This window comes from Mycobacterium sp. 852014-50255_SCH5639931 (genome assembly GCF_001665605.1).
Taxonomy (GTDB): Bacteria; Actinomycetota; Actinomycetes; order Mycobacteriales; family Mycobacteriaceae; genus Mycobacterium; species Mycobacterium paraffinicum.
Genome location: NZ_LZSV01000026.1, coordinates 115344 through 172737, shown reverse-complemented (window position 1 = coordinate 172737; position 57394 = coordinate 115344). Strand labels below are relative to the sequence as shown.

Here is a 57394-nt window from a genome sequence, read left to right as displayed (position 1 = left end):
GGCTTCGCCTTCACGTTGGGCCTCACCACGATCCTCGACGTCGTGGTGGTGTTCCTGGTGACCTGGCCGCTGATCTACCTGGCGTCCAAGTCGCCGACGTTGGCGAAACCCGCATACAACGGCCTGGGCGCAATCCAGCAGGTCGCCCGCGAGCGCCGGGCTTCGTCGAACGTCAAGACGGGACGGGGATAGCGTGATGGCCTCCAAAGGCAAGACTGACGCCGAAGCGACCGAGCTCACCGAAGCCTCCGAAGGCGCCACCGAGTTGACCGACAGCGGCGGCCTGCCGCGCCATGGCTTCCTGTCGCGCCTCTACACCGGCACCGGCGCCTTCGAGGTGATCGGGCGTCGCCGGTTGTGGTTCGGCATCAGCGGGGCAATCGTCGCTGTCGCCGTATTGAGCATCGCGCTGCGGGGTTTCACCTTCGGGATCGACTTCAACGGCGGCACGACGGTGTCGATGCCCGCCGCGGGCGCAACCGGCCAAGTGCAGACGTCGCAGGTGTCCGACGTGTTCCGCAAGGCCATCGGCCGCGACCCGGAGTCGGTGGTGGTCGTCGGCAACGGCGCCTCGGCCACGGTGCAGATCCGCTCCGAAACGCTGTCCAACGCCCAGACATCCACGTTGCGCAACGCCCTGTACGACGCGTTCCAGCCCAAGGGCGCCGACGGAAAACCGAGTAAGCAGGCCATCAGCGACGCGGCGGTCTCCGAGACGTGGGGCGACCAGATCACCGATAAGGCGCTGATCGCGTTGGTGGTGTTCCTGGCGTTGGTCAGCCTGTACATCACGGTGCGCTACGAGCGTTACATGGCCATCTCCGCGCTGACGACCATGGTCTTCGACCTCACCGTCACCGCAGGGGTGTACTCCCTGGTCGGTTTCGAGGTCACCCCGGCCACCGTCATCGGATTGCTGACGATTCTCGGTTTCTCCCTTTACGACACCGTCATCGTGTTCGACAAGGTCGAGGAGAACACCCACGGCTTCCAGCACACCACCCGGCGCACCTTCGCCGAACAGGCCAACCTCGCCATCAACCAGACGTTCATGCGCTCCATCAACACCAGCCTCATCGGGGTGTTGCCGGTCCTGGCGCTGATGGTGGTGGCGGTGTGGCTGCTGGGCGTCGGGACACTGAAGGACCTGGCGCTGGTGCAGCTGGTCGGCATCCTGGTCGGCACCTACTCGTCGATCTTCTTCGCGACGCCGCTGCTGGTCACGCTGCGTGAGCGCACCGAGCTGGTGCGCACGCACACCCGCCGCGTCGCGCGGCGCCGCAAGGCCGGCGCCGAGCCCGAGGAGGCGAAGTCCACCGAGGACGAATCGGCGTCGCCGGAGACCACGGCGGCCGACTCGGCACCGTCTGACAAGCCCGCACCGAGCAAGCCGGCGCCGGGTGCGCGCCCGGTGCGGCCGACCGGGACCCGGCGTCCGAGCGGCAAGCGAAACGCCGGCCGGCGGTAGTCGCCGTGGCCGCCAGGTATCGCCTCACCGGGGGCGCTATCGGTCTGGCCGCAATGCTCGCGGCGGCGTTCACGCTGACGGCGTGCTCCGGCAGCGCCGCCTCCCAGATCGACTACGTGGTCGACGGCCCGCTGGTCACCTACAACACCAACACCGTCGTCGGCGCCGCGTCGGCCGGGGCGCAGGCGTTCGCGCGCACGCTGGCCGGCTTCAGCTACCACGGCCCCGACGGGCAGACCGTCGCCGACCGTGACTTCGGCACCGTGTCGGTGGTGGGCGGTTCACCACTGGTGTTGGACTACCAGATCGCCGACAATGCCGTCTATTCCGACGGCAAACCGGTGACCTGCGACGATCTGGTGCTGGCCTGGGCGGCCCAGTCCGGCCGGTATCCCGACTTCAACGCCGCCACTCAGGCCGGTTACCTCGACATCGCCAACGTCGAGTGCCTGCCTGGGCAGAAGAAGGCCCGGGTGTCGTTCGCCCCGGACCGCGGCATCGTCGACTACAACCAGCTGTTCACCGCCACGTCGATGATGCCGTCGCACGTCATCTCCGACGAGCTGCACGTCGACGTGACCGCGGCCCTGCTGAGCGACAACGCCCAACTCGTGCAGCAGATCGCCAAGCTGTGGAACACCATCTGGGACCTCAAGCCCGGTCTCAAACAGAACGAGCTCGAAAAGCACTTCCCGTCGTCCGGCCCGTACAAGATCGAGCGCATCCTGGACGGCGGCGCGGTGGTGCTCGTGGCCAACGACCGGTGGTGGGGCCCCAAGGCGCTCACCAAGCGGATCACCGTCTGGCCCCAGGGGCCCGACATCCAGGATCGGGTCAACAACCGCAGCGTCGACGTGGTCGACGTGGCGGCGGGCTCCTCGGGAACGCTGACCACCCCGGACAATTACGACCGCGCTGATTCGCCGTCGGCCGGCGTCGAGCAGCTGATCTTCGCGCCGCAGGGCCCGCTCTCGCAGCCCAAGGCCCGCCGCGCGCTCGCCCTGTGCACGCCGCGCGACACGCTCGCGCGCGACGCCGGGGTGCCGATCGCCAACTCGCGGCTCAACCCGGCCGCCGACGACCCCGTCACCGCCGCTGACGGCGCCGCCGAGGCCGGCCAGTTCGGCAAGGCGGACCCCGCAGCCGCCCGCGACGCGCTCGGTGGGGCCCCGATGACGGTGCGGATCGGCTACCAGGGGCCCAACGCGCGCCTCGCGGTCAACGTCGGGGTGATCGGCAAATCCTGTGCCGCGGCCGGCATCACGGTCGCCAACGTCGCCCTGGATACCTCCGGGCCGCAAGCGCTCAAGGACGGGAAGATCGATGCCCTCCTGGCCAGCACCGGCGGAGCCGCCGGCAGCGGGTCCACGGGGTCGTCGGCGATGGACGCCTACGACCTGCACACCGGCAACGGCAACAACCTGTCGGGCTACTCGAATCCGCAGATCGACAGCGCGATCGGGGCGCTGGCGGTGTCGGCCGACCCCGGCGAGCGCGTGCGGCTGCTAGGGGAGGCGGCGCCGGTATTGTGGGGCGACATGCCCACTTTGCCCCTCTACCGGCAGCAACGGACGCTGCTGATGTCGAAGAAGATGTATGCCGTGAGCAAGAACCCGACTCGCTGGGGCGCGGGCTGGAACATGGACCGATGGGCCATGGTCCAGTGACGAGTGCCGACGGAAGCGCCTCGGTTGCCGACGTCATCGCCTCGCTGCTGCGCGAGGTGTCCGACTTTCCCAAGCCGGGGGTGCAGTTCCGGGACCTCACCGCGTTGTTCGCCGATCCGGCGGGGCTGGCGGCGATCACCGACGCGCTGGCCGAGATCGCGTCGGGCGCCGACCTGGTCGCCGGGATCGACGCCCGCGGGTTCCTGGCCGCGGCGGCGGTCGCCGACCGGCTGCGCACGGGAGTGCTGGCCATTCGCAAGGGCGGCAAGCTGCCGCCGCCGGTGTACGCCGAGCATTACGACCTGGAGTACGGCAGCGCGACGCTGGAGATCCCCGCGGACGGCATCGACCTGCGCGGTCGCCACGTCGTGATCATCGACGACGTGCTGGCCACCGGGGGCAGCCTCGCCGCGGCGGCCCGGTTGCTGGAACGCACCGGGGCCACCGTCGTGGCGGCGGCGGTGATCCTCGAACTGACCGCGCTGGGCGGTCGTCAGGCGGTGGCGGGGTTGCCGCTGCACAGCCTGAGTCGGCTCTAGCCCGGCCCACCGCGCGATATCCTCGAGGTCGGAGGTGACCAACGTGGCGGACGACAAGAGCGCGGCGCAGGCGCTTGACGCGCCCACTGACGTCGGTGACGCCCTGCTGGTCGGCGAGCCGGTGACGGCGCAGGCCGAGCCGCCGGATCCCCCAACCGAGACGCTGAAAACCCCCAGCAGCGCGTCGCGCCGGGTGCGGGCCCGGCTGGCCCGGCGGATGACCGCCCAGCGCACGACGCTCAACCCGGTGCTCGAACCGCTCGTGGCGGTGCACCGGGAGATCTATCCGAAGGCCAACGTGTCGCTGCTGCAGCGCGCCTTCGAGGTCGCCGACCAGCGCCACGCCACGCAGTTGCGCCATTCCGGTGATCCGTACATCACCCACCCCCTGGCCGTCGCGAACATCCTCGCCGAATTGGGCATGGACACCACCACTTTGGTGGCCGCGCTGTTGCACGACACCATCGAAGACACCGGCTACACGCTGGAGGCTTTGAGCGAGGAGTTCGGCGAGGAGGTGGGCCACCTCGTCGACGGCGTGACCAAGCTGGATCGGGTGGTGCTGGGCACCGCCGCCGAGGGCGAGACCATCCGCAAGATGATCACCGCGATGGCCCGCGACCCCCGGGTGCTGGTGATCAAGGTCGCCGACCGGCTACACAACATGCGAACCATGCGCTTCCTGCCGCCGGAGAAGCAGGCGCGCAAAGCCCGCGAGACGCTGGAAGTCATTGCGCCCCTTGCGCATCGGCTGGGTATGGCCAGCGTCAAGTGGGAACTCGAAGACCTGTCCTTCGCGATCTTGCATCCGAAGAAGTACGACGAGATCGTCCGCCTGGTCGCCGGCCGCGCGCCGTCCCGGGACACCTACCTGGCCAAGGTCCGCGCCGAGATCACCAACACGCTGAACGCGTCGAAGATCAAGGCGACGGTGGAGGGCCGCCCCAAGCACTACTGGTCGATCTATCAGAAGATGATCGTCAAGGGCCGCGACTTCGACGACATCCACGACCTGGTCGGCATCCGCATCCTGTGCGACGAGATCCGCGACTGCTACGCCGCCGTCGGCGTCGTGCATTCCCTGTGGCAGCCGATGGCGGGACGGTTCAAGGACTACATCGCCCAGCCCCGATACGGCGTCTACCAGTCGCTGCACACCACGGTGGTGGGCCCTGAGGGCAAGCCGCTGGAAATCCAGATCCGCACCCGCGACATGCACCGCACCGCCGAATACGGCATCGCCGCGCACTGGCGCTACAAGGAAGCCAAGGGCCGCAACGGCGTTCCGCATCCCCACGCCACCGCCGAGATCGACGACATGGCCTGGATGCGCCAGCTGCTCGACTGGCAACGCGAGGCCGCCGACCCCGGCGAGTTCCTGGAGTCGCTGCGCTACGACCTTGCGGTGCAAGAGATCTTCGTGTTCACCCCCAAGGGCGATGTGATCACCCTGCCGAACGGGTCGACGCCGATCGACTTCGCCTACGCCGTGCACACCGAGGTCGGCCACCGCTGCATCGGCGCCAGGGTCAACGGGCGGCTGGTGGCGCTGGAACGAAAGCTGGAAAACGGGGAAGTCGTCGAGGTTTTCACGTCGAAGGCGCCCAATGCCGGGCCGTCGCGGGACTGGCAACAGTTCGTGGTGTCGCCGCGCGCCAAGGCGAAGATCCGGCAATGGTTCGCCAAGGAGCGGCGTGAGGAGGCGCTGGAGGCGGGCAAGGAGGCCATGGCCCGCGAGGTGCGCCGCGGCGGACTTCCGTTGCAGCGCTTGGTCAACGCCGAATCCATGGCCGCGGTGGCCCGCGAACTGCACTACGCGGACGTGTCCGCGCTCTACACCGCGATCGGCGAGGGCCACGTGTCGGCGCGCCATGTCGTGCAGCGGCTGCTGGCCGAGCTCGGCGGGATCGACCAGGCCGAGGAGGATCTCGCCGAGCGGTCCACGCCGACGACCATGCTGCGGCGCCCGCGCAGCAGCGACGACGTCGGCGTCTCGGTCCCCGGCGCCCCGGGCGTGCTGTCCAAGCTGGCCAAGTGCTGTACGCCGGTGCCCGGCGACCAGATCATGGGCTTCGTCACCCGCGGTGGGGGAGTGAGCGTGCACCGCACCGACTGCACCAACGCGGCGTCGCTGCAGCAGCAGGCCGAGCGCATCATCGAGGTGCGCTGGGCGCCGTCGCCGTCGTCGGTGTTCCTGGTGGCCATCCAGGTCGAGGCGCTCGACCGCCACCGGCTGCTCTCCGACGTCACTCGGGTGCTGGCCGACGAGAAGGTCAACATCCTGTCTGCCTCGGTCACCACGTCCAATGACCGGGTGGCGATCAGCCGGTTCACCTTCGAGATGGGTGACCCGAAGCACCTCGGGCATCTGCTCAACGTGGTGCGCAACGTCGAAGGCGTTTTCGACGTGTACCGCGTCACGTCGGCGGCCTGAGGCGACTTAACGATCCCCGCTAGCCGACCCGCACCGAGTTGATGGTGACCGGGTTGGTGGGAGCCCCGCTCTGCCGGTTGCCGGCGATACCCGCCTGGGCGACCTTGTCGAGGACCGCCAGGCCCGCCTCGCTGATGGTGCCGAACACCGTGCTCTGCGGCTCCAATTCCGAATCCCGGAACACCAGGACGAATTGGCTGCCGTTGGTGTTTGGCCCCTCGGTGGCCATGATCACGGTGCCGCGCGGGTACATCACCGTCGCCCGGAGCGCGGGGTCGTTGGCCGGGTACTGGTTGGTGGGGTATTCGTCGGCAAATTGATAGCCGGGGCCACCGGCGCCGTCCGCGTCGGGACCGCCGCACAGCAGCGACCCACCGTCAGTCGAGTTGATCAGCCGGGCGCACTGGGTGTTGTCGAAGAATTGCTGCTTCGCAAGGCTGACGAAGCTGTTGACCGTGCACGGAGATTCGCCGTTGGCGAGCTCGATGCCGATGTCGCCTAGGTTGGTCGAGATGGTGGCCGGGATCTGCGCGGGTTCGCTGGAAACCCTGCCGGACGGAGGCGGGTTGACCGGCTTGACGATGGCGTCCGGCGCGCTCGGGTATTGGCAATTGGCGCCCAGATCGGCCGGCGGTGCGAACGCCGGCAGCGGCGGCACGGTCCCCGTTGCCTGCGCGGTCGGTCCGGAATTCGACCCCGGCCTGTTGGGAACGCGGGCGCGGGTCGGGGTGCTCGATGCCGCGCTGTTGGCCGAGTCGTCGTTCTGGGTCACCAGTGCGATGACCAACGCCACCACCGCGGCCAGCGCCAGGGCCGACGCGCCAACGATGCCCAGCAGCAGACGACGGGATTGCGTCGGTGGGCTGTATGGCGGCCGCGACTCGGGACCGGCGCCCGTCGGGGGGAAGTCCTGCGTGGGTTCCGGCGGGCCCGGCGGCGATGTCGGTGGCGTCGGCGGGGGGCTCCATGCGGCCGTCCCATCCGGGGCGGCCAATGCCGCCCGGGCTGCTTCGGCGAGTTCCATCGCCGACTGGTAGCGGTATTCGGGGTCTTTGGCCATCCCGCGGGCGACCACCGCGTCGAGGGCCGGGGGCACGCCGGCGGCGGTGGTCGAGGGTTGCGGCGGCGGCGTGTTCAAATGCGCGTTGAGCTGTTCCTCGAGGCTGTCGCCGGCATAGGGCCGCTTGCCGGTCAAGCACTCGTGCAGCACGCAGGCCAACGAATACACGTCGGCGCGGTGATCCGTTGTGCCCCTGAACCGTTCGGGCGCCATGTAGGCGACCGTGCCCATCGTGTGCCCGGTCTGCGTGAGCGACGTGTCGGCCAGGGTACGGGCGATGCCGAAGTCGATCAGGTAGACGAAGTCGCGCGCCTGGGTGACCAGAATGTTCTTCGGCTTGATGTCGCGATGGATCAGCCCGACCTGGTGGGCACTATCCAGCGCAGCGGCAACCTGTTCGATCACCGCCACCGCGCGCTCGGGGGACAGCCGCCCCCCGTTCTCGTCGATGTACTGCAACAAGTCGCGGCCCTCGATCAGCCGCATGTCGACATAGAGCCGACCGTCGATCTCGCCGTAACCGTGGATCGGCACCACGTGCGGGTCGTTGAGGCTCGCCGCGATGCGTGCCTCTCGGCGGAATCGCTGCTGAAACTCCTGATCCTCGGCCAAGTTCGGGGGCAGCACCTTCAACGCGACGACCCGGTCGGTGGCGGCGTCGTAGGCACGGTAGACCTGGCCCATGCCGCCGCGCCCCAACACTTCCAGCAACTGGTATTGCCCGAAAGACTCTGTCCCCACGCAACGACCTTAAGCGGTGGACCGCCCGTTGGTCGCCCGATTCCGGCCGAATCAGCGGCGTTGCGCTGCTTGGCTTTAGTCGAGCAACAGCGAGGTGATGGTGACCTCGGAGGCCGGTGCGCCGTCCTCACCGCCGCCGGCGACGCCGGCTTTGGCGATCTTGTCCAGCGTGGCCAGCCCGTCGGGCTGAATGGTGCCGAAGACGGTGTATTGGGGCGGCAGCTGGGAGTCCTTGTACACCATGAAGAACTGGCTGCCATTGGTCCCGGGACCGGCGTTGGCCATCGCCAGGGTGCCGCGCGGATAGAGGACTGGCTGTTGCGCCTTCGGGTCGTTCGGCGGGTATTGGTCCGTCGGGTACTCGTTGGCGAATTGGTAGCCCGGGCCGCCGGTGCCCTCCCCCTTGGGGTCGCCGCATTGCAGGACGCCCAGGTCCGGCGAAGTGGTCAGCCGGTGGCATTTGGTGTTATCGAAGTATTTCTGGCCGATCAGGCTTGCGAAACTGTTTACCGTGCAAGGTGATTCGTTGTTGGCGAGCATCAATCCGATGCGGCCCTGGTTGGTCACCATGCTGGCGCTCACCTGAGCCGGGTCGGTCGGCACCTTGCCGGTGCGCGGCGGCTTGACCTCCTTGGCGGCTGGCTCGGGGGACGCCGGGTACTGGCAGTTGGCGCCCAGATCGGCCGACGGCTTGAACGCCGGCAGCGGCGGAGCGGGCGGCGTCGGTCCGGCGGGCGTCGTGGACTCGGGGGAGCTGCTGGGGGCCGCGGAGGTGGCGCTCGTCGCGGTGTTGCTCTTGTGCTCGTGTTTGGTGTTGATGACCGTGAGCACCACCGCGACGACCGCGGCCACGGCCACGGCTGAGCCGGCGGCGATCAACACGATCCGGCGCAGCTTGGCTTGCTTCGCGCGGCGCTCCAGCTGCCGTTCGAGCTTGCGCTTTGCGTTGGCACGTCGCTGTTCATTGGTCGGCACGGCCGTATGCCTCCATGGTCGGTAAGTCGGGTGCCCGGCAAAAGGCGTCGGTGGCCAGCTCAGGCTAATGTGGGCGCCGCGACCGGTGTCAAGTGGGGCCCGTGGGAAACTGGGAACCGTGTTGATCACCGGATTTCCCGCCGGCATGTTGCAGTGCAACTGCTATGTGCTGGCTGAGCGGCCGGGCACGGATGCCGTCATCGTGGATCCGGGCCAGCGGGCGCTGGGCCCGCTGCGGCGCATCCTCGACGAGAACCGGCTGACGCCGGCCGCGGTGTTGCTCACCCACGGACACATCGACCATATGTGGTCGGCGCAGAAGGTGTCCGACACCTTCGGCTGCCCGACCTACATCCACCCCGAGGACCGGTTCATGCTGAAAGACCCGATCTACGGCCTGGGCCCGCGGGTGGCGCAGCTGGTGGCGGGTGCCTTCTTCCGCGAACCCAAGCAGGTCGTCGAGCTCGACCGCGACGGCGACAAGCTGGACCTGGGCGGCGTGACCGTCAACGTCGACCACACGCCCGGGCACACGCGCGGGTCGGTGGTCTTCCGGGTGGCGGGAGACAACGATGTGGTGTTCACCGGCGACACCCTGTTCGAACGCTCGGTGGGCCGCACCGACCTGCACGGCGGCAGCGGCCGCGACCTGCTGACCTCGATCGTGGAAAAACTTCTGGTGCTCGACGACGAGACCGTGGTGCTGCCGGGTCACGGCAACGCCACCACCATCGGCGCCGAGCGGCGTTTCAATCCGTTCATCGAAGGCCTGAGCCCGTGACGGAGTTTCACGCGCCCAAGGGGGTGCCGGACTACGTCCCGCCGGACTCCGCGCAGTTCGTGGCCGTCCGTGACGGGTTGTTGGGCGCCGCCCGCCGGGCCGGCTATGGCCACATCGAGTTGCCCATCTTCGAAGACACCGGCCTGTTCGCCCGGGGTGTCGGCGAATCCACCGACGTGGTGTCCAAGGAGATGTACACGTTCGCCGACCGCGGTGACCGCTCGGTCACCTTGCGACCCGAGGGCACCGCGGGGGTGGTGCGCGCGGTGATCGAGCACGGCCTGGACCGCGGGGCGTTGCCGGTCAAATTGTGTTATGCGGGGCCGTTTTTCCGCTACGAGCGGCCGCAGGCCGGCCGCTATCGGCAGCTGCAGCAGGTGGGTGTGGAGGCGATCGGCGTCGACGATCCGGCGTTGGACGCCGAGGTGATCGCCATCGCCGACGCCGGCTTCCGGTCGCTGGGGCTCGACGGGTTCCGCCTGGAGATCACCTCGCTGGGCGACGAGACCTGCCGCCCGCAGTATCGGGAACTGTTGCAGGACTTCCTGTTTGGGCTCGATCTCGATGACGAGACGCGCAGGCGTGCCGAGATCAACCCGCTGCGGGTGCTCGACGACAAGCGACCGGCCGTGCGGGCCATGACGGCCGACGCGCCGGTTTTGATCGACCACCTGTCCGATGTCGCCAAGCAGCACTTCGACACTGTGCTGGCGCACCTCGACGCGCTCGGCGTGCCCTACGTCATCAACCCGCGCATGGTGCGCGGGCTGGACTACTACACCAAGACCACCTTCGAGTTCGTCCACGACGGTCTCGGCGCGCAATCCGGGATCGGCGGCGGCGGCCGCTATGACGGCCTGATGCACGAGCTCGGTGGGCAAGACCTGTCCGGCATCGGGTTCGGGCTCGGCGTCGACCGCACCCTGTTGGCGCTGCGCGCCGAGGGCAAGAGCGTGGGGGAGACGACCCGCTGCGACGTGTTCGGCGTGCCGCTGAGCGAGCAGGCCAAGCTTCAGCTGGCGGTGCTGGCCGCGCAGCTGCGCGCCTCTGGTGTGCGCGTCGACATGGCCTACGGCGACCGCGGCCTCAAGGGCGCGATGCGCGCGGCCGACCGTTCTGGGGCGGTCATCGCGCTGGTCCTCGGCGACCGCGACATCGAGGCGGGGACGGTCGGCTTGAAAGATCTCACGACCGGGGATCAGGTGTCCGTCACCGCGAATTCTGTTGTCGCCGAGGTTCTTTCAAAACTAGACCGGTAGGGCGGGCACCCTCGCCGGGTTATTTCTTGCTCGGAATGATGATCACGACGATCAACGTGAGGATCGAGAAGAATAGGCCGAGAATTCCCCAGCCCAGCGGATTGCGACCCTTCGTCATTGCGATGATTGCGCAGATGATTGCGGCAATAACGCTGCCGATGGCGACAAAGATTCCCTTGATGCCGCGAAGGATAAAGCCGGCCGCGACGGGGTCCGAGCTCGCCAGAATGACCGAGTGCAACATGTCAGGTCCTTTCGTGAGGGGCCCAGAGGTCATACCCACCCGAATCCGCAATAAAACCGCACTCGGGTTTAGGCACTAACCGAAAACGACGTTATCCGCGCGGATAACCGCGCCGGACCGTCCGATCCAGAATTCCCAACGTCGCCCGCAATGCGCCTTCGGAGAGAATCGGGAAAATTCCGGCTTCTCGCCACTTGGGGTCGATGTTCGACCAGTCGTAAAACGAGGTGACCACGGTCGCCGAGCCGTCTTCGCTCGGCTGGAGTTGATAGCCGTAGACATGGCCGATCGGAGGCTGAATTTTGCCCAGAACGGTCCACGCGATCAGCCGATCCTGTTCGAATTCCGTGATGTCGACGGTGACGTCGTACTTGCCGAATTGCGGAAAGTCGTTCAATGACTCGCGATCCATGTGCACGACGAAACGGTCACCGACACCGCGTACCCGATCGCCTTCGGCGCTTTGAAGCATTCCGGACGAGTCGATCGCGACGTGGCCCTGCGGGTCGCACAGCACTGCGAAGATGTCCGGTGCCGGTGCCGCGATGGTGCGCTGAGTTTCAATGCGTTCGGTCATAATTGCCTCGCAGCCGGTTCGATACGACAGGGTCATCGCTTACTCTACGACCGCGAATTCGCCTTCGGCGATGCCCGGATTCACACCCGCCTTCGATGCGGCGTGCGATCATAAGCGGTGACGCGTCGATATTCGCATCCGCAAAAGGGGGAGCGATGGTTTCACGAGTCCGCACCGCCCTGACGGGAACGGCTGTGGCCGCAGCGCTTATCGGAGTGGCCTCGGCGGGTGCGACCGCTCCGGCCGCCGCGGCTCCCGCCTTCGCCGCCGTGCCCGGTAGGCCCGCTCCGCTGGACGACCCCGATCCCGGGCTGCCCACCAACCCCTTTGATCCCCGATGTGCGGGGATGCCTGGGTGGGCTCAATGCCAGGGCGGCCCATACGCCGCGCCGCAGGGTCCGGCGGACCCCTCCTGCATCAGCATGCCCGCCGACCCGGTATGCGCGGGAGGGCCGTACGCCATCCCGTCGCCGCCTCCGGCTCCGCCACCGCTCGAGATGCCCCCGCCGCCGATCGAGATGCCGCCGCCGCCACCGCCTCCGCCGCCACCCGTCGAGGTGCCCGGTCATATCTGAACCCAGCCCGCCGCGGTGCTTGACTCAGGATCGAACTAATGTTCGAATAGCTCATGCGCTGGGCGGACCAGGCCGTCGCGGTCAACGGGCAGCCCGTCGAGGACGGGGCGCTGCCGGGGTTGCAGCGGATCGGGTTTGTCCGGAGCGTGCGTGCCCCACAGTTCGAGGGGATCACCTTTCACGAGGTGCTGTGCAAGTCCGCGCTCAACAAGGTGCCGGACGCTTCCGCGTTGCCCTTCCGATACACCGTCAACGGCTACCGCGGCTGCTCGCACGCCTGCCGCTATTGCTTTGCCCGGCCGACGCACGAGTATCTGGACTTTAACTGCGGCAACGACTTTGACAGCCAGGTGGTCGTCAAGACCAACGTCGTGGGGGTGCTCCGCCGCGAGTTGCGGCGGCCGTCGTGGCGCCGCGAGACCGTCGCGCTGGGCACCAACACCGACCCCTACCAGCGGGCGGAGGGGCGCTACGCGTTGATGCCGGGCATCATCGCCGCCCTCGCCGAATCCGGGACACCGCTGTCGATCCTGACCAAGGGCACGCTGCTGCGCCGCGACCTGCCGTTGATCGCCGCTGCGGCGCAGCAGGTTCCGCTGTCGGTTGCGGTGTCGCTGGCGGTCGGTGACGCGGACCTGCATCGAGATGTCGAGCCCGGCACGCCCACACCGCAGGCGCGGCTGGGCCTGATCGCCGCGGTCCGCGAGGCCGGTCTGAACTGTCATGTGATGGTGGCGCCCGTGCTGCCGTACCTGACCGACTCGAAAGAGCAGCTCGATCGACTGCTCGGCCAGATCGCGGGCGCGGGAGCCACCAGCGTGACGGTCTTCGGGCTGCACCTGCGCGGGTCGACCCGCGGCTGGTTCATGTCGTGGCTGGCCCGCTCGCATCCCGAGCTGGTGGGCCGCTATCGCGAGCTGTACCGGCGCGGGGCGTATCTGCCGGCCGGTTACCGCGAGATGCTGCGGGGGCGGGCGGCGCCGCTGGTCGCGAAATACCGGCTGGGCGGCGACGAGCGTTCGTTCCGCCAGCCCGTTGCGGTAACCCGGGTGGAGCCGGAACCCCTTCAGGCGACGCTCTTTTGAACTACGCCGGCCGGTCGGCACGCGGCTTGGTCAGGGTGAATCGGTCCACGACGGTCACCGCGCCGAACGGCCCGCTCAGCGCGTAATGCGTGGCCTTGATCGACGTGTTGCCGCCGGGGTTGCCGGGGTCCACCTCGAACGCCGCGAAGCCGTAGGGATTGTCCCGGTCGCGGAAGGCGGACCACGGCGCGTCCTCCATGACGTAGATCGGCGCCTTGCGTCCGAGCCCCGGGTCGAAGGCGCCGACTCCGGTCAACACGCGGCAGCGCGGCTCGGGGAAGAAGAACCCGTTCGTGGGCGCCGACGTGCCGCCACCGCCGATGACGACGTGCACCGTTCCCTTGGTGGAGTCGATGACGTCGTTGCGGGTGGTCACGGGTATCGGCGTTCGGGTGTCGGTCTGCAGCGTGCCGCGCAATGGGTGCGACCGCTCGTAGTGGTGTTCGTGGCCGCACACCACCAGGTCGACCTGGTGCTCGTCGAACAACGGGAGCCATTCCTCGCGGATCCCCAGGTCGGCACCGTTGGCCTTGTCGGCGGTGGAGATGGCCGTCTGGTGCATGCACACGACAATCCAATCGATGTCGGAGTCGCGCCGCGCGGCGGCGAGTTCGTTTGCCAGCCAACGCTTCTGCTCACCGCCCGAGTAGCCGTGTACGTAGAAATTGCCGCCGTCCTGGAACGCCACGTCGTCGTTGTTTAGGCTGATCACTCGCACCGAGCCGGCCGTGAACGAGTACCACAGGCCGCGGGTCTCGGGACTGGATCCGGAATCGGGCACCGCGAAGTATGCCTGATAGGCGCCGTAACCGATTGGGCCGTTGCCCAATTCGTTTTCGTGGTTGCCCGCTGCGGGCATCCAGGGCCGGTAGCGCGCCGACCGCGTGTTGTTCTCGAACCAGGCCGACCACGTGCGGATGCGGTCTTGAGCGAGGTTGGCATAGCACAGGTCGCCGTTGACGAGGTTGAACAGCGGTGCCATCCGCTCGACCGCCAGGGTGGTGTCGGCGGAGGCGGGCGATCCGATGTTGTCGGTGCCGTATGTGCCGTCTGGCAGCCTCTCCAGCGTCGGCGTGGACTGGTCACCGAAACTGGTGAAGCAAAAGGGCTTTTGCCCAGACGGGGCGGTCCGGATGGTGCCCATCTCCGGCTCCGCGCCGTCGTGCACCGCGGCGTACACGTAGTCGGTGTCCGGGGTGAGGTTCGTCAGGTGGGCGTGGTTCACCCGAACCTCGGTGTTGGACTTGGCGTCGCGGTAGGTGCGGGTTTCGGCCGCCACCGTCTGCCCGAGGCCGGACGTCGGCGTGCCGAACATGACGCGCGGATTCCGGACGGCGTCCACGGTGTGCCAGGACACCACCACCTCGGAGCCGGCGTGCCGGCCGAATTGCAGGTGCAGTCCCGTCACCGGTGGGGCGGCGCCGTTGCGGCTCGGCTGATACCAGAGGGCGGGCGCGCTGGGGCGCGACCACAACATGGCGGCCCCGCCGCCCACGCCCGCCCCGAGGGCGGCCGAGACCGCGCTGGTCGTCAACAATCTGCGGCGACTGATGCCGGGGGCGGAAGCACTGCCGCGGGGCTGTGCGGGTTCGTCGACCACCCCTGCTTAATACCCGAGTGGGATGAACCTCCGCGGAACGGGCGCCCGCTAGTGGCGGTGCGGCTCGAGTAATGCGGCCTGGCCGGTGGCCGGGGGGCGGGCCGCCAGCCACTCGCGGGTGGCCGCCTGCGATTGCTCGATAAGCGTTGCGGCGTGCGAGAAGTCGGCTCCGGAGATGGCGACCGGGCATAGCGGTCTGATGACGCGCAGGTCGACCGCTTGCTCGAAGCGCTCGACGTCGACGGCCAGGCGATGATTCACGGCGAGGGTCATGGCGTGCAACGCCATATTGACCGCGGTCTTCGGCGATGCGGGCAGGGCGCACGAGTAGCCGGTCGGCAGCACCCAGACTCGGTCGGCGCCCAACGCGACCGCGTGCGACACCGGCGCGTTGTTCACGACGCCGCCGTCCATCAGGTCGCGCCCATTTACCCGCACCGGCGGGAAGACGCCTGGGATGGCGGCGCTCGCGGCGATCGCGTCGACGGCGTTTCCCGAGGACAGCAGGACGTCGCCGCCGGAGATCACGTCGGTGGCCACCACGTGCAGCGGGATGGGCGCATCCTCGAGCCTGCTGAACTCCAATTTGTCGGCCAGCAGCCGTCGCAACCCGATGTTGGGGACCAGGTGGGGCCGGCGGCCCAGCATGCCCATCGCCCCGGCGATCGGGTGTGTCGGGAAGATGTCCTTTCGCGACAACGACGTCCATAGGTCGGCGAGTCCTCGAATCCCCGGACGATCGGGCCGTGAGGCGATCCATCCGCCATTGACCGCGCCGACGGACGTCCCGACGATCAGGTCGGGGCGTTCCCCTTCGTCGGCCAGCGCGAGCAGCATGCCGACGTGAATCGCGCCGAGGCTGGCCCCGCCGGACAAAACGAAGGCAGTGGGCACAAATGCATAGTAAGGACCTTTTCCACGCGTAGCCCCGTAACGAATTGGGTAGCGTTTTCGATATGACGAACGTGCGAATAGTGACCACAGGGGTCGCGGTGGCGACGTTTGCGGCAGCCGCAGCGCTGGCCGTCACGCCCGCGACCTCATCTGCGGACCCTGCCGGCCACCAGGTGACCTACACGATCACCACCACCGGCAATCTCACCGGCAACGTCCGCTACATGAACACCGATCCGCCCAGCCAGGCGGCCTTCAACGCCAACTCGTCGCAGTACTTGAACAGCGTGCAGACGGCGTTCAGCGCGGGGCAACCGCTCGTGTACAACACGACGCTGGCCGACCCGAATCAGTGGGCGTTCGTGAACGCGAGCGGCGGGTGTCACTGGCCGGACTGCGATTCGTCGAACACGCCACAGATTCAGTGCCAGATCGCGGTCGACGGCCAGGTCGTGGTGACGCAGAGCGCCACCACCGGGGTCACCTGCTCGACGCGGCCCTGGTAAGTAGCGAACACGTCGACGCGTCTCATCGGTGCACCCGCAACGCGAGGTAGTACTCGTGCCGCCGGGTGTTGTCGACGGTGTAGCCCACCGCCTTCGCCACCCCGTCGTGGTCGGACTCCAACCAGCGTTCGGTGTATTGCCGGCTGAATTCGGTCCACGACGGCACGGTGAACCTCTCGAGGACCGTGTCGGGATGTTCCAGGCTGTGGTACAGCCCCCAGCTATGGCCTCCCGTTCGCAACCGTGAGCGCCTGACCGCGCTCATCGCCTCGACGAAGTCCTGCAGGGTGTCCGTCACGACTCGATAGCGGACGGTCACCAGCACGGGTCCGTCGTTCGGGCACGGTTCGAACACGACCATCGGCGACGGCCACGCCCGCGAAATGTCGCGGCTCAGCTTCCCGGTTTCCGGCCGCAACCCGAGCGGCACGACGCTGAGGGCGGTGACGCCGAGCAACGCCGCCGACAATGTCAGCGCCACGCCCAGTCCTTCCCGCGTGGCGACCACGCCCCAGAGATACGAGCCGACCGCCTGCGAACCCGTGAAGACCAGCAGGTACATCGCCAACCCGCGGGCCCGGACCCAGCGCGGCAAATGCAGCTGCGCCGCGGCGTTCAACGTCGTCAGCGTGATCAGCCAGGTCATCCCCGACAACACCAGGAAGGGCGCCGCCGCGGTGAACGGCAGCCAGACCACCGCGAGTGTGGCGGCGCCGTACGCGGCCGCGCACCCGGCCAGCAGCGTGTTGGGCGGCAGCCTCTGGCGTAACGGCGCGGGGACCGCGACGGCGAGCACCGCGCCGCAACCGATGGCGCCCAGCGCCGCACCGTAGCCACTGGCTCCCAAGTGCCACGTGTCGGCGGCGGCCACCGGCAAGAGGGCTAACAGGGCCGAGGCGGGGAAGACGAAAAGGGCAGCGCGCAGCAGGATCCTGCGAAAGATCGGGCCGTTGATCGCGTAGGCCAACCCGGTGAGGATGGCCTGGCCGAGGTGTTCTCGTTCGACGGGCGCGATCTGTTTCGGCCGTCGCCAGGCCGCCAGGGCGATGATGATGCCCACGAACGAGATCGCGTTGATCGCGAAGACCGCCGCCGGACCGACCAACGCCAGGACGACGCCGCCGATGGCGGGTCCGACCACCCGGGCGATGTTCACCGAGACGCTGGCCAAAGTCGCGGCGGCCGTGATCTGCTCGCGCGGAACGACCTCGGGCTGAATCGCCTGCCACGCCGGCGCGGTCAGCGCGGAGGCGACGCCGATGGCCAAGGTGAACAGCAGCAGTGCCGTCGGGGTGAGTCGGCCGAAGTAGGTCAGTCCCGCCAGGACCAGCGCCACCACCACCGCATACGACTGCAGCACCATGAGCAGCCGCCGCTGGTCGAACACGTCGGCGAGCGCGCCGGCGAACAATCCCAACAGGAGCGTCGGCCCCAGACTCGCGGTCTGGACCAGTGCCACGACGGTGGCGCTGCTGTGACCTTCGACCAGAAACCATTGCGCCGCAACACTTTGCATCCAGGTGCCGACGTTGGAGACGAACTGCGCGATGAACAGGGCGCGGAAAACCTGATTGCGCAAGGGCGTCCAGACCGACACCTCCGCGGTGTCGGTGCGCTCCTGCGTCAGATCCGACATACGAGCCTTTCGCGTCGTGCGGCGGGGTAGAAGTCTAAGACACGTACCCGACGCGCGCATGGCGGATCGGCATCAGCGCCGGGTTCGGGCCCCGGGCTCGTGCGCGACGACGACGACCTCCGCCGGTTGGGCGCCGACGGTTCGGATCGTGTGGCTGACCGACGCGTCGAAGTAGGCGCTGTCGCCCGCGTGGAGCGTGAACCTCTGGTCGCCGTAATCGAGTTCGACACAGCCCGCGTGCACGAACATGAATTCCTGCCCGCCGTGCTCGGGGTGCGGATCGTCGGCCGGCCCTTCGGTCGGGCGAACCACGAACGGCGACATGGATTTACCCAGCATCGACGGCGCCAGCACCCGATAACGCTGGCCGTCGGCGCCGCCGGGCGCCCGGTCGACGGCGATCTTCTCCTGCGCCGCCTCGTCGGAGAACAACCGCCCCACGTCCACGTCGAGGGCCTTGGCCACCTTGAGGGCCACCGCGATCGACGGGGTGCTCTGCCGGCGTTCGATTTTGGACAGGTAGCTCTTGGTCAACCCGGTCTGTTCGGCCAGCGCCTCGAGGGTGAGGCCGCGTTGGGTGCGGACCGCGCGTAGCAGTGCTGTCACTGACGATGCCTCCGATGACACAAGGTTTCCTATGGTGTTACATTGTGTCATATGGCCAGCACGTTCACCGACTCCAAAGCCGAACTGATGCGTCGCGCCGCCGAGCAGCTGACGGCCTCCCAAGCCGACGCCCGGCTGACCACCCGGCAGAAGCTCGCGCTGACCTGTCGCGCGTTGTTCGACGCCGGGCACGACTCGGGGCTGGCGGGGCAGATCACCGCCCGGGCCGAGGCCGACGGCACGTACTACACCCAGCGGCTGGGCCTCGGGTTCGACGAGATCACCGACGCCAATCTGCTGCTGGTGGACGAGGATCTCAACGTCCTCGACGGTGATGGAATCCCTAACCCCGCCAACCGTTTCCACAGCTGGATCTATCGCGCCCGGCCCGATGTGCAATGCATCGTGCACACCCACCCGTTCCACGTGGCGGCGCTGTCGATGCTGGAGGTGCCACTCGTCGTCTCCCACATGGACACCACGCCGCTCTACGACGACTGCGCCTTCCTCGCCGAATGGCCGGGTGTGCCGGTCGGCAACGAGGAGGGGGAGATCATCACCGCGGCCCTCGGCGACAAGAAGGCGGTGCTGCTGGCGCATCACGGCCAGGTGGTGGCCGGCGCCAGCATCGAAGAAGCGTGTTCGTTGTCGGTGCTGATCGAGCGCGCCGCCAAGCTGCAGCTGGCCGCCATGGCCGCCGGCGCCGTCAAAGAGCTGCCCGAGACACTGGCCCGCGAGGCCCACGACTGGACGCTTTCGCCCCAGCGCAGCCGCGCCAACTTCGCCTACTACGCCCGGCGGGCCCTGGCCCGGCATCCGGATGCGCTCACCGATTAAGCCACTGGACAACGACATTCGAGGAGTTCGCCCGTGCCCGACATCCACGGCATCATCGCCTACCCGGTGACTCCGTTCGCCGACGAAGGCATCAATACCGAGCGGCTGGCCGCGCTGGTCGATCGGCTCGTCTCCTCCGGCGTCCATGCGATCGCGCCGCTGGGCAGCACCGGTGAACTGGCTTATCTCGATGAACCCGAATTCGACGCCGTGGTCGACACCACCATCGCCACGGTCGGCGGCCGGGTGCCCGTGATCGTCGGTGTGTCAGATGTGACCACCGCCAAGACCATTCGGCGTGCCCGATACGCCGAGCGGGCCGGCGCCGACGCGGTGATGATCCTGCCGGTGTCCTACTGGAAGCTCCGCGAGCGGGAGATCGTCCAGCACTACCGCAGCATCAGCGACGCCATCTCGATCCCGATCATGGCCTACAACAACCCGGCCACCAGCGGCGTCGACATGCCCCCCGAACTGCTGGTCCGCATGTTCGAGACCATCGACAACGTCACCATGATCAAGGAATCGACCGGCGACCTGACCCGCATGCGGCGCATCGACGAGCTGTCCGGCGGCCGGCTGCCGTTCTACAACGGCAGCAACCCGCTGGTGCTCGACGCCCTCAAAGCCGGCGCCTCCGGATGGTGCACGGCCGCACCCAATCTGCGGCCCCAGCCCTGCATCGACCTGTACGAGGCGGTGCGCGCGGGCGACCTGGACAAGGCTCAGGTCCTCTACGACGACCTCAAGCCGCTGCTGCAGTTCATCGTCGCCGGGGGACTGGCCACCACCGTTAAGGCCGGCCTGGACTTGCTCGGCTTCCCGGTCGGGGATCCGCGCCCGCCGCTGCTGCCGCTCGACGAGGAAGGTCGCGCCGAGCTGAAGCAACTACTCGCTGGCTAGCGGCGGTCGCGAGCGCGGCGGAGCCGGGCGAAGGGGGCCGCCGCCATCAGGACTAGCGGCGGTCGCGAGCGCGGCGGAGCCGGGCGATGGGGGCCGCCGCCATCAGGACTAGCGGCGGTCGCGAGCGCGGCGGAGCCGGGCGATGGGGGCACCTCCCGCTTGCGGGGGACGGGCCGCCGCCATCAGGACTAGCCGAGGCTCGGGGCGGAGAAGGTGTCGCACTGCTTCGGGTCGCCCGTCTGGTAGCCGACGGTGAACCAATGCTGCCGCTGCTCCGACGAACCGTGCGTCCACGACTCGGGATTGACCCGGCCGGTCGATTCCTTCTGGATGCGGTCGTCGCCCACCGACGCCGCGGCCGAGAGGGCGTCTTGGATGTCCTGTTCGCTCAAGGGCTGCAGGTAGGGGACGCCGGTGCTCTCCTGTTTGACGGTCGACGCGTAGTGCGCCCAGATGCCCGCGTAGCAGTCCGCCTGCAATTCCGTGCGGACACCGTTGCCGCCTGCGCCCTTCGCCCCTTGCTGGGAGCGGCCCAGGACGCCCTGCAGTTGCTGCACGTGGTGGCCGTATTCGTGGGCGACGACGTACTCCTGCGCGAACGGCCCACCGCTGGAACCGAATTTGTCGACGAGCTCCTGGAAGAAGTCGGTGTCGAAGTAGGCGGTCTGGTCCACCGGGCAGTAGAACGGCCCCACCGCGGTGGTGGCCGGCCCGCAGCCGGTGTCCACCGAACCGGTGAACAGCCGCACATGCGGCCGGGTGTAGCGCGGCATCAGCTGGTGCCACACCGCGTCCACCGAGTTGCCGGTCGCTACCACGCGGCACTGCACGTACTTGTTGGCGTCGGACCCGGTCTTGCACTGGCTCAGGTCAAACCCGGGCGCCGAGTAGCCGCTGGTGTTTCCCTGCTGGTTGAGCACGCGGCCCGGATCGACGCCCAGCAACAGGGCGCCGATGAGGATGAGCAGGCCGAGGCCGCCGCCCCCGATGGCCATCCCCATGCCGCCCCCACCCGAGGAGGAAGCGGTGCTGGTGTCGATCTGCATTCCCTCGTTGAAGCTCATGGCATGCTCCTAATGTTGCTGGGTCGCGGAGTAGCGGGCGTCGGTGTAGCTGCGCAGGTTGCGCAGGAATCGGCGAAGGCCCAGATTGAGCAGCGGCCCCACCCCGTACATCGCCAGCCTGGCCGGGCCCGCGGGCTTTTGCGCCATGGTCCACGTCAACCGGCAACCGCCCGGGATGACCTCGACCCGGTAGTCTTCGGCAAACGCGGCGACGGCCTGGGTAGAGCATTCGTTGAAACGAAAAGCCATGTGGCTGAACGGTTCCCAGGCCAAGAACTCCTCGTTGCCGACCATCCCGCCGCGCATCTCGACGACGCGGGTGGTGCCGGCGCCGCGCGGCTCGGGGCTGGTCCAGGTCACCTTGGTGATCACGCTCGCCCAGCGCGGCCACGCCTGGGCGTCCGCGAGCACCTCGAACAGCTGCTCGGGCGTGATGGCGAGATCGACGCTGTTGCGGAACACGAAAGGCGCGCTGTCGATGAAGCCCAGGTCGACGCGCTCGCAGGGGAACATGGAATTAATCTAGCCGGGGCCGTCGCTCGCCGCGGCCAGCAACGGCACAACGACGTCGCTGATCGGCGTAGCCAAGTTATGGGCGCGGGCTTTGCGGATGATCACCCCGTTGCGGATGTCCCATTCCATCCGCCGACGGTTCTCCCGGTCGGCCAGGATCGAGGTGCCCATGTCCTCGGGAACGTGGCGAAACATGCCGGCCAACTCGTCGACGATGCCGTCGGGCAGCCGGGCGCCCTCGGCGCGGGCTACCGCCAGGCATTCGGCGACGTAGCTGCGGGACAGTTCGGTCACGTCGTCGCGGCGAAACATGCCGGACCGCCGCCCGGACAGCGCCATGAACCCGGCCAGCGCGTTGGTGAGCAGCTTGCGCCAGGCCGCGGTGATGAAGTCGGGGTCGCACTCGACCCGGCAGCCGGCGCCGCGCAGCAACTCGGCGAGCGTCTGCGCCGACGGCCCGCTGGGCAGCACCAGGGCGGCCTCGGTGCGCAGCCGGACCCATCCCTCGGGCTGGGTCTCGGCCGAATACCAGACGATCCCGGGGACCACCGGTGACGACGGGCAATGCGGCTGCACCTGCTCGATCTGCTCCACGCCGTTCTGCAGCACGGCGACGATCGTGTGCGGGCCGCAAAGGCGGGCCAGCCATCCGGCGGCGGCGTCGTTCTGGGTGGCCTTCACCGCCAGCACCACCACGTCGACGGGGCCGGTGACCTGGCCGGGATCGGTGTGCACCGGGCCGGGCACCACGATCGGATCCGCGCCGTCGGGCCGCAATTCGATGCGTTCCCGGGTCGTGCGGCCGCACACCTGAACCGCGTGCCCGGCCTTGTGCAGCAGCGCGGCGACCGTCGTGCCGACAGCGCCGGGGCCGACTAGTGCGATGGTGGTGGCAATAGGTCCGAAAGTACCTCCTCTAGACTGGTCACTCGTCCAAAGCCCGCTGAAAGAGGAGTGTTTGTGCTGCGCAGCCACGCCGCCGGTTCGCTGAGAAGCAGCGACGCCGGGCAGCAGGTGACGCTCGCGGGCTGGGTGGCTCGCCGCCGCGACCACGGCGGCGTCATCTTCATCGACCTGCGCGACGCCTCTGGTATCGCGCAGGTGGTGTTCCGCAATGCCGAGGTGCTGGCCCAGGCGCACCGGTTGCGCGCCGAGTTCTGCGTCGCGGTGACCGGTGTCGTCGAGATCCGCCCGGAAGGCAATGCCAATCCCGAGATCGCCACCGGCGACATCGAGGTCAACGTTGCCTCCCTGACCGTGCTCGGCGACAGCGCGCCGCTGCCGTTCCAGCTCGACGAACCCGCCGGCGAGGAACTGCGGCTGAAGTACCGCTACCTCGACCTGCGCCGCGACGGCCCCGCCGCGGCACTTCGCCTGCGCTCCAACGTGAATGCCGCGGCCCGTGCGGTGCTGGCGGGCCACGACTTCGTCGAGATCGAGACGCCGACGATCACCCGCTCCACGCCCGAAGGCGCGCGCGACTTCCTGGTGCCGGCCCGGCTGCACCCCGGCTCGTTCTACGCGCTGCCGCAGAGCCCGCAGCTGTTCAAGCAGTTGCTGATGGTGGCCGGGATGGAGCGCTACTACCAGATCGCCCGCTGCTACCGCGACGAGGATTTCCGCGCCGACCGTCAGCCCGAGTTCACCCAGCTCGACATGGAGATGAGCTTCGTCGACGCCGAGGACATCATCGCGATCTCCGAGGAGATCCTGACCGCGTTGTGGGCGTTGATCGGATATCAGGTCCCGACGCCGATCCCGCGGATCACCTATGCGGATGCGATGCGACGGTTCGGCTCCGACAAGCCGGACATGCGGTTCGGGCTGGAGCTCGTCGAGTGCACAGAGTTCTTCTCCGACACCACATTTCGCGTTTTCCAGGCGCCGTACGTCGGTGCGGTGGTGATGCCCGGCGGGGCGTCGCAGCCGCGGCGCACGCTGGACGGCTGGCAGGAGTGGGCCAAGCAGCGCGGGCACCGCGGGCTGGCCTACGTGCTGGTCGGTGACGACGGCACGCTCGCCGGCCCGGTCGCCAAGAACCTCAGCGACACCGAACGGGACGGGTTGGCCGCGCACGTCGGGGCGAAGCCAGGGGACTGCATCTTCTTCTCGGCCGGGCCACCGAAGTCGTCGCGCGCCTTGTTGGGTGCCGCGCGCGGGGAGATTGCCAGCCGGCTCGACATGATCGACCCGGACGCGTGGGCGTTCGTATGGGTGGTGGACCCGCCGCTGTTCGAGCCCGCCGACGAGGCGACCGCCGCCGGTGACGTGGCAGTCGGCTCCGGCGCCTGGACCGCGGTGCATCACGCGTTCACCTCGCCCAAACCCGAATACGCCGACGTGGTCGACACCGATCCCGGCAGCGTGCTGGCCGACGCCTACGACATCGTCTGCAACGGCAACGAGATCGGCGGCGGCTCGATCCGTATTCACCGCCGCGACATCCAGGAGCGGGTGTTCGCCGTGATGGGCCTGGACCATGCCGAGGCGGAAGAAAAGTTCGGATTCCTGTTGGAGGCGTTCACCTTTGGCGCGCCGCCACACGGCGGGATCGCCTTCGGCTGGGACCGCATCAACGCGCTGCTGTCCCGGGTGGACTCGATCCGCGAGGTGATCGCGTTCCCGAAGACCGGCGGCGGCGTCGACCCGCTGACCAATGCGCCCGCGCCGATCACCGCCCAGCAGCGCAAGGAGTCCGGAATAGACGCCAAGCCCGAAAAGGTTGACCGGGCATGAGCGCTGGCGACGATGCAGTGGGGGTACCGCCCGCTTGCGGGGGACGCAGCGATGAGGAGGAGCAGCGCCAACATGACCGAAATGCCTGACACCGCGACGATCAACAGCTTCAACAGCGCCATCATCGACGAGTTCCGGGCCAACGGCGGCAAGGTGGGCGGCCAGTTCGAGAACGCCAATCTGCTGTTGCTCACCACGACGGGCGCCAAGTCCGGCCAGCCACGGATCTCGCCGCTGGCCTATTTCCGAGTCGACGGCAAGCTGATCGTCATCGGCTCCTTCGCCGGTTCCCCCGTCAGTCCGGCGTGGGTGCACAATCTGCGGGCCAACCCGCGGGCCCGGGTCGAGATCGGCAACGACGAGTTCGCCGTCACGGCGCGCGAGTTGCCGTCCGACGAGCGCGAGGACATCCTGCCGGAGATCACCGCCGCGGCGCCGGTCTTCGCCGACTACCAATCCAAGACCAGCCGGGTCATTCCGTTGTTCGAGTTGCAGCGCACCTAGGCCCGTGGGCACATCGCGGCGGACGATGGCTCCAGCGGCTCTCGCCGCCGCCCGCGCGGGCCTCAAGCGGCTGCGGGTGGTGTGGTTCAACCTGGTGCAGACCGCGGTGGCGGCGGGCCTGTCCTGGTACCTCGCGCACGATGTCCTGGAGCACCCGCAGCCGTTCTTCGCGCCGATCGCCGCCGCGGTGTCGCTGTCGACAAGCAACGTCCTCCGCGCGCAACGCGCCATCCAGATGATGGTCGGGGTAACCCTGGGGATCGGGGTCGGCTCGGTGGTGCAAGGCCTGCTGGGGCCCGGCGAGGTCCCCATCGCGGTGGCCGCGCTGGTCGCGCTGGGCGCCGCGGTGTTCATTGGGGGCGGCTTCATCGGGCACGGGATGATGTTCGCCAACCAGACCGTGGTGTCGGCGATCCTGGTGCTGGCCCTCTACCGCGGCGGCGTCGGCCTGGAACGCATCTTCGACGCGCTGATCGGCGGTGCGGTGGCCATAGTTTTCGCGGTATTGCTGTTCCCCGCCGACCCGCTGCAGCTGCTGCGCACCGCGCGTGTCGGCGTGCTGAGCGTGCTGCACGACGTCTTGTCGCGAGCCGCGGACATCGCCGTCGGGAGCAAGGTGCCCCCGCCCGACTGGCCGCTGGCGGCCGTCGACCGAGTGCACGAGCAGCTCAGCGGACTGCTCGAGGCGCGCACCACCGCCCGCCACGTCGTCACCATCGCCCCGCGACGCTGGGGCCTGCGGAATACCATCCAGGCCGCCGACCACCAGGCCGTGCATGTGGCCCTGCTGGCCGGTTCGGTGCTGCAACTCGCCCGCGTCGTGGCCAACAACGCCGACGGCTTCCGCGAGGGGCTCCCGAGGCCCGTGCACACGGTGCTGGTGGTGCTGGCGGCCGGAACCGCTCTCGCGGACCGCGACCCCGCCGGCGCGTGCGCGTACGCCGCGTCCGCGCGTCATCACGCGGCGGAATTGCAGTCAGCCGCGCGCGAAAAGACCCAGTTGATCCTGGCCGACGTCGTCGACGCCTGTGTCGACGATCTGCAACGGGTCATCGACCTTCGGCACGTATGAGGAGAATCAGCGCGAGTCGGCCAAGAACTCCTGGACCAACTTCCTCGGGGCCTGCGTCAACCACGCCTCGGTGACCAGATCCTCGAGGTCGCGGACCGCGATCTCGGCGAGCTTGACCAGCACCACCGGGTAGCCGTCGAAATGCGGGGTCGTGAAATACACGCCCGGCTCGTCGGCGATCAACCCGAACTTGACCCCCTCGTCGGACACCCGCACGCCGAGGATGTCGCCGTCGGGCGGTTCCAGGCCGTCACGGGCCAGCGCCTCGCGTTCGGACGGGCGCAACGGCCGCTCCCAGGCCAGCAACTTCTTGCCGACCCGCCACTCATGCGGTGACGGCTCCGAGGTGAGTGCCAGCTCACGAACGATGCGGGCGACGTCATACCACGTGGCCACATCTCGATTGTGCTCCCGGTTTCGCCCGCGTGCCGCCGTATTGGCAAACGGTTTCGCGCCGCGGACGGCGCGCAACGGTCCGGTGTGATGTGATCAGCGTTGTGCCTGAAGCTGACGCCGGGGTCGCCCGCCGGCATCGAGTCACCCACCGCACCGAGTACCGGTACTCCGACGTCGTGACCAGCTCGTATGGCCGCGGCTTCCTCACCCCGCGGGATTCGATGCGGCAGCGCTGCATCGTGCACGAGCTGACGATCGATCCCGCCCCCGCCGACGTCTCCACCAGCAGCGACGTCTACGGCAACATCAGCTCGTACTTCCACGTCACGGAGCCGCACCACACCCTGACCGTCACCAGCGACTCCATCGTGGACGTGTATCCGCCGGCTCCCGGGCGCTACACCAGCGGCCCGGCGGTGCAACCGTGGGAGGCGGCGCGCCCGACGGGGGGCAGGGGAGCGCTCGCCACGGAGTTCACCCTTGACCTGAACCCGCCCGAGATCACCGACGAGGTCCGCGACTACGCGGCGCCCAGTTTCGCCCCGGAGCGCCCGCTGGTTGACGTGCTGCGCGACCTCGCGTCGCGGATTTTCGCCGACTTCACCTACCGCTCGGGGTCGACGACGATTTCTACCGGGGTCAATGAGGTTCTGGCGGCCCGGGAAGGGGTATGTCAGGACTTTGCACGGCTGGCGATCGCCTGCCTGCGCGCCAACGGTCTTGCGGCCAGCTATGTGTCCGGCTACCTGGCCACCGACCCGCCACCGGGGAAGGATCGAATGATCGGTATTGACGCCACCCACGCCTGGGCGGGGGTGTGGACACCGCAGGAGCCCGGCCAGTTCGAATGGCTGGGTTTGGACCCCACGAACGACCAGCTGGTCGACGAGCGCTACATCATCGTCGGACGCGGCCGTGACTACGCGGACGTGCCGCCGCTGCGGGGCATCATCTACACCGATTCCGAACGCAGCGTGATCGACGTTGCCGTCGACGTGGTGCCCTTCGAGGGGGATGTGCTCCATGCGTGACTTCAACTGCCCCAACTGCGGCCAGCGCCTGACGTTCGAGAACTCCACCTGCCTGAACTGCGGCAGCGCGCTGGGCTTTTCTCTCGAGCAAATGGCGCTGCTGGTGATCGCCGAGGAGAATGCCGGCGAGCATGCCGGCTTCGTGGACGCCGCCGAGTATCAGCTGTGCGCCAATCTTCAGCTGGCCGAATGTAATTGGCTCGTGCCGGTCAACAATCCGCGGCTGCTGTGCACGTCCTGCGCGCTGACCACCGTGCGGCCCAACGACTCCGACGTCGCCGGCCTGGCCGAGTTCGCCCGGGCCGAGGCGGCTAAACGGCGGTTGATCGCCGAGTTGCACGAGCTGAAGCTGCCGATCATCGGGCGCGATCAAGATTCCGAGCAGGGACTGGCCTTCCATCTGCTGTCCAGCGCGCACGAGAACGTGCTGACCGGGCACGACAACGGCGTCATCACACTGGATCTGGCCGAGGGCGACGACGTGCACCGCGAGCAGCTGCGGGTGGAGATGGAGGAGCCGTACCGCACCCTGCTGGGCCACTTCCGGCATGAGATCGGGCACTACTACTTCTACCGGCTGATCGCCCCGTCCAGCGAGTACGTGGCGCGGTTCAACGAGCTGTTCGGTGATCCCGACGCCGACTACCAGGAGGCGCTGGACCGGCATTACAGCGAGGGGCCGCCCGAGGACTGGCAGAAAGACTTCGTGTCGTCCTACGCCACCATGCATCCCGCCGAGGACTGGGCCGAGACGTTCGCCCACTACCTGCACATCCGCGACACGCTGGACACGTCGGCGTGGTGCGGCTTCGCGTCGGCGTCGGCCACCTTCGACCGACCGGCCTTGGGCCCCAGCGCTTTTCAGACGATCATCGACATGTGGCTGCCGTTGTCGTGGTCGCTGAACATGGTGAACCGGTCGATGGGCCACGACGACCTGTACCCGTTCGTGCTGCCGGTCGCGGTGCTGCAGAAGATGAAGTTCATCTACACCGTGATCGACGAGGTGACCTCCGAGGCGCGGGGCCCCGCCGCCATCGCGGGTTAGGGGCGCGTCACTGTGGTGCATCTACGCCGCCATGATGTCGGTCCTGGTACTGGTGCATATGCGCCGCCGCCGGCGACTGCCCGATCCGCACCGCTACCGGGGTGTTGCCATGGATCCGGCGCCATCGAACGTGTGATGTTCGATTCGTAATCCCTTGCGTCACTTTGGCTTCTGGCGTCACAACGTGGTCATTTTTGTCGGTGGGTGTTCCTAGAGTCTGAGGCATGGGTGTCAGTAGTCGTGAGGAGATCGTCGAGGTCATCGACGCGCTCGACGACGACGCGGACCGCCTGTGCGAGTTGTCCTTTGACGTGCTCACCACCCCGGAGCGGCTGCGCGCATTGGACCGGGTGGAACGCGTGGCCCGCAAGCTGCGCCGCCCGCAGCACGCATTGATCAACCAGCTCGACGCCCAGGCCAGCGCCGAAGAGTTGGGCGGCTCGCTGCGCTCGGGGCTGGCCGACCGGTTGCGCATCACCAAGGGCGACGCCGCTCGGCGCATCGCCGAAGCCCAAGACCTCGGGGAGCGCCGGGCGTTGACCGGTGAGCCGTTGGCGCCGAAGTTGAGCGCGACCGCGGCCGGCCAACGCGCCGGGCTGATCGGTGAGGGGCACGTGAAGGTGATCCGTAGCTTCTTGGCCCATCTGCCCACCGAGGTGGACATATTGACCGGGCAGGCCGCCGAGGCCGACCTGGCCGAGCAGGCCCGGGGGTATCGGCCCGACGAGTTGGCCAAATACGCCCAGCGGGTCATGGATTGGCTGCACCCCGATGGGGAATTCAGCGACGCCGAGCGGACCCGCAAGCGCGGGATCACCCTGGGCGCACAGGGTTCGACGGCATGTCACGCATCGGCGGGTTGGTGACCCCGGAGCTGCGGGCCGCGATCGAGGCCATGGTGGCCAAGCTGGCCGAGCCCGGGGCGTGCAACCCCGACGACGAGACCCCGGTGGTCGATGCGATACCGGATGAGGACGCGGTGCGCCGTGACACCCGCAGCCAGGCTCAGCGCAACCATGACGCCTTCCTGGCCGGGATGCGCGGACTGCTCGCTTCCGGGGAACTCGGCCAGCACAACGGGCTGCCGGTGTCGATCGTGGTGACTACCACGTTGACGGACTTGGAGGCCGCCGCCGGCAAGGCCCTGACGGCCGGCGGCACGCTGGTGCCCATGTCGGATGTGATCCGCTGGGCCGGCCACGCTCACCATTACTTGGCGATTTTCCACAACGGCAGGTCCCTGGCGCTGCATCACACCCAACGGTTCGCTTCCCCCGCACAACGAATCATGTTGTACGCCAATTCATGTAACAGTCGTGCACCCTCGACCGGGATGCCGGGTCGCTTCACCCTAGTTCGCGTGGGCGATGTGCAGTAACACTTCGGCCAGAGCTGACGGCCGCGAAAGGAGGGGCGAATGACTCCCAGGGAGCTCGACGACGTCAGCGTCGAGTCTATCGCGAGCGATTCGCCTCGACCACTCGGGACGAACAAACTGATCGTCGTTGCAAACCACGTAAGTCGAACTAACAGAGGGAAAATCGGAAAGCGAGAATGGAAGCGTGTTTGGGAAAGCCGACTGGGGCCGAAGGCGTTTGATGGCCGCCACTGCGACGGAATCGTCACAGTCGGCGCAAATCAACTCCCGGGCAAGCTCCAAGTCAATCCATCTGGTGCGCAGTTGATCATCGGGTTCATCCAGGCCCTCGACCCAACGGGGATTTAACATATCGGGCTCGTCTTGCAACTGATCCAACACGCTGCGTCCAATGTCTGGCACCAAGGCACATAAGTACACCAGGTGACTGACGGGCCGACGGTCCGCGACTAGCGGAATGGTGTGGCCGCCGTACGAGTGACCGACAAGCACGACATCCTCGTGTTCTCGCCCCAGCGCACCGCATACAACATCCGCGTAGTTGTCGAAGCTCGCCGCCCCATCTTCTGCGGGCAAGTCCATAGTTACGACCTGATGGCCCGCCCTCTCCAGGAACGGCGTGAGCGACTCCCAGGACCACGCGCCGAGCCAGCCACCATGCACCAACGCAAAAGTTGCCACGCAGCGAGCGTACGGTGTGTATTCCGTTGCGAGTCCTGAATTAGCGTTTAGCCGCGTTGCTCCCGTTGGGACCAATCATCATGACTGTGCTGATAGCGCAGGCCAGCATCCGCCGCCTTGCCAAGGATCGCGGCTGCACCAAACCGGGCTGCGACGCCCCCGCCTACCCCAGCCAGGTCCACCACGTCACAGGCTGGCAAGCCACCCGCCGCACCGACATCGACGACCTGACCCTGGCCTGCGGCCCCGACAACCGGCTCGCCGAAAAAGGCTGGACCACCCGAACCAACGGCCGAGGCGAAACCGAATGGCTACCACCACCGCATCTCGACCGCGGACAACCCAGAACCAACAGCTATCACCACCCCGAAAGATTCCTTCGCGATCGTGACGACGACGAACCCGTTTGACGCAACGCGCGCGATCGCCGCAGACGATTAGCACCGATGGCGGTGACCCGCTTCGCCCGGCTTCGCCGTGCTCGCGATCACCGCTAGGCCGGCATCACCCGGCGCACGTCGGGGCCCCACAGCGGCTGCATGCCGCCGGGCAGCGCCAACTGCGTGGTGGTGATGACCTCGGCCAGCTCGCGCAACCCGGCGTGCACCGAACCGAGCAGGTCGGCCAGCGCGGCACGCTGCCCGCCGGCGCTGACGACTTCCAGCTCGGCGGGATGCGAGCGGCGCAGCCGGGTGGCGATCTCGTCCATCAGCCGTTCCGGGCGCGACGATCCCGATGCCCCTGGCAGGTCCTTGAGGTTGGACCGCAGCCGCTCCACTTGGTAGAGCAACGACCGCGGGTTCTGCGCGTCGAACAGCATCAGCTCGGCGACGGCCGCGACGCTGACCTGGCCCACGGTGCGGCGCCGGTAGATGACCGACGACTCGCACGCCACCAGCGTCGCCTCGATGATCGTCTGTTCGGCCGCCACGGCGCGGACGGCGGTCAACGTGGCCCGCAGCAACGCGGTCAGCCAGAGGCCGCGTTCGATGCGCTTGCCGATATCCATCATGGTCCAGCCCACATCGCGCACCATCGACTCGCCGGCGACCCCGGACAGGGTGAGCATTCCGGACAGCGTCTGCACCTGGGCCGACGCGAGTAGCGCGTCGGCCTCGGCGAGCGAATCCGGCGGTTCCCGTCGCTGAGCCAGCGCGCGCTCCACTCCGGCCAGCACCATCCAGGTGTCGTTGGACATCTGGTCGCGCACCGCCCTGGCGGCCAGCGCCAACCCTTCCACCGACTGCACCAGCGACCCGGGCCGCTCCGGATCCACGGTCAGCGACCACAGCGTCGACGGCGCGACGGCGATCATCTCGGCCCCGTCGCTGGTACGATCGTCGGCCCCGTCGTCGGCCCCTGTGATCCGGTCCAGCGCGGCCATCAGCACCGGCACGCACTCGCTTTCCTCGGTGTGCTGCTGATGCCGGTAGACGTGGAACCTGTCCCGGGCGACGAGCAGCAGCCGCGCCATGCTCTCCGCGCGCTCGCCGTAGCGGCCGATCCAGAACAAGTCGGACAGCACACGCGGCGAGCTGACGCCCCAGGTGCCCGCGGCCGTCTTCGCAGGCGGCACAGGCGACGGCAGGGTCACCGTCTCGGCGCGTACACGCCCCGTCGGGCGCACCCAAACATCCTTAGCGGCAACGGTTTGCAGCCTGTACGCGGCCGGCCCGGGCGCCAGCACGTAGCCGACGCCACCGATCATCGGGGCGTACCCGCTGCGCTGGGCCACGTTGAACAACCGGATGCCGACGCCGGCCGACGACAACACCCCGGCATGGTCGGTGGGCGCCGACGAGAACTGCGGCAGCTCCTGGCCGATCCACTGCCACGGCATCTTCTCGATCGCGGCCGCCAACTGTGCCAGCTGATATGACGAAAGAGTCGGGCCGACAAGGGTTTTCCCACCGACGGTCGACTTCACCAGGAGCGAAGACAGATTCGCCAGCAGGTGCGAGCATTCGCCCGCGATGCCGCCCCAGTAGACCGGCGCGGATTGCAGCAGCGGCACTTCGGAGAGGAGACGCTCGGACAACTCGGGCAAAAACCGAAGCAGCCCAGGGTTTTCCAGGATGCCGCTGCCCAGCGTGTTGACCACGGTCACCGTCCCGCGGTGCGATGCCTCCACCAAACCGACGACGCCGAGCCGGGAGTCGGCGCGCAGATCGAGCGGGTCGGCGTAGTCGGCGTCGACCCGGCGCAGAACGACGTCGACCCGTTTCAAGGTGCCCAGCGAGCGCATCCACAACTTGCCGTCGCGCACCACCAAGTCCGCGCTCTCCACCAAGGGGAACCCCAGCAGCGTCGCGAGATACGCCTGGTCGAAGGCGGTCTCGGAGAAGATGCCCGGGCTGAGGACCACCACCACCGGATCCTGCGCATCGTCGGGCGCGGCGTCGATCAGCGCCAGCCGCAACGCCTGGGCGAACGGTGTCGTCGGGCGCGGCGCGATCCGTTCGTAGAGATCGGGAACGGAGTGCGCGACGACGCGCCGGTCGGCCAGCGCGTAGCCGGCGCCCGACGGCGCCTGCGTCCGGTCGGCGTTGACCTGGAAGGTGCCGTCCGGCAGCCGGCTGACGTCGCAGGCGTGCAGGAAAAGCTGGTGATGCCCGGGCACTTCGATGCCGTTGGCCGCGCGCACGTAACCGGGATGGGCGAAGAGCAACTCCGGCGGCAGCAGCCCCTCGGTGAGCAGGCTGCGCGACCCGTACAGGTCGGCGAGCACGGCGTCGAGCAGCCGGGATCGCTGCACCAGCCCGGCCTCCAGCGCCTCCCACTCCGCGGCGGAGAGCACGAGCGGCAGGGTGTCCAGAATCCACGGCCGCGGCTCGAGGCCATGCCCGGCGGGATCGACATCGGTGTAGGAGATGCCGTCGCTGTCGATCAGGCCGCGCACCACCGAGCGCAGCCGGTCGAGCCCCACCCGGCCGCGCTCCGCGATGGTGTCGGCCAGCTCCGTCCAGGCCGGCCGCACCTGTCCGTCCCGGTCGACGAATTCGTCGTAGCCGGCGGCCGGGCCGTGCCGGAGATCGAAGAGCGCCTCCTGCGCGCGCGCGGCCCGGTACCCGGCCAGCAGGCGGTCGGCGTCGTAGCGGTCGGCCGGGGGCGCCGACCCCGTACCGATGCCGAATGTCATGTCCGCAAACGCCATTACCGCTGAACGGTACGCACGCGGCGCAGGTCGAGGATGCCCGGCGCGCCGATATCGGTGAAGATCCGGGCCTGTTTCTCCCGAATGTCGGACAGATCGAGCTTGCCGGGGGTGAAGCCGGTCGCCTCGAAGCGGCGGGCGCGGCGCGCCTCGGCCTCGACGGCATTGACGGGCGGCTCGTCGTAGGCCCGCCCACCGGGATGCGCGACGTGATACGTGCACCCGCCGCGCGACGTGCCCGTCGTCAGGTCGACCAGCTCGAACTGCAGCGGCACGTCTGTGCTGATGGTGGGGTGCAGCGCGCTCGGCGGCTGCCAGGCCTTGAACCGCACCCCGCCCACGTGGATGTCGGGGTTGTCGGTGGCCAGCAGCGGCACCGGGTAGCCGTTGACCGTCACCACGTAGCGGTGCCGGTCGGCGCCGATGATGCGGATCTGGATGCGCTCGACCGACGAGTCGACGTAGCGGGCGGTGCCGGCCGCGGTGGCCTCCTCGCCGAGGGTGTTCCACGGCTCGATCGCCCCGCGCAACTCGATCTCCACCCCGTCGAACACGGCGGTGCCGATCCGGGGGAAGCGGAATTCGGTGAACGGGTCCAGCCAGCTGGTCTCGAACGCGATGCCGTGTGCGCGCAGGTCCGCGGCAACGTCGGCGATGTCGTGAATCAGGAAGTGCGGCAACAGGTATCGACCATGCAGGTTGGCACCGTGGCGGATCAGCGGGGCGCGCAACGGCTCGTCCCAGAACCACGCCACCAGCGAGCGCACCAGCAGCGACTGCACCATCGCCATGCGCAGATGCGGCGGCATCTCGAACCCGCGCAGCTCCAGCAGGCCGAGCCGGCCGCGGGCGGTGTCGGGGCTGTAGAGCTTGTCGATGCAGAACTCGGCGCGGTGGGTGTTGCCGGTGATGTCGGTCAGCAGGTGCCGCAGCGCGCGGTCGATCACCCACGGCTTCGCCGCACCACCGGCCGACAGCCGGGCGATCTCGGCGAACGCGATCTCGAGTTCGTAGAGCGCCTCGGCGCGGCCCTCGTCGACCCGGGGGGCCTGCGAGGTGGTGCCGACGAACCGGCCGGCGAACAAGTACGACAGCGATGGGTGCCGCTGCCAGTACGTCAGCAGCGATACCAACAGGTCCGGCCGCCGCAGCAGCGGCGAGTCGGCGGGCGTGACGCCGCCGAGGGTGATGTGGTTGCCGCCGCCGGTGCCGCCGTGGGTGCCGTCCACGTCGAAGGACTCGGTGGACAGGCGAGCCAATCGGGCTTGCTCATAAAGGGTTTCGAGCTGCCGACTCTGCTCGGCGAAGCTCGCGGTGGGCGCGACGTTGACCTCGATGACGCCGGGGTCCGGGGTGATGGTCGTCGAGCGCAGCCGGGGGTCCGGCGGGGGTTCGTAGCCCTCGATCACGACCGGGCAGTCGACCTTGGCCGCCGCGGCCTCGACGCGGGCGACCAGGTCGACGAAATGCTCCAGCGCCTCGGTGGGCGGCATGAAGAGATAGAGCAGCCCATCGCGGACCTCGGCGACCATCGCGGTGGGCGGCGCGGTGTCGGAGTCCTCCACCACCGCGGTGCCCGACTCCGTCGACAGCTCGTTTCCGACGGTCAGGGGATCGGCGTCGAACGACGGACGCGGTGGACGCCAGCTGATGGAATCCAACGGCAGCCGCAGGCCCGCGGGAGAATCGCCGTGCAGCAACACGATCCGGCCACGCCGCAGCCGCCAGTCGGCGCTGGCCCAGCCCTGGCCGTCGTCGCGGCGGTGCAGCGGCAACACGAACGCCGCCGGGGCGGTGACGGATTCGTCGAGGCGGGCCAGCAGCGCGGCGCGCCCGGCGGGGGAGTCCTCGTCGAGGTCGTCGGCCGAGTCCACCGGGTCGCCCTCGGGTTGCCGCACCTTGGTCGCCAGCCGGTGCAGCGGGTCCTCGTAGGCGGCCCGCACTTGCGAGGGCGGCAGCTCCAGGCCGTCGGCGATCGCGGCGAGCAGCCGGCGGCCCGCGTCGCTATCGACCGGGGCCGAGTCGCCCAGCCACGGGTCGGCCAGCAGCGCGCCGTCGCTCCACAGCGGTCGCCCGTCGGTGCGCCAATACAACGCGATCTGCCAGCGCGGCAACGGTTCTCCCGGATACCACCGGCCCTGGCCGCGCTGCACCAACCCGTTCGGCGCCCACACTTCTCTCAGGCGCGCGGCCAGGTCGGAGGCGCGCTGCCGCTTGTGCGGGCCGTCGGCGGCCGTGGTCCATTCCTCGGCGACCTGATCGTCCACCGAAACGAATGTCGGCTCGCCCCCGATGGTCAGCCGCACGTCGGCGGTGGCCAGCCGCTCGTCGACGCGCCGGCCGACCTCACGGATCGTCTCCCACGCGTCGTCGGTGTAGGGCAGGGTGACGCGCGGGTCCTCGTGGACCCGGGTGACGGTGTTGGAGAACTCCAGCACCGATTCGCATGGTTCGGTGCCGCCGCTGATGGGTGCCGCCGACGCCGGCTGCGGGGTGGCCGCCAACGGGATGTGCCCCTCGCCGGCGAACAATCCCGATGTCGGGTCCAGCCCGATCCAGCCCGCACCGGGGATGTACACCTCGGTCCAGGCGTGCAGGTCGGTGAAGTCGGCGGCGGGGCCCGACGGCCCGTCGAGCGCCTCCACGTCGGAAGCCAGCTGCACCAGGTAGCCGGACACGAAGCGGGCGGCCAGCCCCAGCTGGCGCAGGATCGACACCAGCAGCCACGCCGAATCGCGGCACGAGCCGATCCCGGTCCGCAGCGTGTGATCCGGTGTCTGTACGCCGGGTTCCATTCTCACGCTGTAGGCGACGTCGGCGTTGACGGCGTGGTTGAGCGCGACCAGCAGGTCGATGGTGCGGGTGCCGGCCGGCACCGAGAAGTTGCGCACCCAGCCCCGCGTCAGCTCACCGGGGCCCGACCCGTCACCGTTTTCGTCGACCGGCCGCAGGTATGGCTCCAGGTCGTCGGCGAGCTCCTTGGGGTAGGTCAACCCCTGTGCCGGCCACGTCTCGGCCCAGTCCTCGATGAAGAAGTCGAACGGGTTGATCACCTGGAGGTCGGCGATCAGCCCGACGGTGATGGTCAGCCGCCGCGTGGGATTCGGAAATACAAGGCGCGCAAGGAAATTGCCCACCGCGTCCTGTTGCCAGTTGATGAAGTGCTCGTCCGGCTCGATGCGCAGCGAGTAGGCCTCGACGGGCGTGCGGCAATGGGGCGCGGGACGCAGCCGCACGACGTGCGGATACACCCGGACCAGCCGGTCAAAGGTGTAGCTGGTCCGGTGTTCCAGCGCGACTTTAATGCTCATGACATGGTGATCTCATCACAAGCGGCACAAGGCCGCAGCGCACAGCGGCTGCGGCTTACAACGCCGTAACTTCGGGCGCGGCCGGCGCTTGGGGCGCCTGTTACGCCGGCGGCGGACCCGGCTGGTAACCCGGCTGCGGCACGGGGACCACCTGGCCGCCGCTCAGCCTGCGGTAGGCGTAGATGATCAGCAGCGACGCGACGGGCGCGACCACCAACAGGCCGACACCACACAACAGTGCCCCGATGATGGCGGACACGAACACGACCAGCCACACCAGCAGCGCGTTGACGAAATTCGACCCGGCGAGCGAGAAGCTGGAAGTGAAGCCCTTGATCGCCGACTCCGAGCGATCGATGACGAACGCGACGGTGAACTGGGTGAAGATGCCGAGCACGAGGCCCGGGACGAAGCAGAGAGCCGATGCGATCGAGGTGAGGACCTCGACGATCAGCACGGCCAGAAACACCATGCCGAGGTTGCGCGGCTTGAAGAACGAGCCGATGGTGACGGCCCGCCCGTCGGCGAGGTCAAGGCAGCCGGACAGGTACGCCGATTGCGCGAACGCGCTCACCGCGTACGCCACCAGGTAGCCGAGGACGAGCAGCCCGTAGCCGGGGCCGGTCAGGTTCGTCGTGAAGGTGAAGTCGTAATCGTCGGAAGTCGTTCCCGTGTTCATGTTCTGGCTCAGCGTGATCAGCGCGGCGGCCACCCCGATCAGCAGCCCATAGACCAGCGTGGGCACGATCAACGCCACGGCGTTCTTGGTGAAGGTGCTCCACGCCCAGTTGAACGCCTCGCCCAGGATGATCGGGGTCTTGGGCGGGGCCCCGTAGCCGGGCGGCGGCCCGTAGCCGGGCGGTGGTGGCGGTGCGCCGTAACCCGGCGGCGGGCCGTAGCCGGGCGGTGGGGGTGGCGGCGCGCCGTATCCGGGCGGCGGGCCGTAATTGGGTGGCGGGGCGCCGTAATTGGGTGGCGGTGCGCCGTAATTGGGGGGCGGTGGATAGCTCGGAGGGTTGTGCTCGCTGCCGTGGGGATCGGCCGGGGTGCCTGGATACTCGGGAGGCTGGCTCATGTCCGTCCTAGCTGTTGACTCAACCTGTGGGCACGCGCACACGGGAACTTAGCAAAGATGAGTGCTCGGCGCCCGGATTCGTTTTCGTGGTATGCCTGAAGCCGTGTCCGACGGTCTTTTTGACCTGCCCGGCGCGCCGCCGACGAGCGATCACGCCCTGGGCGTGTCGGCCGGTGCACCGCTGGCGGTGCGCATGCGGCCGGCCTCGCTGGACGAGGTGGTCGGCCAGGAGCACCTGCTGGCACCCGGATCGCCGCTGCGCCGCCTGGTCGAGGGATCGGGCGTGGCGTCGGCCATCCTCTACGGCCCGCCCGGAAGCGGCAAGACCACACTGGCCGCGCTGATCTCCCAGGCGACCGGCCGCCGGTTCGAGGCGCTGTCGGCGCTGTCGGCCGGGGTCAAGGACGTGCGGGGGGTCATCGAGAAGGCACGGCATGCGCTCCTCAACGGCGAGCAGACGGTGCTGTTCATCGACGAGGTGCACCGCTTCTCCAAGACCCAGCAGGACGCCCTGCTGTCCGCCGTGGAGAACCGGGTGGTGCTGCTGGTGGCGGCGACCACCGAGAACCCGTCGTTCTCCGTGGTGGCGCCCCTGCTGTCCCGGTCGCTGATCCTGCAGCTGCGCCCGCTCGGCGCCGACGACATCCGCGCCGTCGTCCAGCGGGCGATCGACGACCCGCGCGGGCTGGGCGGGAAGGTCGCCGTGGCGCCCGAGGCCGTCGACCTGCTGGTGCAGCTGGCTGCCGGCGACGCTCGCCGCGCCCTGACCGCGCTGGAGGTCGCGGCCGAATCGGCTCAGGGGGCCGGCGACTCCGTCACTGTCGAGACCATCGAGCAGTCGCTGGACAAGGCCGCGGTGCGCTACGACCGCGACGGCGATCAGCACTACGACGTCATCAGCGCCTTCATCAAGTCGGTGCGCGGCTCGGACGTCGACGCGGCGCTGCACTACCTGGCCCGCATGCTCGTCGCGGGGGAGGACCCGCGGTTCCTCGCGCGCCGGCTGATGATCCTGGCCAGCGAGGACATCGGCATGGCCGACCCGAGCGCGCTGCAGATCGCGGTGGCCGCCGCCCAGACCGTGCAGCTGATCGGCATGCCCGAGGCGCAGCTGACGCTGGCGCACGCCACCATCCACCTGGCCACCGCGCCCAAGTCGAACTCCGTCACGACCGCGCTGGCCGCCGCGATGGACGACATCAAGGCGGGCAAGGCCGGCCTGGTGCCATCCCATCTGCGCGACGGGCACTACTCCGGCGCGGCGGCGCTGGGACACGCGCAGGGCTACCAGTACTCGCACAACGATCCCGACGGCGTCGTCGCCCAGCAGTATCCGCCCGACGAGCTGGTGGGCGTGGACTACTACCGGCCGGTCGGCCGCGGCGGCGAGCGGGAGATGGCCGGGCGGCTGGAACGGTTGCGGGCGATCATCCGCAGGAAGCGGGGACGGTGATGAAAACTTTCACTGACGAGGAGATGGGGCGGCTGCTGGCCACCACCAAGCCCTACGCCGTCGTCATCCTCAAGCAGGGGCTGCGCTTCGGTGAGGACACCACCCCGGGGACCGTCTGGGAGCACGGGCGGCGCAATTTCGGGCTGCGCGACGACGGCGTCATGGCCATCGTGTTGCCGGTCACCGACGGCTCCGAGGTCTGCGGGATCGCGGTGTTCGCGGCCTCGGTCGACGACGCCGCCGCGATCATGGCCGACGATCCGGGTGTGGCGAGCGGCGTCTTCACCTTCGAGGTGCACCCCTGCCGCGGATTCCCGGGCGACGCGCTGCCCTAGCGGTCGCCCAGCGCCACGCTGGCGTGTCCCCCGCAAGCGGGCGGTACCCCCCAGCTCGACGGCCAGGGCGCCGCTAGACCAGCTCGGGCACCCGCAGGTGAGCGATCGCCAGCTCAAACTCGGCCACGTCGACGACCTCGGCGCCCAGCTCCCGGACGCGCCTGCTGCGCAATTCGGTGGCCCGGTCGCGGTTGCGGGCCATGGCGTCCATCGAGTCGAACGTCGAGCAGGACACCGCCCGCCGGCACGCGGGATGGTCGACCAGCAGGCTGGCGCTGCAGAACCCGTCGAGATCCTCCATCTCCGGCAGCACCGACATCCGGTAGAAGTCCAGGGATCGGCTGAGCTGATCAGGCACCACCTTGAGCCAGGTGGCCCGCACGCAGGCCCCCGGACGGGACGGGTGGTCGCGGTGTAGCAAAGCGATGTCCCACTCCTCGACCTGCGCGCTGCCGTCGAACATCAACGCGGCCTGATCGCGAATCGGGGCGACCCGTTCGGCGCTGGCGCGCATGGCGTCGATGCTGTCCCACGAGCTGGTGGCGATGCAGGTTCCGGACTGCCGGTCGACCAACAGTGACAGTCCGACACACCCGTCGATCTCCATGAGGGCCGGCATGACGATGTCGCGAATGTGCGCGATACCGATGTCTACCGATAAGGGTTGCGCCTGGATGGTGGTGGAGCGTGCGTACACGGCCGACCTCCTCTGTTGGGGCTTGTACCGAAGGGGCCCGGTGGGCGACCGGCCCATCAGTTACCTTCCTCCTGCCCGTTGCGCGCCGCAATGCCTTGATGTGGTCGCGCTCACAAACGATTGGCTGGTCGCAACAGGTGCGCCGTAGGCTGGTTCGGATGCATACCGATGTGCTCGACGTGGACACCACACGGCGCCGCATCGTCGATCTGACCGAGGCGGTGCGGGGCTTCTGCTGGTCGCGGGGAGACGGCTTGTGCAATGTGTTCGTCCCGCACGCGACGGCGGGCGTCGCCATCATCGAGACCGGGGCCGGCTCCGACGAGGACCTCCTCGACACGCTGGAACGGCTGCTGCCGCGCGACGACCGTTACCGGCACTCGCATGGCTCGCCGGGCCACGGCGCCGATCACGTGATGCCGGCGCTGGTGGCGCCGTCGGTGACGGTGCCGGTCTCCGCCGGCGAGCCGATGCTGGGCACGTGGCAAAGCATCGTGTTGGTCGACCTGAACCGGGACAACCCGCACCGCTCGGTGCGGTTGAGCTTTCTGGAGGGTTAGCGGCCCGGTAGCCAGCTATTCCGGCGAATACGCTGGAATAGACGTCCACGCAGAAAAAGCGAACAGGAAGAAGCGGACCAGAAGTGCAGACACACGAGATCAGGAAGAGGTTTCTTGATCACTTCGTGAAGGCGGGTCACACCGAGGTGCCCAGCGCATCGGTGATCCTCGACGACCCCAACCTGCTGTTCGTCAACGCGGGCATGGTCCAGTTCGTGCCGTACTTCCTGGGCGCGCGCACACCGCCGTACTCGACGGCCACCAGCATTCAGAAGTGCATCCGCACGCCCGACATCGACGAGGTGGGCATCACCACCCGGCACAACACCTTCTTCCAGATGGCCGGCAACTTCTCGTTCGGCGACTACTTCAAGCGCGGCGCCATCGAGCTGGCGTGGACCCTGCTGACCAACGCCGTGTCCGAGGGCGGCTACGGCCTGGACCCCGAAAGAATCTGGACGACGGTCTATTTCGACGACGACGAGGCCGTGCAGCTGTGGCAGGAGATCGCCGGGCTGCCGGCCGAGCGGATCCAGCGCCGCGGCATGGAAGACAACTACTGGTCCATGGGCATCCCCGGTCCGTGCGGCCCGTCGTCGGAGATCTACTACGACCGTGGCGAGGAGTTCGGCGTCGGCGGCGGCCCGGTGGCCAACGAAGATCGCTACATCGAGATCTGGAACCTCGTGTTCATGCAGAACGAACGCGGCGAGGGCACCGGCAAAACCGACTTCGAAATCCTGGGGCCTCTGCCGCGCAAGAACATTGACACCGGCATGGGCGTCGAGCGCGTCGCGTTCATCCTGCAGGGCGTGCACAACGTCTACGAGACCGACCTGCTGAGGCCCGTCATCGATGCCGTGGCCGCCCGTGCGCCGCGCGGGTACGACGCCGGCAACCACTCCGACGACGTGCGCTACCGGGTCATCGCCGACCACAGCCGCACCGCGGCGATCCTGATCGGCGACGGCGTCACTCCCGGCAACGACGGGCGCGGGTACGTGCTGCGCCGCCTGCTGCGCCGGGTGATCCGTTCGGCCAAGCTGCTCGACATCGAAGGCCCCATCGTCGGCGAGCTGATGGCCACCGTGCGCGACGCGATGGGGCCGTCGTATCCCGAACTGGTCGCCGACTTCGACCGGATCAGGCGGATCGCCGTCGCCGAAGAGACCGCGTTCAACCGCACGCTGGTGGCCGGCTCCAAGCTGTTCGACGAGGTGGCCGGCACCACCAAAGCCGCGGGGGCCAAAGCGATTTCCGGCTCGGACGCCTTCACGCTGCACGACACCTACGGCTTCCCGATCGAGCTGACCCTGGAGATGGCCTCCGAGGCAGGCCTGCAGGTCGACGAGATCGGCTTCCGGGAACTGATGGCCGAACAGCGCCGCCGGGCCAAAGCGGACGCCGCCGCCCGCAAGCACGCGCACGCCGACCTGAGCGCCTACCGCGAGCTGGTCGACGCCGGCCCCACCGAATTCACCGGCTTCGACGAACTGGCCTCCGAGGCAAGGATTCTGGGCATTTTCGTCGACGGGAAGCGGGTGCCGGTGGTCACCCACGGGACCGACGGCGCGCACCAGGTCGAACTCGTGCTGGACCGCACTCCGCTCTACGCCGAATCCGGGGGGCAGATCGCCGACGAGGGCACCATCAGCGGGACGGGCGCCTCAGAGTGCGCCCGCGCGGCCGTCACCGACGTGCAGAAGATCGCCAAAACCTTGTGGGTGCACCGGGTCAACGTCGAGTCCGGGGAATTCGTGGAGGGCGACACCGTGGTGGCGGCGGTCGACCCGGAATGGCGCCGGGGTGCCACCCAGGGCCACTCGGGCACCCACATGGTGCACGCCGCGCTGCGACAGGTGCTCGGCCCCAACGCCGTTCAGGCCGGGTCGCTGAACCGCCCGGGCTACCTGCGCTTCGACTTCAACTGGCAGGGTTCGCTGTCCGACGAGCAGCGCACCCAGATCGAAGAGGTCACCAACGAGGCCGTCCAGGCGGACTTCGAGGTGCACACCTTCACCGAGCAACTCGAGAAGGCCAAGGCCATGGGGGCGGTCGCGCTGTTCGGCGAGAGCTACCCGGAGCAGGTGCGGGTGGTGGAGATCGGCGGCCCGTTCTCGCTGGAACTCTGCGGTGGAACCCATGTGCACAACTCGGCGCAGATCGGGCCGGTGACCATCCTGGGTGAATCGTCGGTCGGGTCCGGGGTCCGCCGAGTGGAGGCCTACGTCGGGCTGGACTCGTTCCGCCACCTGGCCAAGGAGCGCGCCTTGATGGCGGGGCTGGCGTCCTCGCTGAAGGTGCCGTCCGACGAGGTGCCGAAGCGGGTGGCCGGCCTGGTGGAGCGGCTCAAGGCCGCCGAGAAGGAGCTCGAACGCGCGCGGCTGGCCGGGGCGCGCGCCGCCGCAACCAATGCCGCGGCCGGCGCGGAGCGTATCGGTAACGTCCGTGTGGTGGCGCAACGGATGTCGGCGGGGATGACGGCAGGCGACCTGCGTTCCCTGGTGGGCGACATTCGCGGCAAGCTGGGCAGCGACCCCGCCGTGGTGGCGCTGATCGCGGAAGGGGAGGGCGGCACCGTGCCGTACGCGATCGCCGCGAACCCGGCCGCCCAAGACCTCGGGATCCGCGCCAACGACCTGATCAAGCAGCTGGCCGCGACCGTCGACGGCCGCGGTGGGGGCAAGCCCGACCTGGCGCAGGGTTCCGGAAAGGACCCGACCCGCATCGACGCCGCGCTCGAGGCCGTCCGCTCTGAGATAGCGCGGGTCGGCTGAGTGGTTCCCACAGAGCATCGCTTGCCCGACCGGCCCGGCGACCCTGAGCAGGACCCGGGCCGGGGACCACGGCTCGGTATCGACGTCGGCAGCGTGCGCATCGGCGTCGCGTGCAGCGACCCAGACGGCATCCTGGCCACGCCCAAGGAAACCGTGCGCCGCGACCGCTCCGGCAAACACCTGCGGCGGCTGGCCGAGCTGGCCGCCGAGCTCGGGGCGGTCGAGGTGGTCGTCGGGTTGCCGCGGACACTGGCCGACCGCACCGGCCCGTCGGCGGTCGACGCGATGGAGCTGGCCAGCAAACTGGCGGAAGTGCTGGCCCACCGAGTTCCTCCCACGCCGGTGCGACTGGCCGACGAGCGCCTGACCACCGTCAGCGCGCAGCGATCGCTGCGCGCGGCCGGCGTCCGCGCCAGGGAGCAGCGGGCAGTGATCGACCAGGCGGCCGCCGTGGCCATCTTGCAGAGCTGGCTCGACCAACGCCGAGCCACCCTGACGGCGGGGGAGTCCACCGATGGTTGACAGCGCACGGCGCGAACGGGCCGAGCCCGAAGCGGTCGGTCCGTCGCGCAAAGGGAGCCGCGTTACCCGGAACCGGGCCGAGCGGGGGCGTCGCCGGCGGCTGTTCGCCGGCAAGATCGTGCTCGCGGTCGTCGCCGTCGTCGTGCTGGTGGGAGTTTTCGTCGGCGCCAAGCTGTGGCACACGGTGTTCGGGTCCGGCGACGACTACACCGGAAGCGGCAAGCGCGACATCGTGATTCAGATCAAGGACGGTGACTCGACCACCATGGTCGGGGAGACGCTGCAGCACGAGCAGGTGACCAAGACCGTCCGGGCGTTCGTCAACGCCGCGCACGGCAACACCAAGATCTCTTCGATCCAGCCCGGCTTCTACCGGATGCGCACCGAGATCCCGGCGGCCAACGCCGTCGAGCGGCTGGCCGACCCGAACAGCCGGGTGGGCCGGCTGGTCATCCCGGAAGGCCGCCAACTCGACGACACCACCGACATGAAGACCAACAAGGTGACCCCGGGCATCCTGACGCTGATCTCCCGTGCCACCTGCGTGACCCTGGACGGCAACCAGCACTGCGTCGCGGTTGAGGAACTGCGGGCGGCGGCGACCAACAGCACGCCCGCGGCCCTGGCGGTGCCGCCGTGGGCGCTCGAGCCGTTCACCGAGCTCGGCAAGGACCATCGCCGGATCGAGGGGCTGATCGCGCCGGGCACCTTCAACGTCGACCCCTCGACGTCGGCCGAGACGATCCTGTCGGGGCTGATCAGCGCCGGCGCCGTGGAGTACATGAAGTCGGGGTTGGTGGACACCGCCCAGGCCATGGGCCTGTCGCCCTACGACATCCTGGTGGTGGCGTCGCTGGTGGAGCAGGAATCCAAGTCGCAGGACTTCGCGAAGGTCGCGCAGGTCATCTACAACCGCCTGCACGCTCACCACACGCTGGAATTCGACTCGACGGTCAACTACCCGCTGGACCGCCGGGAAGTGGCCACCACCGACGCCGACCGCGCCCAGAAGACGCCGTGGAACACCTATGTGTCGCAGGGGTTGCCGGCGACCGCGATCTGTTCGCCCGGGGTGGACGCCCTGCACGCCGCCGAGCATCCCGAGCCCGGTGACTGGTTGTACTTCGTCACCATCGATGCCCAGGGGACGACGCTGTTCACCAAGGATTATCAGCAGCATCTGGCCAACATCGAGCTGGCTAAGCGCAACGGTGTCCTCGATAGCGCGCGCTGACGGCGCACCCCGGAAAGCGGCGGTGCTCGGCAAGCCGATCGCCCACTCGAAGTCCCCGCAACTGCACCTGGCCGCCTACCGGGCGCTGGGGCTGCACGACTGGACATACGAGCGCATCGAGTGCGACGCCGAGCAGCTGCCCGCGGTGGTCGGCGGGTTCGGACCCGAGTGGGTCGGGGTGTCGGTGACCATGCCGGGCAAATTCGCCGCCTTGCGGTTCGCCGACGAGCGCACCGAACGCGCCGAGCGGGTGGGGTCGGCCAACACCCTGGTCCGCACGGCGGCGGGCTGGCGGGCGGACAACACCGACATCGACGGCGTGAGCGGGGCGCTGGGGTCAGCGGCCGGGGCGGCGCTGGTGTGCGGGTCGGGTGGGACCGCGCCGGCGGCCGTGCTGGGGCTGGCCCAGCTGGGCGTCACCGCCATCACCGTCGTCGCGCGCAATCCGGACAAGGCCGCCCGGCTGGTGGAGCTCGGCACGGGAATCGGGATGCCGACGCGGTTCGTGGGTCTGGACAGCGGCGAGTTGCCCGCCGCGGTGGCCGGCGCGGAAGTGCTGGTCAGCACGATCCCCGCCGAGGTCGGGGCGCGGTACGCGGGCACCTTCGCGGCCATCCCGGTGCTGCTCGACGCCGTCTACGACCCGTGGCCCACGCCGCTGGCCGCCGCGGTGGCCGCCGCCGGCGGCCGCGTGATCAGCGGCCTGCAGATGCTGCTGCATCAGGCCTTCACCCAGGTCGAGCTATTCACAGGCCTCCCGGCGCCGCGAGAGGCCATGGCCGCCGCCTTGGGCTAGCGTCCCGCGGCATGCGGGTGACGGTGGCGGTCGCGGTGCTGGTCTGGCTGGCGGTGTTGAGCGGCTACGACTTCCGCGAGCGCCGGTTGCCCAACCTGCTGACGCTGCCCGGCGCCGGGATGATCCTGCTGGCGGCCGCCGTGGCCGGGCGCGGCTGGCCCGCACTCGCGGGGGCGACGGCGTTGACCGCGGTCTATCTGCTGGTGCATTCCGTGGCCCCGGCGGGGATGGGGGCGGGAGACGTCAAGCTCGCGATCGGCCTGGGGGCGCTGGCCGGCTGTTTCGGCGTCGGGGTGTGGTTCCTGGCGGCGCTGGCGGCGCCGCTGCTGACCGTGTCGTGGGGCTTGCTCGGCCGGCTTCTCGGCGGCGCGGGCGCCGCGTCGGTGCCGCACGGCCCCTCGATGTGCGCGGCCACCGCCGCCGCGATCGGCCTGGTGCTGGTGTGAGCCCGACGGCCACGCGCGGATTTAAGCCCACCCGGGCGCACATGGGAAGATGATCGGGTGTTGCGTTGGATCACCGCCGGGGAGTCCCATGGCCGCGCGTTGGTGGCCATGCTCGAGGGCATGGTCGCCGGCGTCGAGGTCAACTCGACCGATATCGGCGACCAGTTGGCCCGCCGCCGGCTCGGTTACGGCCGCGGCGCGCGGATGAAGTTCGAGCGCGACGCGGTGACCGTGCTCTCCGGGGTGCGCCACGGCATCACGCTGGGCGGCCCCATCGCCATCGAGATCGGCAACACCGAGTGGCCCAAGTGGGAGACCGTGATGGCCGCCGACCCGGTCGACCCGGCGGAGCTGGCCAATGTCGCGCGCAACGAACCGCTCACCCGGCCGCGGCCCGGCCATGCCGATTACGCGGGCATGCTCAAGTACGGCTTCGACGACGCCCGGCCGGTGCTGGAGCGGGCCAGCGCCCGGGAGACCGCCGCCCGCGTCGCGGTGGGCACCGTCGCGCGGTCCTTCCTGCGCCAGGCCCTGGGTGTCGAGGTGCTTTCGCATGTGATCGCGATCGGTCCGTCGGCTCCCTACGACGGCCCGCCGCCGCGCCCGGAAGACCTGCCCGCGATCGATGACAGCCCGGTGCGCGCCTTCGACAAAGAGGCTGAGGAGTCCATGATCGCCGAGATCGAGGCGGCCAAGAAGGACGGCGACACCCTCGGCGGCGTGGTCGAGGTGGTGGCCATGGGCCTGCCGGTCGGGCTGGGTTCGTTCACCAGCGGCGACAACCGGCTCGACAGCCAGCTCGCCGCCGCGGTGATGGGCATCCAGGCCATCAAGGGCGTGGAGATCGGCGACGGCTTCGAAACGGCCCGCCGCCGCGGTAGCCGCGCCCACGACGAGATGTATCCCGGACCCGACGGCGTGATCCGCTCGACCAACCGCGCGGGCGGGCTCGAGGGCGGCATGACCAACGGGCAGCCGCTGCGCGTGCGCGCCGCGATGAAACCCATCTCCACCGTGCCGCGGGCGCTGGCCACCGTCGACCTGGCGACCGGTGACGAGGCCGTTGCCATCCACCAGCGCTCGGACGTGTGCGCGGTGCCGGCCGCCGGCGTCGTGGTCGAGGCCATGGTGGCGTTGGTGCTGGCCCGGGCGGCGCTGGAGAAGTTCGGCGGTGATTCGCTCACCGAAACCCGCCGCAACATCGAGGCGTATCAGCGCGCCGTCGCCGACCGGGAAGCGCCGGCCGCCCGGGGTACCGCGTGATGGCACCCAGGGCGGTACTGGTCGGGTTGCCGGGTTCGGGCAAGTCCACCATCGGGCGGCGCCTGGCCAAGGCGCTCGGCGTCGGGTTCCTCGACACCGACGCGGCGATCGAGCAGCAGACCGGGCGCAGCATCGCCGACATCTTCGCCGCGGACGGGGAGCAGGAGTTCCGCCGCATCGAGGAGGGCGCGGTGCGCGCCGCGTTGGCCGACCATGACGGCGTGGTGTCGCTCGGAGGTGGGGCCGTCACCAGCCCGGGGGTGTGCGCGGCGCTCGCCGGCCACACCGTCATCTACCTGGAGATCAGCGCCAACGAGGGCGTGCGGCGCACCGGCGGCAGCGCCGTGCGCCCGCTGCTCGCCGGCCCGGACCGCGCCGAGAGATACAAAGCGCTGATGGCCGAGCGGGCCCCGCTGTACCGGCGCGTGTCGACGATCCGCGTCGACACCAACCGCCGCAATCCCGGGGCGGTGGTGCGCTACATCGTGTCCCGGCTGCAGACCCCCGAGAACGCCCACGCGGAGGCCGCGACATGACCCACACCGTGCAGGTGGCCGTCGACCCGCCCTACCCGGTGATCATCGGCACCGACCTGGGCGACCAGCTGGTCGAACTGCTCTGCGACCGGCACCGGGTGGCCATCGTGCACCAACCGGCGCTCGCGCAAACCGCCGAAGCGATCCGAAGCCGCTTGGCGGACAAGGGCGTTGACGCGCACCGCATCGAAATCCCGGACGCCGAGGCTGGAAAGGATTTGCCCGTCGTGGGCTTCCTCTGGGAAGTCTTGGGCCGCATCGGGATTGACCGCAAAGACGCGTTGGTCAGCCTCGGCGGCGGCGCCGCCACCGACGTCGCGGGGTTCGCGGCGGCCACCTGGCTGCGCGGCGTCGACATCGTCCACATCCCCACCACGTTGCTCGGCATGGTCGACGCGGCCGTCGGCGGCAAGACGGGCATCAACACCGACGCGGGCAAGAACCTGGTGGGCGCGTTCCATCAGCCGCTGGCGGTGCTGGTCGACCTGGCGACCCTGGAAACGTTGCCGCACAACGAACTCGTCGCCGGGATGGCCGAGGTGGTCAAGGCCGGCTTCATCGCCGACCCGGTGATCCTCGATCTCATCGAGGCCGACCCGCAGGCCGCCGTGGACCCCGCGGGTGACGTGCTTCCGGAGCTGATCCGGCGCTCGATCGCCGTCAAGGCGGAGGTCGTCGCCGCCGACGAGAAGGAGTCGGAGCTGCGCGAAATCCTGAACTACGGCCACACATTGGCGCATGCGATCGAGCGCAGGGAGCGCTACGAGTGGCGGCACGGCGCCGCGGTGTCGGTGGGCCTGGTGTTCGCCGCGGAACTGGCCAGGCTCGCCGGCCGGCTCGACGACGCGACCGCGCAGCGCCATCGCACCGTCCTGTCGGCGCTCGGCCTGCCGGTCGGTTACGACGCCGAGGCGTTGCCGCAACTGCTGGAATACATGGCCCAGGACAAGAAGTCGCGCGCCGGGGTGCTGAGGTTCGTGGTGCTCGACGGGCTGGCCAAGCCGGGGCGGCTGGCCGGCCCCGACCCGTCGCTGCTGGCGGCGGCATACGCGGGGCTGTCCGACGGAGAGGACGCCTGATGAGCACCACCGTCAACGTCATCAATGGCCCGAACCTCGGCCGGCTGGGCCGCCGCGAGCCCGAGGTGTACGGGGACACCACGCACGACCAACTGGCCGAGCTCATCGAGCGGGAGGCCGCCGCGCTCGGCCTGAAAGCCGTTGTGCGCCAGAGCGACAACGAAGCCCAACTGCTGGACTGGATCCATTCGGCCGCCGACGCGGGCGAACCGGTGATCCTCAATGCCGGCGGGCTAACCCACACGTCGGTCGCGCTGCGCGACGCGTGCGCCGAGTTGCGCGCGCCCCTGATCGAGGTGCACATCTCCAATGTGCATGCCCGCGAAGACTTTCGGCGGCACTCGTACCTCAGCCCGGTCGCGACGGGGGTGATCGTCGGGCTGGGAATCCAGGGCTACCTGCTCGCCCTGCGCTACCTGGCCGAAGCCGCCAAGGGTTAGCCCCTGCCGGGCGCGTTGCCCGGCGTGGTGGGCTCGTCGCCGGCCTTGCGGATCACCTCGGTTTTGGGCTCGGCCTCGGTCTTGGGGATCGTTTCGGTGGGCGCCTCACGCTCGGTGGTGCCCACCGTTTCTGTGGGCGCCTCACGCTCGGCCGTGGCGACCGCCGCGGTCCGCTCCTCGTGCCGCGCTCCAGCCGTGGGTATCTCCCCGGTCGGCGCGTCGTCACCGCGCACCGCCGAGAACACGTCAGTGTCGCTGTCCCGCCCTTCCCTGTCGCCAAGGCCGTGGCGCTTCTCCGGCTCCTTCTCGTACTGCCGGTCCACCCGCCAGCGGCCGATGGTTACGCCGATGATCCCGGGCAGGAACACGCAGAGCGCGGTGAACGCCGCGAACGTGGTCAGCTCGTTGATCAGGCCACCGGTGTAGAGACCCTTGTACACCAGCGCGATGAGCCAGGAGACGGCGCCGGATAGGACGCCGGCCACCAGGCCGGCCAGCAGCCAGGTCATCGCCAGATCGCGGCGCCGGTCCGGGTCCCGGTTCGCGTGGGCGTCGGCCCGGCCGTCGAATACCCCCCAAACGACCACGCCGATGATGAACAAAAGCAGCAGCACCACGCTAAAAAGCCCGGCCTGCGTCTGCCATGCGTTTATCAACGCGCCTTGGAACAAGCGAACGATTACCATTGCCGCGGCGTAGACCAATCCGCGCAGCATCCAGGACCTCATGGGCAATCAGCGTAGCGAGTACCGTCAAGGGTCGTGACACATTCTCAGCGCCGGGACAACCTGAAGGCGCAAATTCGAGCCGGCGGACTGGACGCGCTGCTGGTCAGCGACCTGAACAACGTGCGCTACCTATCCGGGTTCACCGGCTCGAACGGCGCGTTGCTGGTTTTCGCCGACGATCGCGGCCCGGTGCTGGCCACCGACGGCCGGTATCGCACCCAGGCCGCGGAGCAGGCGCCCGGACTCGAGATCGCCATCGAACGCGCCCTCGGGCGCTACCTGGTCGGCCGGGCCGCCGAGGACGGCGTCGAGAAGCTGGGCTTCGAAAGCAACGTGGTGACCGTCGACGCCTTCGACGTCCTGACCAGCGAGCTCGGCGAGCGCAAGGCGGCCACCGAGCTGGTGCGGGCCGCCGGGACCGTCGAGGCGCTGCGCGAGGTCAAGGACGACGGTGAGGTGGCGCTGCTGCGGCTGGCCTGCGAGGCGGCCGACGCCGCCCTCGCCACCCTGGTGGAGCGGGGCGGCCTGCGGCCCGGCCGGTCCGAGCGTGAGGTGAGCCGGGAGCTCGAGGCGCTGATGCTCGACCACGGCGCCGACGCGATCTCGTTCGAGACCATCGTGGCCGCCGGGCCGAATTCGGCGATCCCGCATCACCGTCCCACCGACGCCGCGCTGGCGGCCGGAGACTTCGTGAAGATCGACTTCGGCGCGCTGGTGGCCGGCTATCACTCCGACATGACCCGCACCTTCGTGCTCGGCAAGGCCGCCGACTGGCAGCTGGAGATCTATCAGCTGGTCGCCGACGCCCAGCGGGCCGGGCGGGAGGCGTTGCGGGCGGGCGCCAACCTGCGCGAGGTCGACGGCGCGGCGCGCCAGCTGATCGTCGACGCGGGCTACGGCGAGCAGTTCGGCCACGGGCTGGGGCACGGCGTGGGGTTGCAGATCCATGAGGCGCCGGGGATCGGCGCCACGTCCACCGGCACGTTGCTGGCCGGTTCGGTGGTGACCGTCGAGCCGGGCGTCTACCTGCCGGGCCGCGGCGGCGTGCGCATCGAGGACACCCTGGTCGTGCCCGGCGACGCGGCGGCGACCCGCGGGCAGGCGCCGGAGTTGCTCACCCGGTTTCCGAAGGAGTTGGCGGTTCTGGCCTAGCCGAACCGCGCGGTTCGGAGGCCTGGCGGCCGGGGGTAAAGTCGGGTGGCGTGAATGGGGTGGAGCCAATCGAGCGTCGGCTGGCGCGCTTGCGGGATTTTCGGTGGGAGCTGAGCGCCCAGCCCCTGCGGGAGCTGCGGCTAGAGATCGACATCGTGTATTTCCCCGTCCCGGTGCCGTTTTCCGGCGGGAGAAAGCTCAACGTCCCCTTCTTGACGATGATCAAGCGGCTGCGGCCTTCGCCGAGCGAGCCGGCCGAGGCCGGCCCCTAACGCGGGAGCTTCCCGCCGCCACCCGACGCGGGGGCGTCGGCCGCGTCGCGCTTTAGACTGACGGACAAATTGCAGACAGTTCGCGAACGACTGTCCATCCTCTAGGAGATACACCGAACCGTGGCAAGCACCGCCGATTTCAAGAACGGACTGGTGCTGGTGATCGACGGCCAGCTTTGGCAGATCGTCGAGTTCCAGCACGTCAAACCGGGCAAGGGTCCGGCCTTCGTGCGCACCAAGCTGAAGAATGTGCTTTCCGGCAAGGTCGTCGACAAGACGTACAACGCCGGCGTGAAGGTGGAGACAGCCACCGTCGACCGGCGCGACGCCACGTACCTGTACCGCGACGGCTCGGACTTCGTGTTCATGGACAGCCAGGACTACGAGCAGCACCCGCTGCCGGAGTCGCTGGTCGGCGACGCCGCCCGGTTCCTGCTGGAGGGCCTGCCGGTGCAGGTGGCGTTCCACAACGGGGCCCCGCTCTACCTCGAGCTGCCGGTGTCGGTCGAGATGGAGGTCACCCACACCGAGCCGGGCCTGCAGGGCGACCGGTCCAGCGCCGGCACCAAACCCGCCACCGTGGAGACCGGGGCGGAGATTCAGGTGCCGCTGTTCATCAACACCGGCGACAAGCTGAAGGTGGACACGCGCGACGGCAGCTATTTGGGGCGCGTCAACGCGTGAGCAGGCCCGTCAGGGGGCGCCATCAGGCCCGCAAGCGTGCCGTCGACCTCTTGTTCGAGGCCGAGGCCCGCGGGCTGGGCCCGGCCGAGGTCGCCGACGGGCGCGCCGCGCTGGCCGCGGCGAACTCGGAGGTGGCGCCGTTGCAGCCGTACACGGTCGCGGCCGCCCGGGGGGTCGGGGAACACGCCGCCCACATCGACGACCTGATCAGCTCGCACCTGCAGGGCTGGACGCTGGACCGGCTGCCCGCCGTCGACCGCGCCATCCTGCGGGTCGCGGTGTGGGAGCTGCTCTACGCCGACGACGTCCCGGAGCCGGTCGCCGTGGACGAGGCCGTGCAGCTGGCCAAGGAGCTGTCCACCGACGACTCGCCGGCCTTCGTCAACGGCGTGCTGGGCCAGGTCATGCTGGTGACGCCGCAGATCCGGGCGGCCGCCGCCGCGGTGCGTTCGAGTGCGGCGGCCGCGCCGGAAACCGAGGAACGCCAGGCGTGACCCGGCTGGAGCTGCGCGCCGTCGTCGCGGGGTTGCTGGCCGCGACGGTGGTGCTGGGTGCCGTGGTCTGCGCCGCCTTCGGCTGGACCATCGTCGCGTCGGCGCTGTCGATCTACGCGCTCGCGGTGGGCGCCTGGCTGTATCACTGCGTCGAGCGGCTGATCGTGGCCCGCCGCATCAGCACGGTTCGCACCGCCGCGAGGCCGCTGCAGCCGCTGCTGCCCGTGATGGCCGCGATCATGGGCCTGACCCAGGCCGTGGTGCGATCGCTGTCCGACGTCACCGAGTTGCCGGCCCGCCGCTGGGACCTTCCGGTACTGCGCTGGGTGGACAGCACGCGCGTCAACAGGCGCATCGTGGACGCTGACGAGGATGACGACGAGCTGAACAGCTGAGGAGAGCTCACGCGAAACGATCACGTGGGCCGCGCGGCGGGGTGAGAATACAAGTCGCTCAGAAAACAGGTGAGGTCATGACTCGATACACCACCCAGCCGCGACGACTCCGCGTCTCCGCGCTGGCGGCGGTGGCCAACCCGTCCTACGCCCGCGTCGACACGTGGAATCTGCTCGACGACGCGTGCCGCCACCTCGCCGAGGTCGACCTGGCCGGGCTCGACAAGACCCACGACGTGGCCAGGGTGAAGCGCCTGATGGACCGCATCGCCGCCTACGAGCGGTACTGGCTGTATCCGGGGGCGGCGAACCTGGCGACGTTCCGCGCGCACCTCGAGAGCCTGTCCACGGTGCGGCTCACCGAAGAGGTTTCCATGGCCGTCCGCCTGCTGAGCGAATACGGCGACCGCGCAGGGCTTTTCGACACCTCGGCGCCGCTGGCCGACCAGGAGCTGGTAGCCCAGGCCAAACAGCAGCAGTTCTACACCGTCTTGCTCGCCGACGACGCGCCCGCGACGGCCCCGGACTGCCTGGCCGAATGCCTGCGGGACCTGCGCAACCCGTCCGACGATGTGCAGTTCGAGATCCTGGTGGTGCCCAGCGTCGAAGACGCCATCACCGCGGTCGCCCTGAACGGCGAGATCCAGGCCGCCATCATCCGCGACGACCTGCCGCTGCGCTCCCGCGACCGGCTGCCGCTGATGAACACGCTGCTCGGGCCCAACGAGGATGCGGACGGGGTCATTCCCGACCGTGCCAACGACTGGGTGGAGTGCGGCGAGTGGATCCGGGAGTTGCGGCCCCACATCGACCTGTATCTGCTGACCGACGAGTCCATCGCGGCGGGCGATGACACCGAGCCCGACGTCTACGACCGGACGTTCTACCGGCTCAACGATGTCACCGACCTGCACAGCACCGTCCTCGCCGGGCTTCGAAACCGTTACGCCACACCATTTTTCGATGCGTTGCGGGCGTATGCGGCGGCACCGGTCGGCCAATTCCACGCGCTGCCCGTCGCCCGAGGTGCCAGCATCTTCAACTCGAAGTCGTTGCAGGACATGGGCGAGTTCTACGGCCGCAACATCTTCATGGCCGAGACCTCGACCACGTCCGGCGGCCTGGACTCGTTGCTCGACCCGCACGGCAACATCAAGAAGGCGATGGACAAGGCCGCGCACACGTGGAATTCCGACCACACGTATTTCGTCACCAACGGGACGTCCACCGCCAACAAGATCGTCGTCCAGTCCCTGACCCGGCCGGGCGACATCGTGCTGATCGACCGCAACTGCCACAAGTCGCATCACTACGGGCTGGTGCTGGCGGGTGCGTACCCGTTGTACCTGGATGCTTATCCGTTGCCGCAGTTCGCGATCTACGGGGCGGTGTCGCTGCGCACGATCAAGCAGACGCTGCTGGGTCTCGAGGCGGCCGGCCAGCTGGACCGGGTGCGCATGCTGCTGCTGACCAACTGCACCTTCGACGGCGTGGTCTACAACCCGCTGCAGGTCATGCAGGAGGTGCTGGCGATCAAGCCGGACATCTGCTTCTTGTGGGACGAGGCGTGGTACGCGTTCGCGACCGCCGTGCCCTGGGCCCGGCAGCGGACCGCGATGGTGTCGGCCGAGCGTCTCGAGCGGATGCTGGCTTCGCCGGAATACGCTGCCGAGTACCGGGATTGGGCGGCGTCGATGGAAGGGGTCGACCGCTCGGAGTGGGTCGACCGCCCGCTGTTGCCCGACCCCGCCCGCGCGCGGGTCCGCGTGTACGCGACGCATTCGACGCACAAGTCGCTGTCGGCGCTTCGGCAGGCGTCGATGATCCACGTCCGCGACCAGGATTTCAACGCCCTGGCCCGCGATGCGTTCGGTGAGGCGTTCCTGACCCACACCTCGACGTCACCCAACCAGCAACTGCTGGCGTCGCTGGACCTGGCGCGCCGGCAGGTCGACATCGAGGGCTTCCAGCTGGTCCGGCAGACCTACGACATGGCGCTGGTATTCCGCCACCGGGTGCGCCGAGACCGGTTGATCAGCAAGTGGTTCCGCATCCTCGACGAGTCCGATCTGGTGCCCGAGGAGTTCCGGGCGTCGTCGGTGAGTTCCTACCGCGAGGTCCGGCAGGGGGCGCTGGCCGAGTGGAACGAGGCGTGGCGGTCCGATCAGTTCGTGCTGGACGCGACGCGGGTGACGTTGTTCGTCGGCAAGACGGGGATGAACGGGTACGACTTCCGCGAGAAGATCCTGATGGACCGATTCGGCATCCAGATCAACAAGACGTCGATCAACAGCGTGCTGTTGATCTTCACCATCGGTGTGACATGGTCGAGCGTGCACTATCTGCTCGATGTATTACGCAGGGTGGCAATCGATTTCGACCGCGCCGAGAACGCCGCCAGCGTCGCCGACCGGGCGCTGCAGGAGCGTCACGTCGAGGAGATCACGCAGGACCTGCCGCACCTGCCCGACTTCAGCGAGTTCGACGTCGCCTTCCGGCCGGTGGACGCGTGCATCTTCGGCGACATGCGGTCGGCCTTCTACGCCGGATACGAGGAGTCCGATCGCGAGCACGTCCTGATCGGCATGGCGGGCCGGCGTTTGGCGGAGGGCAAGACGCTGGTGTCCACCACGTTCGTGGTGCCCTACCCGCCGGGCTTCCCGGTTTTGGTCCCCGGTCAGGTGGTGTCCAAGGAGATCATCTACTTCTTGGCCCAGCTCGACGTGAAAGAGATCCACGGCTACAACCCCGACCTGGGGCTGTCGGTGTTCACCGAGGTGGCGCTGGCGCGGATGGAGGCCCAGCGGAACGCGGCGCTGGCGGCGGTGGGTACGGCGTATCCCTCGTTCGAGTTGCCGTCGGACGCTTCGGGCATGAACGGCGCCGGCAACGGTGACCGTACCGCGCGAGCCGTCAGCGAAGGCGCCTGAGGCTAGGGACGCGACGGGGCCGAGTATCGGGGGGTGGGCTGCGCCCAGCCGAGCTCGCCTGCCCGGATCCCTCGGGTGATCTCGTCGCCGCGGGCCGGGCTGCCGGCCGGCGCCGTTTCCGGACAGCCGCAGCTGAGGGTGCTGAACGGGCTCGGGTCGGCGCCTGCGGGGCCCGCTGCCACCAACCCCAATCCGACGGCGATGGCGGCGTAGACCAGCATTCGCGTGGTCGCGCGGTTCTTGTGACCCGC

General features: G+C 68.9%; 55 protein-coding genes and 2 pseudogenes (2 of these 57 only partly in view). 38 read left to right on the top strand and 19 right to left on the bottom strand.

The genetic code is table 11. The features are described 5' to 3' along the window. From secD to A5758_RS16145, 5 genes are all read left to right on the top strand, one after another. On the top strand, positions 1 to 192 hold part of the coding region annotated (gene secD, locus A5758_RS16165; RefSeq protein WP_067741856.1) for a protein translocase subunit SecD (this coding region is incomplete at its 5' end). Its footprint begins 1023 nt before the window's first position; 192 of 1215 annotated nt are visible. A gap of 4 nt (positions 193 to 196) precedes the next feature. Then, positions 197 to 1468, top strand: coding sequence for a protein translocase subunit SecF (secF, locus tag A5758_RS16160; protein ID WP_067741853.1), 1272 nt, complete (start codon positions 197 to 199; stop codon positions 1466 to 1468). Positions 1469 to 1521: 53 nt separating this feature from the next. Then, positions 1522 to 3135 (top strand): ABC transporter substrate-binding protein, encoded by a 1614-nt coding sequence (locus tag A5758_RS16155; protein ID WP_067741813.1) that lies wholly within the window; start codon positions 1522 to 1524, stop codon positions 3133 to 3135. Continuing rightward, entirely contained in the window at positions 3117 to 3674 is a 558-nt protein-coding gene (locus A5758_RS16150; protein ID WP_156622658.1) for an adenine phosphoribosyltransferase, read from the top strand. Before A5758_RS16155 ends, A5758_RS16150 begins: the two co-directional genes overlap by 19 nt. Before the next feature lie 43 nt (positions 3675 to 3717). Next, the gene (locus A5758_RS16145) at positions 3718 to 6108 is read left to right on the top strand and encodes a bifunctional (p)ppGpp synthetase/guanosine-3',5'-bis(diphosphate) 3'-pyrophosphohydrolase (protein ID WP_067209764.1); all 2391 of its coding nucleotides are present in this window, start codon (positions 3718 to 3720) and stop codon (positions 6106 to 6108) included. A 19-nt stretch (positions 6109 to 6127) separates the two neighbouring features. Here the strand turns inward: A5758_RS16145 and A5758_RS16140 are convergent, their stop codons facing one another. Together A5758_RS16140 and A5758_RS16135 are read right to left on the bottom strand one after the other, a co-directional pair. Continuing rightward, on the bottom strand, positions 6128 to 7909 hold the full coding sequence (locus A5758_RS16140; protein WP_067741810.1) for a protein kinase: 1782 nt from the start codon (positions 7907 to 7909) through the stop codon (positions 6128 to 6130). A 75-nt stretch (positions 7910 to 7984) separates the two neighbouring features. Next, positions 7985 to 8884, bottom strand: coding sequence for a peptidylprolyl isomerase (locus A5758_RS16135; protein ID WP_067741807.1), 900 nt, complete (start codon positions 8882 to 8884; stop codon positions 7985 to 7987). 118 nt (positions 8885 to 9002) lie between these two features. Between A5758_RS16135 and A5758_RS16130 the strand changes: the two genes are divergently transcribed. Further along, positions 9003 to 9665 (top strand): MBL fold metallo-hydrolase, encoded by a 663-nt coding sequence (locus A5758_RS16130; protein WP_067209696.1) that lies wholly within the window; start codon positions 9003 to 9005, stop codon positions 9663 to 9665. Then, positions 9662 to 10924, top strand: a complete 1263-nt coding sequence (gene hisS / locus A5758_RS16125) for a histidine--tRNA ligase (protein ID WP_067741803.1) — start codon at positions 9662 to 9664, stop codon at positions 10922 to 10924. Before A5758_RS16130 ends, hisS begins: the two co-directional genes overlap by 4 nt. A gap of 19 nt (positions 10925 to 10943) precedes the next feature. Here the strand turns inward: hisS and A5758_RS16120 are convergent, their stop codons facing one another. Beyond that, a complete protein-coding gene (locus A5758_RS16120; RefSeq protein WP_067209702.1) occupies positions 10944 to 11168 on the bottom strand; it encodes a deoxyribodipyrimidine photolyase in 225 nt (74 codons plus the stop codon). 91 nt (positions 11169 to 11259) lie between these two features. Beyond that, on the bottom strand, positions 11260 to 11745 hold the full coding sequence (locus A5758_RS16115; RefSeq protein ID WP_067209767.1) for an SRPBCC family protein: 486 nt from the start codon (positions 11743 to 11745) through the stop codon (positions 11260 to 11262). A 155-nt stretch (positions 11746 to 11900) separates the two neighbouring features. On the opposite strand from A5758_RS16115, the gene A5758_RS26075 reads away from it, so the two are divergent. Beyond that, positions 11901 to 12320: a hypothetical protein gene (locus A5758_RS26075; protein WP_197503960.1), complete on the top strand. Its 420-nt coding sequence runs from the start codon at positions 11901 to 11903 to the stop codon at positions 12318 to 12320. 53 nt (positions 12321 to 12373) lie between these two features. Beyond that, on the top strand, positions 12374 to 13405 hold the full coding sequence (locus A5758_RS16110; RefSeq protein WP_067741800.1) for an Rv2578c family radical SAM protein: 1032 nt from the start codon (positions 12374 to 12376) through the stop codon (positions 13403 to 13405). Between the two features lies 1 nt (position 13406). Here A5758_RS16110 and A5758_RS16105 read toward each other — a convergent pair whose 3' ends face one another. Then, a complete protein-coding gene (locus A5758_RS16105) occupies positions 13407 to 15005 on the bottom strand; it encodes a metallophosphoesterase family protein (protein WP_067741797.1) in 1599 nt (532 codons plus the stop codon). Between the two features lie 48 nt (positions 15006 to 15053). Then, positions 15054 to 15899, bottom strand: coding sequence for a patatin-like phospholipase family protein (locus A5758_RS16100; protein WP_067209710.1), 846 nt, complete (start codon positions 15897 to 15899; stop codon positions 15054 to 15056). Positions 15900 to 15961: 62 nt separating this feature from the next. Between A5758_RS16100 and A5758_RS16095 the strand changes: the two genes are divergently transcribed. Then, on the top strand, positions 15962 to 16405 hold the full coding sequence (locus A5758_RS16095; RefSeq protein ID WP_067209713.1) for a hypothetical protein: 444 nt from the start codon (positions 15962 to 15964) through the stop codon (positions 16403 to 16405). Between the two features lie 22 nt (positions 16406 to 16427). Here A5758_RS16095 and A5758_RS16090 read toward each other — a convergent pair whose 3' ends face one another. Then, positions 16428 to 18041 carry an MFS transporter gene (locus tag A5758_RS16090; protein ID WP_067741794.1) on the bottom strand — a complete coding sequence of 538 codons (1614 nt, stop codon included), beginning with the start codon at positions 18039 to 18041 and terminating at the stop codon, positions 16428 to 16430. A 72-nt stretch (positions 18042 to 18113) separates the two neighbouring features. Continuing rightward, positions 18114 to 18647 carry a helix-turn-helix domain-containing protein gene (locus A5758_RS16085; protein WP_067209720.1) on the bottom strand — a complete coding sequence of 178 codons (534 nt, stop codon included), beginning with the start codon at positions 18645 to 18647 and terminating at the stop codon, positions 18114 to 18116. Positions 18648 to 18698: 51 nt separating this feature from the next. Between A5758_RS16085 and A5758_RS16080 the strand changes: the two genes are divergently transcribed. Together A5758_RS16080 and A5758_RS16075 are read left to right on the top strand one after the other, a co-directional pair. Next, positions 18699 to 19484, top strand: a complete 786-nt coding sequence (locus tag A5758_RS16080; protein ID WP_067741791.1) for an aldolase — start codon at positions 18699 to 18701, stop codon at positions 19482 to 19484. A gap of 33 nt (positions 19485 to 19517) precedes the next feature. Beyond that, positions 19518 to 20387, top strand: coding sequence for a dihydrodipicolinate synthase family protein (locus A5758_RS16075; protein WP_067741787.1), 870 nt, complete (start codon positions 19518 to 19520; stop codon positions 20385 to 20387). Positions 20388 to 20575: 188 nt separating this feature from the next. On the opposite strand, the gene A5758_RS16070 is transcribed toward A5758_RS16075, so the two are convergent. Genes A5758_RS16070 through A5758_RS16060 form a run of 3 tightly spaced genes read right to left on the bottom strand, consistent with a single transcriptional unit; the run spans position 20576 to position 22861 of the window. Next, positions 20576 to 21451, bottom strand: a complete 876-nt coding sequence (locus A5758_RS16070) for a neutral zinc metallopeptidase (RefSeq protein ID WP_067741784.1) — start codon at positions 21449 to 21451, stop codon at positions 20576 to 20578. Between the two features lie 9 nt (positions 21452 to 21460). Continuing rightward, the gene (locus tag A5758_RS16065; RefSeq protein WP_067741780.1) at positions 21461 to 21964 is read right to left on the bottom strand and encodes an SRPBCC family protein; all 504 of its coding nucleotides are present in this window, start codon (positions 21962 to 21964) and stop codon (positions 21461 to 21463) included. A 9-nt stretch (positions 21965 to 21973) separates the two neighbouring features. Continuing rightward, the gene (locus A5758_RS16060) at positions 21974 to 22861 is read right to left on the bottom strand and encodes an oxidoreductase (protein WP_197503959.1); all 888 of its coding nucleotides are present in this window, start codon (positions 22859 to 22861) and stop codon (positions 21974 to 21976) included. A 57-nt stretch (positions 22862 to 22918) separates the two neighbouring features. Between A5758_RS16060 and aspS the strand changes: the two genes are divergently transcribed. From aspS to A5758_RS16045, 4 genes and pseudogenes are all read left to right on the top strand, one after another. Next, positions 22919 to 24700: an aspartate--tRNA ligase gene (gene aspS / locus A5758_RS16055; protein ID WP_156622657.1), complete on the top strand. Its 1782-nt coding sequence runs from the start codon at positions 22919 to 22921 to the stop codon at positions 24698 to 24700. Between the two features lie 2 nt (positions 24701 to 24702). Then, positions 24703 to 24789: pseudogene (locus tag A5758_RS26300) on the top strand (hypothetical protein); the annotation flags it as partial. After that, positions 24773 to 25204: a nitroreductase family deazaflavin-dependent oxidoreductase gene (locus A5758_RS16050; protein WP_067741774.1), complete on the top strand. Its 432-nt coding sequence runs from the start codon at positions 24773 to 24775 to the stop codon at positions 25202 to 25204. The pseudogene A5758_RS26300 and the gene A5758_RS16050, both read left to right, overlap by 17 nt. A 25-nt stretch (positions 25205 to 25229) precedes the next feature. Continuing rightward, positions 25230 to 26276 carry an aromatic acid exporter family protein gene (locus A5758_RS16045; RefSeq protein ID WP_067741847.1) on the top strand — a complete coding sequence of 349 codons (1047 nt, stop codon included), beginning with the start codon at positions 25230 to 25232 and terminating at the stop codon, positions 26274 to 26276. Between the two features lie 6 nt (positions 26277 to 26282). Here A5758_RS16045 and A5758_RS16040 read toward each other — a convergent pair whose 3' ends face one another. Beyond that, positions 26283 to 26672 carry an MmcQ/YjbR family DNA-binding protein gene (locus A5758_RS16040; protein WP_067209742.1) on the bottom strand — a complete coding sequence of 130 codons (390 nt, stop codon included), beginning with the start codon at positions 26670 to 26672 and terminating at the stop codon, positions 26283 to 26285. A gap of 89 nt (positions 26673 to 26761) precedes the next feature. Between A5758_RS16040 and A5758_RS16035 the strand changes: the two genes are divergently transcribed. The 3 genes and pseudogenes from A5758_RS16035 to A5758_RS16025 form a co-directional block, all read left to right on the top strand. Next, positions 26762 to 27703, top strand: coding sequence for a transglutaminase family protein (locus A5758_RS16035; RefSeq protein ID WP_197503957.1), 942 nt, complete (start codon positions 26762 to 26764; stop codon positions 27701 to 27703). Next, positions 27696 to 28751, top strand: a complete 1056-nt coding sequence (locus tag A5758_RS16030; protein ID WP_067741771.1) for a putative zinc-binding metallopeptidase — start codon at positions 27696 to 27698, stop codon at positions 28749 to 28751. Before A5758_RS16035 ends, A5758_RS16030 begins: the two co-directional genes overlap by 8 nt. Before the next feature lie 224 nt (positions 28752 to 28975). Further along, positions 28976 to 30090 (top strand): annotated as a pseudogene (locus A5758_RS16025) (13E12 repeat family protein); the annotation flags it as partial. A gap of 12 nt (positions 30091 to 30102) precedes the next feature. On the opposite strand, the gene A5758_RS16020 reads toward A5758_RS16025, so the two are convergent. Then, the gene (locus A5758_RS16020) at positions 30103 to 30810 is read right to left on the bottom strand and encodes an alpha/beta fold hydrolase (RefSeq protein WP_067741768.1); all 708 of its coding nucleotides are present in this window, start codon (positions 30808 to 30810) and stop codon (positions 30103 to 30105) included. 80 nt (positions 30811 to 30890) lie between these two features. Here A5758_RS16020 and A5758_RS16015 point away from each other — a divergent pair, with 80 nt between their 5' ends. Further along, positions 30891 to 31220, top strand: coding sequence for an HNH endonuclease signature motif containing protein (locus tag A5758_RS16015; protein WP_067741764.1), 330 nt, complete (start codon positions 30891 to 30893; stop codon positions 31218 to 31220). A gap of 83 nt (positions 31221 to 31303) precedes the next feature. On the opposite strand, the gene A5758_RS16010 is transcribed toward A5758_RS16015, so the two are convergent. The 3 genes from A5758_RS16010 to A5758_RS16000 form a co-directional block, all read right to left on the bottom strand. Continuing rightward, the gene (locus A5758_RS16010) at positions 31304 to 33964 is read right to left on the bottom strand and encodes a circularly permuted type 2 ATP-grasp protein (RefSeq protein ID WP_067741761.1); all 2661 of its coding nucleotides are present in this window, start codon (positions 33962 to 33964) and stop codon (positions 31304 to 31306) included. After that, positions 33964 to 37275 carry a DUF2126 domain-containing protein gene (locus A5758_RS16005; RefSeq protein WP_067741758.1) on the bottom strand — a complete coding sequence of 1104 codons (3312 nt, stop codon included), beginning with the start codon at positions 37273 to 37275 and terminating at the stop codon, positions 33964 to 33966. Before A5758_RS16005 ends, A5758_RS16010 begins: the two co-directional genes overlap by 1 nt. A 100-nt stretch (positions 37276 to 37375) precedes the next feature. Continuing rightward, positions 37376 to 38350 carry a hypothetical protein gene (locus A5758_RS16000; protein ID WP_067741755.1) on the bottom strand — a complete coding sequence of 325 codons (975 nt, stop codon included), beginning with the start codon at positions 38348 to 38350 and terminating at the stop codon, positions 37376 to 37378. 91 nt (positions 38351 to 38441) lie between these two features. Here A5758_RS16000 and A5758_RS15995 point away from each other — a divergent pair, with 91 nt between their 5' ends. After that, positions 38442 to 39803: a replication-associated recombination protein A gene (locus tag A5758_RS15995; protein WP_067741752.1), complete on the top strand. Its 1362-nt coding sequence runs from the start codon at positions 38442 to 38444 to the stop codon at positions 39801 to 39803. Then, complete coding sequence (locus tag A5758_RS15990) at positions 39803 to 40138, top strand: hypothetical protein (RefSeq protein WP_067741741.1); 336 nt, start codon at positions 39803 to 39805, stop codon at positions 40136 to 40138. Before A5758_RS15995 ends, A5758_RS15990 begins: the two co-directional genes overlap by 1 nt. A gap of 73 nt (positions 40139 to 40211) precedes the next feature. Here A5758_RS15990 and A5758_RS15985 read toward each other — a convergent pair whose 3' ends face one another. Continuing rightward, on the bottom strand, positions 40212 to 40835 hold the full coding sequence (locus tag A5758_RS15985; protein WP_067207282.1) for a hypothetical protein: 624 nt from the start codon (positions 40833 to 40835) through the stop codon (positions 40212 to 40214). A gap of 170 nt (positions 40836 to 41005) precedes the next feature. Here A5758_RS15985 and A5758_RS15980 point away from each other — a divergent pair, with 170 nt between their 5' ends. The 10 genes from A5758_RS15980 (at position 41006) to aroQ (ending at position 50488) form a co-directional block, all read left to right on the top strand. Beyond that, on the top strand, positions 41006 to 41395 hold the full coding sequence (locus tag A5758_RS15980) for a secondary thiamine-phosphate synthase enzyme YjbQ (protein ID WP_197503851.1): 390 nt from the start codon (positions 41006 to 41008) through the stop codon (positions 41393 to 41395). Positions 41396 to 41478: 83 nt separating this feature from the next. Continuing rightward, positions 41479 to 44172 (top strand): alanine--tRNA ligase, encoded by a 2694-nt coding sequence (gene alaS, locus A5758_RS15975; protein WP_067741738.1) that lies wholly within the window; start codon positions 41479 to 41481, stop codon positions 44170 to 44172. Then, positions 44173 to 44694 carry a Holliday junction resolvase RuvX gene (gene ruvX, locus A5758_RS15970; RefSeq protein ID WP_067741735.1) on the top strand — a complete coding sequence of 174 codons (522 nt, stop codon included), beginning with the start codon at positions 44173 to 44175 and terminating at the stop codon, positions 44692 to 44694. It abuts the gene before it with no gap. Next, the gene (mltG, locus tag A5758_RS15965) at positions 44687 to 45928 is read left to right on the top strand and encodes an endolytic transglycosylase MltG (protein WP_067741724.1); all 1242 of its coding nucleotides are present in this window, start codon (positions 44687 to 44689) and stop codon (positions 45926 to 45928) included. The genes ruvX and mltG overlap by 8 nt, the downstream gene beginning before the upstream one ends. After that, complete coding sequence (locus A5758_RS15960; RefSeq protein ID WP_156622662.1) at positions 45915 to 46724, top strand: shikimate dehydrogenase; 810 nt, start codon at positions 45915 to 45917, stop codon at positions 46722 to 46724. The genes mltG and A5758_RS15960 overlap by 14 nt, the downstream gene beginning before the upstream one ends. Before the next feature lie 11 nt (positions 46725 to 46735). Next, complete coding sequence (locus A5758_RS15955; RefSeq protein ID WP_067741718.1) at positions 46736 to 47170, top strand: A24 family peptidase; 435 nt, start codon at positions 46736 to 46738, stop codon at positions 47168 to 47170. 57 nt (positions 47171 to 47227) lie between these two features. Further along, positions 47228 to 48433: a chorismate synthase gene (gene aroC / locus A5758_RS15950; protein ID WP_067741715.1), complete on the top strand. Its 1206-nt coding sequence runs from the start codon at positions 47228 to 47230 to the stop codon at positions 48431 to 48433. Continuing rightward, positions 48433 to 48969 (top strand): shikimate kinase, encoded by a 537-nt coding sequence (locus A5758_RS15945; protein ID WP_067207308.1) that lies wholly within the window; start codon positions 48433 to 48435, stop codon positions 48967 to 48969. The genes aroC and A5758_RS15945 overlap by 1 nt, the downstream gene beginning before the upstream one ends. Beyond that, positions 48966 to 50048, top strand: a complete 1083-nt coding sequence (aroB, locus tag A5758_RS15940; RefSeq protein ID WP_067741712.1) for a 3-dehydroquinate synthase — start codon at positions 48966 to 48968, stop codon at positions 50046 to 50048. The genes A5758_RS15945 and aroB overlap by 4 nt, the downstream gene beginning before the upstream one ends. Continuing rightward, positions 50048 to 50488 carry a type II 3-dehydroquinate dehydratase gene (aroQ, locus tag A5758_RS15935; protein WP_067207317.1) on the top strand — a complete coding sequence of 147 codons (441 nt, stop codon included), beginning with the start codon at positions 50048 to 50050 and terminating at the stop codon, positions 50486 to 50488. Before aroB ends, aroQ begins: the two co-directional genes overlap by 1 nt. Here aroQ and A5758_RS15930 read toward each other — a convergent pair. Continuing rightward, positions 50485 to 51216, bottom strand: a complete 732-nt coding sequence (locus tag A5758_RS15930; RefSeq protein WP_082939716.1) for a B-4DMT family transporter — start codon at positions 51214 to 51216, stop codon at positions 50485 to 50487. The genes aroQ and A5758_RS15930 overlap by 4 nt on opposite strands. A 33-nt stretch (positions 51217 to 51249) precedes the next feature. On the opposite strand from A5758_RS15930, the gene A5758_RS15925 reads away from it, so the two are divergent. The 6 genes from A5758_RS15925 (at position 51250) to A5758_RS15900 (ending at position 57143) form a co-directional block, all read left to right on the top strand. Beyond that, a complete protein-coding gene (locus A5758_RS15925; RefSeq protein WP_067741706.1) occupies positions 51250 to 52368 on the top strand; it encodes an aminopeptidase P family protein in 1119 nt (372 codons plus the stop codon). Positions 52369 to 52418: 50 nt separating this feature from the next. Continuing rightward, positions 52419 to 52640: a hypothetical protein gene (locus tag A5758_RS15920; RefSeq protein ID WP_067741702.1), complete on the top strand. Its 222-nt coding sequence runs from the start codon at positions 52419 to 52421 to the stop codon at positions 52638 to 52640. 120 nt (positions 52641 to 52760) lie between these two features. Further along, positions 52761 to 53324, top strand: a complete 564-nt coding sequence (efp, locus tag A5758_RS15915; RefSeq protein ID WP_066945215.1) for an elongation factor P — start codon at positions 52761 to 52763, stop codon at positions 53322 to 53324. Continuing rightward, complete coding sequence (gene nusB / locus A5758_RS15910; protein ID WP_067207331.1) at positions 53321 to 53818, top strand: transcription antitermination factor NusB; 498 nt, start codon at positions 53321 to 53323, stop codon at positions 53816 to 53818. Before efp ends, nusB begins: the two co-directional genes overlap by 4 nt. Continuing rightward, complete coding sequence (locus A5758_RS15905; protein WP_067741699.1) at positions 53815 to 54213, top strand: antitermination protein NusB; 399 nt, start codon at positions 53815 to 53817, stop codon at positions 54211 to 54213. Before nusB ends, A5758_RS15905 begins: the two co-directional genes overlap by 4 nt. Positions 54214 to 54290: 77 nt before the next feature. Further along, complete coding sequence (locus A5758_RS15900) at positions 54291 to 57143, top strand: aminotransferase class I/II-fold pyridoxal phosphate-dependent enzyme (RefSeq protein WP_067207339.1); 2853 nt, start codon at positions 54291 to 54293, stop codon at positions 57141 to 57143. A gap of 2 nt (positions 57144 to 57145) precedes the next feature. On the opposite strand, the gene A5758_RS15895 is transcribed toward A5758_RS15900, so the two are convergent. Next, positions 57146 to 57394: the 3' portion of a hypothetical protein gene (locus A5758_RS15895; protein ID WP_067207499.1), read on the bottom strand. 21 nt of this gene lie beyond the right edge of the window; only the last 249 of its 270 coding nucleotides appear in the window; its start codon lies beyond the right edge, outside the window; its stop codon occupies positions 57146 to 57148.

Bases quoted from the DNA above. Each gene is read 5' to 3' on its own strand.
- secF (WP_067741853.1), top strand. From the start codon at position 197: ATGGCCTCCAAAGGCAAGACTGACGCCGAAGCGACCGAGCTCACCGAA.
- A5758_RS16155 (WP_067741813.1), top strand. From the start codon at position 1,522: ATGCTCGCGGCGGCGTTCACGCTGACGGCGTGCTCCGGCAGCGCCGCC.
- A5758_RS16150 (WP_156622658.1), top strand. From the start codon at position 3,117: ATGGGCCATGGTCCAGTGACGAGTGCCGACGGAAGCGCCTCGGTTGCC.
- A5758_RS16120 (WP_067209702.1), bottom strand. From the start codon at position 11,168: ATGTTGCACTCGGTCATTCTGGCGAGCTCGGACCCCGTCGCGGCCGGC.
- A5758_RS16115 (WP_067209767.1), bottom strand. From the start codon at position 11,745: ATGACCGAACGCATTGAAACTCAGCGCACCATCGCGGCACCGGCACCG.
- A5758_RS26075 (WP_197503960.1), top strand. From the start codon at position 11,901: ATGGTTTCACGAGTCCGCACCGCCCTGACGGGAACGGCTGTGGCCGCA.
- A5758_RS16110 (WP_067741800.1), top strand. From the start codon at position 12,374: ATGCGCTGGGCGGACCAGGCCGTCGCGGTCAACGGGCAGCCCGTCGAG.
- A5758_RS16095 (WP_067209713.1), top strand. From the start codon at position 15,962: ATGACGAACGTGCGAATAGTGACCACAGGGGTCGCGGTGGCGACGTTT.
- A5758_RS16090 (WP_067741794.1), bottom strand. From the start codon at position 18,041: ATGTCGGATCTGACGCAGGAGCGCACCGACACCGCGGAGGTGTCGGTC.
- A5758_RS16080 (WP_067741791.1), top strand. From the start codon at position 18,699: ATGGCCAGCACGTTCACCGACTCCAAAGCCGAACTGATGCGTCGCGCC.
- A5758_RS16070 (WP_067741784.1), bottom strand. From the start codon at position 21,451: ATGAGCTTCAACGAGGGAATGCAGATCGACACCAGCACCGCTTCCTCC.
- A5758_RS16065 (WP_067741780.1), bottom strand. From the start codon at position 21,964: ATGTTCCCCTGCGAGCGCGTCGACCTGGGCTTCATCGACAGCGCGCCT.
- A5758_RS16050 (WP_067741774.1), top strand. From the start codon at position 24,773: ATGACCGAAATGCCTGACACCGCGACGATCAACAGCTTCAACAGCGCC.
- A5758_RS16045 (WP_067741847.1), top strand. From the start codon at position 25,230: ATGGCTCCAGCGGCTCTCGCCGCCGCCCGCGCGGGCCTCAAGCGGCTG.
- A5758_RS16030 (WP_067741771.1), top strand. From the start codon at position 27,696: ATGCGTGACTTCAACTGCCCCAACTGCGGCCAGCGCCTGACGTTCGAG.
- A5758_RS16015 (WP_067741764.1), top strand. From the start codon at position 30,891: ATGACTGTGCTGATAGCGCAGGCCAGCATCCGCCGCCTTGCCAAGGAT.
- A5758_RS16010 (WP_067741761.1), bottom strand. From the start codon at position 33,964: ATGGCGTTTGCGGACATGACATTCGGCATCGGTACGGGGTCGGCGCCC.
- A5758_RS16005 (WP_067741758.1), bottom strand. From the start codon at position 37,275: ATGAGCATTAAAGTCGCGCTGGAACACCGGACCAGCTACACCTTTGAC.
- A5758_RS16000 (WP_067741755.1), bottom strand. From the start codon at position 38,350: ATGAGCCAGCCTCCCGAGTATCCAGGCACCCCGGCCGATCCCCACGGC.
- A5758_RS15995 (WP_067741752.1), top strand. From the start codon at position 38,442: ATGCCTGAAGCCGTGTCCGACGGTCTTTTTGACCTGCCCGGCGCGCCG.
- A5758_RS15990 (WP_067741741.1), top strand. From the start codon at position 39,803: ATGAAAACTTTCACTGACGAGGAGATGGGGCGGCTGCTGGCCACCACC.
- mltG (WP_067741724.1), top strand. From the start codon at position 44,687: ATGGTTGACAGCGCACGGCGCGAACGGGCCGAGCCCGAAGCGGTCGGT.
- A5758_RS15955 (WP_067741718.1), top strand. From the start codon at position 46,736: ATGCGGGTGACGGTGGCGGTCGCGGTGCTGGTCTGGCTGGCGGTGTTG.
- A5758_RS15945 (WP_067207308.1), top strand. From the start codon at position 48,433: ATGGCACCCAGGGCGGTACTGGTCGGGTTGCCGGGTTCGGGCAAGTCC.
- aroB (WP_067741712.1), top strand. From the start codon at position 48,966: ATGACCCACACCGTGCAGGTGGCCGTCGACCCGCCCTACCCGGTGATC.
- aroQ (WP_067207317.1), top strand. From the start codon at position 50,048: ATGAGCACCACCGTCAACGTCATCAATGGCCCGAACCTCGGCCGGCTG.
- A5758_RS15930 (WP_082939716.1), bottom strand. From the start codon at position 51,216: ATGAGGTCCTGGATGCTGCGCGGATTGGTCTACGCCGCGGCAATGGTA.
- A5758_RS15900 (WP_067207339.1), top strand. From the start codon at position 54,291: ATGACTCGATACACCACCCAGCCGCGACGACTCCGCGTCTCCGCGCTG.